The 57671-nt window shown below is 66.3% G+C and carries 50 protein-coding genes and 1 tRNA gene (2 of these 51 only partly in view); 31 read left to right on the forward strand and 20 right to left on the reverse strand.

Annotation, left to right across the window (positions count from 1 at the left end; all coding sequences use genetic code 11):
* The 4 genes from AC1ROX_RS08110 to AC1ROX_RS08125 all read left to right on the forward strand — a co-directional run.
* A protein-coding gene (locus tag AC1ROX_RS08110) for an HlyD family secretion protein (RefSeq protein ID WP_493124208.1) crosses the window boundary here: on the forward strand, window positions 1-98 show its 3' portion. Its footprint begins 1069 nt before the window's first position; the window shows 98 of its 1167 coding nt (coding positions 1070-1167); the start codon falls outside the window, past its left edge; the stop codon is at window positions 96-98.
* Window positions 89-1675, forward strand: a complete 1587-nt coding sequence (locus AC1ROX_RS08115) for a DHA2 family efflux MFS transporter permease subunit (RefSeq protein ID WP_493124523.1) — start codon at window positions 89-91, stop codon at window positions 1673-1675. Before AC1ROX_RS08110 ends, AC1ROX_RS08115 begins: the two co-directional genes overlap by 10 nt.
* A gap of 170 nt (window positions 1676-1845) precedes the next feature.
* A complete protein-coding gene (locus AC1ROX_RS08120) occupies window positions 1846-2352 on the forward strand; it encodes a Dps family protein (protein ID WP_493124209.1) in 507 nt (168 codons plus the stop codon).
* An 81-nt stretch (window positions 2353-2433) separates the two neighbouring features.
* Complete coding sequence (locus tag AC1ROX_RS08125; RefSeq protein ID WP_493124210.1) at window positions 2434-2601, forward strand: hypothetical protein; 168 nt, start codon at window positions 2434-2436, stop codon at window positions 2599-2601.
* Window positions 2602-2611: 10 nt separating this feature from the next.
* On the opposite strand, the gene AC1ROX_RS08130 is transcribed toward AC1ROX_RS08125, so the two are convergent.
* From AC1ROX_RS08130 to AC1ROX_RS08140, 3 genes are all read right to left on the reverse strand, one after another.
* Window positions 2612-3019, reverse strand: coding sequence for a response regulator transcription factor (locus AC1ROX_RS08130; protein WP_493124211.1), 408 nt, complete (start codon window positions 3017-3019; stop codon window positions 2612-2614).
* Between the two features lie 73 nt (window positions 3020-3092).
* Entirely contained in the window at window positions 3093-3746 is a 654-nt protein-coding gene (locus AC1ROX_RS08135; RefSeq protein WP_493124213.1) for a response regulator transcription factor, read from the reverse strand.
* Entirely contained in the window at window positions 3743-5221 is a 1479-nt protein-coding gene (locus AC1ROX_RS08140; RefSeq protein WP_493124215.1) for a sensor histidine kinase, read from the reverse strand. Before AC1ROX_RS08140 ends, AC1ROX_RS08135 begins: the two co-directional genes overlap by 4 nt.
* 136 nt (window positions 5222-5357) lie before the next feature.
* Between AC1ROX_RS08140 and AC1ROX_RS08145 the strand changes: the two genes are divergently transcribed.
* Window positions 5358-6119, forward strand: coding sequence for an SDR family NAD(P)-dependent oxidoreductase (locus AC1ROX_RS08145; RefSeq protein WP_493124217.1), 762 nt, complete (start codon window positions 5358-5360; stop codon window positions 6117-6119).
* Between the two features lie 181 nt (window positions 6120-6300).
* Here the strand turns inward: AC1ROX_RS08145 and AC1ROX_RS08150 are convergent, their stop codons facing one another.
* Together AC1ROX_RS08150 and AC1ROX_RS08155 are read right to left on the reverse strand one after the other, a co-directional pair.
* The gene (locus tag AC1ROX_RS08150; RefSeq protein WP_493124218.1) at window positions 6301-7275 is read right to left on the reverse strand and encodes a Bug family tripartite tricarboxylate transporter substrate binding protein; all 975 of its coding nucleotides are present in this window, start codon (window positions 7273-7275) and stop codon (window positions 6301-6303) included.
* A gap of 90 nt (window positions 7276-7365) precedes the next feature.
* A complete protein-coding gene (locus AC1ROX_RS08155) occupies window positions 7366-8508 on the reverse strand; it encodes an acyl-CoA dehydrogenase family protein (protein ID WP_493124220.1) in 1143 nt (380 codons plus the stop codon).
* A 138-nt stretch (window positions 8509-8646) separates the two neighbouring features.
* On the opposite strand from AC1ROX_RS08155, the gene AC1ROX_RS08160 reads away from it, so the two are divergent.
* The 17 genes from AC1ROX_RS08160 (at window position 8647) to hutC (ending at window position 27293) form a co-directional block, all read left to right on the forward strand.
* Complete coding sequence (locus AC1ROX_RS08160; protein ID WP_493124222.1) at window positions 8647-9183, forward strand: thermonuclease family protein; 537 nt, start codon at window positions 8647-8649, stop codon at window positions 9181-9183.
* Between the two features lie 42 nt (window positions 9184-9225).
* The gene (locus AC1ROX_RS08165) at window positions 9226-10188 is read left to right on the forward strand and encodes an SDR family oxidoreductase (protein ID WP_493124224.1); all 963 of its coding nucleotides are present in this window, start codon (window positions 9226-9228) and stop codon (window positions 10186-10188) included.
* 130 nt (window positions 10189-10318) lie between these two features.
* Window positions 10319-10777 (forward strand): RidA family protein, encoded by a 459-nt coding sequence (locus AC1ROX_RS08170; protein WP_493124226.1) that lies wholly within the window; start codon window positions 10319-10321, stop codon window positions 10775-10777.
* A 16-nt stretch (window positions 10778-10793) separates the two neighbouring features.
* Window positions 10794-11912 (forward strand): efflux RND transporter periplasmic adaptor subunit, encoded by a 1119-nt coding sequence (locus tag AC1ROX_RS08175; protein ID WP_493124228.1) that lies wholly within the window; start codon window positions 10794-10796, stop codon window positions 11910-11912.
* A 4-nt stretch (window positions 11913-11916) separates the two neighbouring features.
* Window positions 11917-15075: an efflux RND transporter permease subunit gene (locus tag AC1ROX_RS08180; protein WP_493124230.1), complete on the forward strand. Its 3159-nt coding sequence runs from the start codon at window positions 11917-11919 to the stop codon at window positions 15073-15075.
* Window positions 15076-15148: 73 nt separating this feature from the next.
* Window positions 15149-15238: transfer RNA gene (locus AC1ROX_RS08185), tRNA-Ser, on the forward strand.
* Window positions 15239-15395: 157 nt separating this feature from the next.
* Window positions 15396-15947, forward strand: coding sequence for a hypothetical protein (locus tag AC1ROX_RS08190; RefSeq protein WP_493124232.1), 552 nt, complete (start codon window positions 15396-15398; stop codon window positions 15945-15947).
* Window positions 15926-16537: a hypothetical protein gene (locus tag AC1ROX_RS08195; RefSeq protein WP_493124234.1), complete on the forward strand. Its 612-nt coding sequence runs from the start codon at window positions 15926-15928 to the stop codon at window positions 16535-16537. Before AC1ROX_RS08190 ends, AC1ROX_RS08195 begins: the two co-directional genes overlap by 22 nt.
* Window positions 16534-17601 (forward strand): DUF4114 domain-containing protein, encoded by a 1068-nt coding sequence (locus AC1ROX_RS08200; RefSeq protein WP_493124236.1) that lies wholly within the window; start codon window positions 16534-16536, stop codon window positions 17599-17601. The genes AC1ROX_RS08195 and AC1ROX_RS08200 overlap by 4 nt, the downstream gene beginning before the upstream one ends.
* 147 nt (window positions 17602-17748) lie before the next feature.
* Entirely contained in the window at window positions 17749-19995 is a 2247-nt protein-coding gene (locus AC1ROX_RS08205) for a DUF4114 domain-containing protein (RefSeq protein ID WP_493124238.1), read from the forward strand.
* A 63-nt stretch (window positions 19996-20058) separates the two neighbouring features.
* Complete coding sequence (locus AC1ROX_RS08210; protein WP_493124240.1) at window positions 20059-21051, forward strand: Bug family tripartite tricarboxylate transporter substrate binding protein; 993 nt, start codon at window positions 20059-20061, stop codon at window positions 21049-21051.
* Window positions 21052-21090: 39 nt separating this feature from the next.
* On the forward strand, window positions 21091-22074 hold the full coding sequence (locus AC1ROX_RS08215) for a Bug family tripartite tricarboxylate transporter substrate binding protein (RefSeq protein ID WP_493124242.1): 984 nt from the start codon (window positions 21091-21093) through the stop codon (window positions 22072-22074).
* Window positions 22075-22349: 275 nt separating this feature from the next.
* Complete coding sequence (locus tag AC1ROX_RS08220; protein ID WP_493124244.1) at window positions 22350-23303, forward strand: Bug family tripartite tricarboxylate transporter substrate binding protein; 954 nt, start codon at window positions 22350-22352, stop codon at window positions 23301-23303.
* A gap of 21 nt (window positions 23304-23324) precedes the next feature.
* Window positions 23325-23816: a tripartite tricarboxylate transporter TctB family protein gene (locus AC1ROX_RS08225; RefSeq protein WP_493124245.1), complete on the forward strand. Its 492-nt coding sequence runs from the start codon at window positions 23325-23327 to the stop codon at window positions 23814-23816.
* Window position 23817: 1 nt separating this feature from the next.
* Complete coding sequence (locus AC1ROX_RS08230) at window positions 23818-25323, forward strand: tripartite tricarboxylate transporter permease (RefSeq protein ID WP_493124247.1); 1506 nt, start codon at window positions 23818-23820, stop codon at window positions 25321-25323.
* A 55-nt stretch (window positions 25324-25378) separates the two neighbouring features.
* Window positions 25379-26422, forward strand: coding sequence for a TauD/TfdA family dioxygenase (locus AC1ROX_RS08235; RefSeq protein ID WP_493124249.1), 1044 nt, complete (start codon window positions 25379-25381; stop codon window positions 26420-26422).
* 142 nt (window positions 26423-26564) lie between these two features.
* Complete coding sequence (gene hutC, locus AC1ROX_RS08240) at window positions 26565-27293, forward strand: histidine utilization transcriptional repressor HutC (protein ID WP_493124251.1); 729 nt, start codon at window positions 26565-26567, stop codon at window positions 27291-27293.
* An 18-nt stretch (window positions 27294-27311) separates the two neighbouring features.
* Here the strand turns inward: hutC and AC1ROX_RS08245 are convergent, their stop codons facing one another.
* Window positions 27312-29969, reverse strand: a complete 2658-nt coding sequence (locus AC1ROX_RS08245) for a tetratricopeptide repeat protein (protein WP_493124253.1) — start codon at window positions 29967-29969, stop codon at window positions 27312-27314.
* Window positions 29970-30187: 218 nt separating this feature from the next.
* Between AC1ROX_RS08245 and AC1ROX_RS08250 the strand changes: the two genes are divergently transcribed.
* Complete coding sequence (locus AC1ROX_RS08250; RefSeq protein WP_493124255.1) at window positions 30188-31180, forward strand: Bug family tripartite tricarboxylate transporter substrate binding protein; 993 nt, start codon at window positions 30188-30190, stop codon at window positions 31178-31180.
* Between the two features lie 21 nt (window positions 31181-31201).
* A complete protein-coding gene (locus tag AC1ROX_RS08255) occupies window positions 31202-32839 on the forward strand; it encodes a thiamine pyrophosphate-dependent enzyme (protein ID WP_493124256.1) in 1638 nt (545 codons plus the stop codon).
* Between the two features lie 3 nt (window positions 32840-32842).
* On the opposite strand, the gene AC1ROX_RS08260 is transcribed toward AC1ROX_RS08255, so the two are convergent.
* The 3 genes from AC1ROX_RS08260 to AC1ROX_RS08270 form a co-directional block, all read right to left on the reverse strand.
* Window positions 32843-35731, reverse strand: coding sequence for an ATP-binding protein (locus AC1ROX_RS08260; protein ID WP_493124525.1), 2889 nt, complete (start codon window positions 35729-35731; stop codon window positions 32843-32845).
* Between the two features lie 72 nt (window positions 35732-35803).
* Window positions 35804-36523, reverse strand: coding sequence for an SDR family NAD(P)-dependent oxidoreductase (locus AC1ROX_RS08265; protein WP_493124258.1), 720 nt, complete (start codon window positions 36521-36523; stop codon window positions 35804-35806).
* A gap of 121 nt (window positions 36524-36644) precedes the next feature.
* Window positions 36645-37187 carry a CYTH domain-containing protein gene (locus AC1ROX_RS08270; protein ID WP_493124260.1) on the reverse strand — a complete coding sequence of 181 codons (543 nt, stop codon included), beginning with the start codon at window positions 37185-37187 and terminating at the stop codon, window positions 36645-36647.
* 15 nt (window positions 37188-37202) lie between these two features.
* Between AC1ROX_RS08270 and AC1ROX_RS08275 the strand changes: the two genes are divergently transcribed.
* Window positions 37203-38342 carry an alanine racemase gene (locus AC1ROX_RS08275; RefSeq protein WP_493124262.1) on the forward strand — a complete coding sequence of 380 codons (1140 nt, stop codon included), beginning with the start codon at window positions 37203-37205 and terminating at the stop codon, window positions 38340-38342.
* A gap of 1 nt (window position 38343) precedes the next feature.
* Here the strand turns inward: AC1ROX_RS08275 and AC1ROX_RS08280 are convergent, their stop codons facing one another.
* Complete coding sequence (locus AC1ROX_RS08280; protein ID WP_493124264.1) at window positions 38344-39111, reverse strand: SDR family NAD(P)-dependent oxidoreductase; 768 nt, start codon at window positions 39109-39111, stop codon at window positions 38344-38346.
* Window positions 39112-39173: 62 nt separating this feature from the next.
* Between AC1ROX_RS08280 and AC1ROX_RS08285 the strand changes: the two genes are divergently transcribed.
* From AC1ROX_RS08285 to AC1ROX_RS08300, 4 genes are all read left to right on the forward strand, one after another.
* Window positions 39174-39935 carry an SDR family NAD(P)-dependent oxidoreductase gene (locus AC1ROX_RS08285; RefSeq protein ID WP_493124266.1) on the forward strand — a complete coding sequence of 254 codons (762 nt, stop codon included), beginning with the start codon at window positions 39174-39176 and terminating at the stop codon, window positions 39933-39935.
* A gap of 35 nt (window positions 39936-39970) precedes the next feature.
* Complete coding sequence (locus AC1ROX_RS08290; protein ID WP_493124527.1) at window positions 39971-41131, forward strand: MFS transporter; 1161 nt, start codon at window positions 39971-39973, stop codon at window positions 41129-41131.
* On the forward strand, window positions 41128-41787 hold the full coding sequence (locus tag AC1ROX_RS08295) for a DsbA family oxidoreductase (protein WP_493124268.1): 660 nt from the start codon (window positions 41128-41130) through the stop codon (window positions 41785-41787). The genes AC1ROX_RS08290 and AC1ROX_RS08295 overlap by 4 nt, the downstream gene beginning before the upstream one ends.
* A gap of 107 nt (window positions 41788-41894) precedes the next feature.
* Window positions 41895-42551: a TetR/AcrR family transcriptional regulator gene (locus AC1ROX_RS08300; RefSeq protein WP_493124270.1), complete on the forward strand. Its 657-nt coding sequence runs from the start codon at window positions 41895-41897 to the stop codon at window positions 42549-42551.
* On the opposite strand, the gene mfd is transcribed toward AC1ROX_RS08300, so the two are convergent.
* Entirely contained in the window at window positions 42445-45942 is a 3498-nt protein-coding gene (gene mfd, locus AC1ROX_RS08305; RefSeq protein ID WP_493124272.1) for a transcription-repair coupling factor, read from the reverse strand. The genes AC1ROX_RS08300 and mfd overlap by 107 nt on opposite strands.
* Window positions 45942-46211, reverse strand: coding sequence for a succinate dehydrogenase assembly factor 2 (locus tag AC1ROX_RS08310; protein WP_493124273.1), 270 nt, complete (start codon window positions 46209-46211; stop codon window positions 45942-45944). Before AC1ROX_RS08310 ends, mfd begins: the two co-directional genes overlap by 1 nt.
* 85 nt (window positions 46212-46296) lie before the next feature.
* Here AC1ROX_RS08310 and recG point away from each other — a divergent pair, with 85 nt between their 5' ends.
* On the forward strand, window positions 46297-48378 hold the full coding sequence (recG, locus tag AC1ROX_RS08315; protein WP_493124275.1) for an ATP-dependent DNA helicase RecG: 2082 nt from the start codon (window positions 46297-46299) through the stop codon (window positions 48376-48378).
* On the opposite strand, the gene AC1ROX_RS08320 is transcribed toward recG, so the two are convergent.
* The 8 genes from AC1ROX_RS08320 to AC1ROX_RS08355 form a co-directional block, all read right to left on the reverse strand.
* Window positions 48379-50418: a DUF4139 domain-containing protein gene (locus AC1ROX_RS08320; RefSeq protein ID WP_493124276.1), complete on the reverse strand. Its 2040-nt coding sequence runs from the start codon at window positions 50416-50418 to the stop codon at window positions 48379-48381.
* A 90-nt stretch (window positions 50419-50508) separates the two neighbouring features.
* A complete protein-coding gene (locus tag AC1ROX_RS08325) occupies window positions 50509-50916 on the reverse strand; it encodes an iron-sulfur cluster assembly scaffold protein (RefSeq protein WP_493124278.1) in 408 nt (135 codons plus the stop codon).
* Window positions 50913-52133, reverse strand: coding sequence for an aminotransferase class V-fold PLP-dependent enzyme (locus tag AC1ROX_RS08330; RefSeq protein WP_493124280.1), 1221 nt, complete (start codon window positions 52131-52133; stop codon window positions 50913-50915). The genes AC1ROX_RS08325 and AC1ROX_RS08330 overlap by 4 nt, the downstream gene beginning before the upstream one ends.
* A 103-nt stretch (window positions 52134-52236) precedes the next feature.
* On the reverse strand, window positions 52237-53889 hold the full coding sequence (locus tag AC1ROX_RS08335) for an NTP transferase domain-containing protein (RefSeq protein ID WP_493124282.1): 1653 nt from the start codon (window positions 53887-53889) through the stop codon (window positions 52237-52239).
* On the reverse strand, window positions 53886-54614 hold the full coding sequence (locus AC1ROX_RS08340; protein ID WP_493124284.1) for an XdhC family protein: 729 nt from the start codon (window positions 54612-54614) through the stop codon (window positions 53886-53888). The genes AC1ROX_RS08335 and AC1ROX_RS08340 overlap by 4 nt, the downstream gene beginning before the upstream one ends.
* Window positions 54614-54934, reverse strand: a complete 321-nt coding sequence (locus tag AC1ROX_RS08345) for an XdhC family protein (protein WP_493110780.1) — start codon at window positions 54932-54934, stop codon at window positions 54614-54616. Before AC1ROX_RS08345 ends, AC1ROX_RS08340 begins: the two co-directional genes overlap by 1 nt.
* Before the next feature lie 3 nt (window positions 54935-54937).
* Window positions 54938-56197, reverse strand: coding sequence for a vWA domain-containing protein (locus AC1ROX_RS08350; protein WP_493124286.1), 1260 nt, complete (start codon window positions 56195-56197; stop codon window positions 54938-54940).
* 7 nt (window positions 56198-56204) lie between these two features.
* The gene (locus AC1ROX_RS08355; RefSeq protein WP_493124288.1) at window positions 56205-57128 is read right to left on the reverse strand and encodes an AAA family ATPase; all 924 of its coding nucleotides are present in this window, start codon (window positions 57126-57128) and stop codon (window positions 56205-56207) included.
* A 119-nt stretch (window positions 57129-57247) separates the two neighbouring features.
* Here AC1ROX_RS08355 and AC1ROX_RS08360 point away from each other — a divergent pair, with 119 nt between their 5' ends.
* A protein-coding gene (locus AC1ROX_RS08360; protein WP_493124290.1) for an SDR family NAD(P)-dependent oxidoreductase crosses the window boundary here: on the forward strand, window positions 57248-57671 show its 5' portion. The gene runs 320 nt beyond the window's last position; 424 of the gene's 744 nt are visible here — the first part of the coding sequence; its start codon is at window positions 57248-57250; its stop codon lies off the right edge, out of view.

The raw sequence follows: 57671 nt of genomic DNA on the forward strand, positions 1-57671 counted from the left end.
CGACCGACGTGGCGCTGGGACCCGGCATGTCGGTGGTGCCAACGGTCCGGACCGACCCGGCGCCGTCCCTCTATGAGCGCCTGCGGAGCTGGCTGTGAGCGCCGCCGTCGCCGCCCGGGCGCCGAATCCCTGGCTGATCGCCGTAGTGGTCGCGATCGCGACCTTCATGGAGGTCCTCGACACCACGATCGCCAACGTGGCCCTGCCCTACATTGCGGGCGGCCTGGGCGTCAGCGAGGACGAGGCCTCCTGGGTGGTGACGACCTATCTGGTCTCCAATGCCATCAGCCTGACGGCCAGCGCCTTCCTCGTCCGCCGGCTCGGCCGGCGGCGCTTCTTCATCGCTTGCCTCGCCCTCTTCACGGTGAGTTCGGTCCTGTGCGCCTTCGCCTGGAACCTGCAGGCGCTGCTGTTTTTCCGCGTCCTGCAGGGCATCGCCGGCGGCGGCATGGTGCCAGTCTCGCAGTCGATCCTAGTGGATTCTTTCCCGCCCGCGAAGCGCGGACAGGCCTTCGCCCTGTTCGGCGTCGCCGTCGTGGTGGCGCCGGTCGTCGGCCCGACCCTGGGCGGTTGGCTGTCCGACAACGTCTCCTGGCACTGGTGCTTCCTGATCAACGGGCCGGTGGGCCTGCTGACGATCGTGTCGATCGCGCTCCTGCTGCACGAGACGCGGACGCAGGTCGAGGAGCGGCAACGGCTACGCCAGACCGACGGTGGCTTCGACCTCGTGGGCTTCGCCCTCGTCGCCACCTTCCTGGGAGCGCTCGAGGTCATGTGCGACCGTGGCCTGGAGGACGACTGGTTCGGCTCGGGCTTCATCGTCGCCGTCGCCGCCGTCTGCGCCCTGGCCTTCGTCCTGATGATCCCGTGGGAGATAACGCGGCGCAATCCGACCATCGATTTCCGCATGGTCGCGACGCGGCAGTTCGGCGCCTCCTTCCTCGTGATGCTGGCGACCGGCGCCATCCTGCTCGCAACCACGCAGTTCCTGCCCGAACTCGTGCAGCAGGATCTCGGTTACACCGCGACCTGGGCCGGCCTCGTCCTGTCCCCCGGTGGCGTCGTGACCATGGCGATGATGTTCATCACCGGGCGCCTGCTGACGAAAATCCAGCCCAAGTACCTGATCGTCGCCGGCGCCTCGTTCATCGCGCTCTCGATGTACAATCTGACGGCCATCTACACCGACGTCGGGTTCTGGTACCTCGCCCATTCGCGCATGCTGCTGGGCGTCGGCCTGCCGTTGATCTTCCTGTCGATCACCGCGGCCTCCTACGAAGGCATATCGCCGGACAAGGTCGACCAGGCTTCGGCGCTGATCAACGTGGCGCGCAACACCGGTGGCTCGCTGGGAGTCGCCCTGTCGGCCAACGTGCTGGCTCATCGCGAGCAGTTCCACCAGAGCCGGCTTGTCGAGCAGTCCGTGCCCTCCAGCGCCGCCTATCAAGAGACGGTGCGCCAGATGGTCGAGTACTTCACCAGCCATGGAAGTTCGGCGCTGCAGGCCCAGAAGCAGGCGATCGCCTGGATCGGCCAGCAGGTTGTGACGCAGGCCTCGTTCCTGGCCTTCGTCGACGTCTTCTGGACGCTGATGGCGATCTCGCTCTCCGCGGCGGCCCTCGCCCTCACCCTGCGCAAGGTCAAGCTGGGCGGCCAGGCGCCGGCAGCCCACTGAACGGTCGGTGAAGCAACCATGCGCAAATACTCGAAAGTCGATCTCATCCTTACCTGCGTCATCGTCTGCATCGCGGTGACGCTGACTGTCGTCGTGGCCTTCGCCGCGCCGGGAGAGCCCTGCGAGATGCATCATACCCATCAGTTCCCATCCACGAAGGAGACAAGCCAATGACCACCATTCAGGATCGCAGGACATCTGCCTTGCAAACGCCCAGCGCCTTCTCGGACAATGCCGTCAAGGATCTGGCGACGTCCCTCACGGCACTCCTGGCCGACTGCTTCGCGCTCTACATCAAGACGAAGAACTTCCACTGGCACATGTCGGGACCGCACTTCCGCGATTACCACCTGCTGCTCGACGAGCAGGCCGACCAGATCTTCGCGATGACCGATCCCGTCGCCGAACGGGCCCGCAAGATCGGCGGCACGACGCTGCGCTCGGTTGGCCAGATCGCCCGGCAGCAACGCCTGCTCGACAACGACGCCGACTTCGTGCCGCCGGGTACGATGCTGGCCGAGCTGCGTGACGACAATCGTCAGCTCATTACCATCCTGCGCGAGGTCCATGCGCTCTGCGACGAGCATGGCGATGTCGCGACGGCGAGCCTGGTCGAGGTCTGGATCGACGAGACGGAGCGCCGGACCTGGTTCCTGTTCGAGAGCGCCCGCGCCTGAGCCGACCCGGGTCCACTCGGCCGCTCGAGTCGGGTGGACCGGAACGACTCGATTATCGTCCCTCCACAAAGGAATCCAACGATGAGCCGTAAATCGAAATCGCAACGGACTCCGAGCCGCGCCCCCGTCGTGCATTCGAACGAAGCCCCCCTGTCGAACGAACAGAAGGAGGCCGACCGCCGGCTCGACGAGCAGCTTGCGGAGACTTTCCCGGCAAGCGACCCACCGTCGATCCTGCGGCGCGGCTAGAAGGCGACGGTCAGTTGGGCGCCGTCAGCTGCAGGGCGCGCTGGACGCACTCGATCATGCGGGTGGCGTCGAAGGGCTTGGCGAGGAAGCCCGCGGCGCCCTGCTCCTCGGCTTGCTGCCGGACATGATCGCGCGGAAAGGCGGTCATCAGGATGACAGGCAGCGGGCTGCCCGACTGGGCAACGCGTTGCTGCAACTCCAGCCCGCCCATGCCGGGCATCTGGATGTCGGTCACGAGACAGGAGACCGATTGCCGCTCGGGCGAGCCCAGGAACGCTTCCGCCGAAGCGAAGGCCCGCACCTCGAGGCCGACCGATCGCAACAGGTTGCCGAGCGCCTCCCGCACCGCTTCGTCGTCGTCGACGATCGCGACGCGAGGAGGAAAGTCGAGGCTCGAAGGATTTGCAGACGGTGACATTTGCCGCGCAATCTGCCGGAGGCAGCGCGCCGTCGATAGCTATACGTACGTTTATGAATTTCCGGCGAAGCCGCTAGCCGCGACCCCCGTGCAGCGCGAGTTGCTCGGCCATGCGCACAAGGTCTGCAAGCGTATCGGCGTCCATCTTGCGCATGGCCTGGGCACGATAGAGCTTCACCGTGATCTCGCTGAGGCCAAGCTCGCCCGCCACCTGCTTGTTCATGAGACCACGGGTGACCAGGGTCATCACCTCGCGCTCGCGCGGCGAGAGGCTCTCGAAGCGCGTGCGCACGTCGCGCCCCGCTTCCTCCGTCGCGCGACGGCGCCGATCCGCCTCGACGGCCGCGGCGACGGCATCGAGCATGTCCTGATCGCGGAACGGCTTGGTCAGGAAGTCGACGGCGCCGGCCTTCATCGCCCGCACCGACATCGGCACGTCGCCATGTCCCGTCATGAAGACGATCGGCATGTTGACGCCCGCGCGCGCGAGCTGTCCCTGGAACTCGAGCCCGCTCACGCCTGGCAGCCGGATGTCGAGAACGAGGCAGCCCGGGCTATCGTCGGCGCCGGCCTTGAGGAATTCGGCGGCGGAGCTGAACAGGCGCGCCTGCAGGCCAACCGAACGGAAAAGATTGTCGAGCGCCAGACGCAGCTCTTCGTCGTCGTCGACCACGAAGACGACCGGGACGATCTCTGCCGGCGCCGGCGGGGCGGGCCGCCGGCTCATGGCGCCCCTCCCGGCACGATCACCGGCAGGGAGATCCGGAACGATGCGCCGCCGCCGGGCAGATTGACCGCGTCGATGCGGCCGCCATGTGCCTCCATGATGGATCTGGAAATTGAAAGGCCCATGCCCATGCCATCGTCCCTGGTTGTGAAGAAGGCGTCGAACAGCCGGGGGAGGTCGTCGTCGCCGATGCCCTTGCCGGTGTCGTCGACCGTCAAGGTAACCGCCTGCCGCCGGTCCTCGTCAATCGTATGTTCCACCTTGACGGAAAGCGACCGCCGCTCTGCCGGGACGGCCGTCATGGCCTGGATGGCATTCACCAGGAGGTTGAGAACGACCTGCTGAAGCTGGATGCGATCGCCGTCCACCGGTGGCAGGTCGGCGGGAAGGACCGTGGAAAGCCGGACGCGCTGGCTGCGCAGCTCCCGTTCCACGAGCAGCAAGGTCTCGTCGGCAAGCGCCGCCAGATCGACCGGCGCATGGATCGGCTCGGACCGTCGCGACAAGGCGCGCAGGCGGCGGACGACGTCGCTCGCCCGCTGGCCATTGCGGACCATGGCCTCGATCGACTTCTTCACCTCGCCGAGCTCCGGAGTTGGCCTGGCGAGCCAGCGCAGCCCCGCCTCTCCATTGGCGACGATCGCGGCGAGCGGCTGGTTGACCTCGTGCGCGATGGACGCGGTAAGCTCGCCCATTGTGGCGATGCGGGAGACATGCGCCAGCTCCGTGCGCGTATGGTGGAGATTGTCCTCGACACCGCGCTGGGCGGTGATGTCGTTGTTGGTTTCCAGAATGAAGCCCTGGCGGCCGCGAGTATCGGGCTCCAGAGCCCAGCGTGAACTCACGACCACCTTGCGCCCATCGCGGCAGGTATGGACGAGTTCACCCTCCCAGCGACCGTCGCGCTGCAGGTCCGATATGATCTCCGGATAGGGAGCGGGAAAGACCGTTTGCAGCAGCTCAGCCGTCCGTTTGCCGACCGCTTCCTGGCTGCGCCAGCCATAGAGATCCGCCGCGGCGCGGTTCCAGTAGATGATCACGTCCCTGGCATTGCGCACGAACACGGTATCGTGGGTGAGATCAAGCAGGCGGGCCTGTTCGCGCAGCGCCGCCACGGCGCGCTGGTTGCGTGCCGCGAGGAGCGCGGTGATGGTGATCGCGGCCAGGCTGACGAGGCAGCGCAGGGCCGGTCCCGTACCGGCTGACTCGCCGTGCGTGAGGGCAAAGCTCAGGACTGTCAGCAAGGCGCAGCCCGCGGCCACAGCCATGATGCCTGCGAAGCCCGTGAAATCGACGGCCAGCAGGACGACGGCGACGTAGAGGACGGCGACGGCGATATCGAGCGTCGTCAGCGTGTCGACGATGAAGATCGCGGCGGCGATGACGGCCGTGAGCACGGGCAGGACGATGCTCGTTCGGGCCGGTGCCGTGACAGGGAGCGACATGAAGGAAGGACTCCAGGCGGTGCAGCCCATGGTAGCGCCAGCGGTCCCGGCAAACCAAGGTATAGGGCGCGCCGTCCGCACGTATGGATCCAAAACACGCGCGATATCGGGCCTATTTGGGGCACGGCGCTCGCTCGAACGCCGGTCCAGCAATAGGAAGCGTGTGATGGAACAGGGTAAGGGAATTGCCATCGTCACCGGCGGCAGCCGCGGTCTGGGACGCAATACGGTGGTCAGCCTGGCGCGGCGCGGCGTCGACTCGATCTTCACCTACAAGTCCGCCCAAGGCGAAGCCGCGGCGGTGGTGGCGGAAGTCGAGGAGATCGGCCGCCGTGCCGTACCGCTGCAACTCGATGTCGGCGAGATCGATACGTTCGATACCTTCGTTGCCCAAGTCCGGCAGGCGCTTTCCGCGCTCGGTGCCGAGCGCTTCGATTATCTCGTCAACAATGCCGGCATCTCCCATCACAATTCGCTGGAGCTGACGACCGAGGAAGAACTCGACGCGCTCTACCGGGTGAACTTCAAGGGCGCCTTCTTCCTCACCCAGAAGCTGCTGCCATTGATGAACGACGGCGGGCGTATCGTGAACCTGTCGAGCGGCCTCGCCCGCATCATCGTTCCCGGCAACGCGCCCTACGGCGCCCTGAAGGCGGCGCTGGAGGTGCTCACGCGCTACCAGGCGAAGGAGCTGGGGCCTCGGCATATCGCGGTGAACGCGGTCGCGCCGGGCGCCATCCAGACCGACTTCAGCGGCGGCATGGTGCGCGACAACCCCGCGCTCAACAAACAGGTCGCCGACATGACTGCCCTGGGCCGCGCCGGCGTTCCCGACGATATCGGGCCGATGATCGCTTCCCTGCTCTCCGAGGAAGGCCGCTGGATCAACGCCCAGCGCATCGAGGTCTCGGGCGGTATGGCCATCTAACAGGCTGTTGAAATAGGTTTTGAGAAGTTCCGGCGAGCAATATTGATCTGTCAACGGTTACCGCGACACACGATTCAAGAGCTGCCGCCCTCCGATTCGTTTGTTTCGTTCGTTTCGTTTATTTCGTTTGCTCGCCAGGACTCCGACTTTTCAACGGCCTGCCAGGCCAACGCGATGACCCCTACTCGGCCTTGAGGTCGAGGTCCTTCACGATGGTCTTCCAGACCACGAACTGATCCTTCTGGTACTGCACCGCCTGCTGCCGCGTCGACGGCATCGGCACGAGGCCGTTCTGCAGCATCTTCGCCCGGACCGATTCGGTTTCGAGGATCTTGACCAGTTCCTTGTTCAGCCGGTCGAGGATGTCGTCCGGCGTCCCGGCCGGCGCGACGGCGCACCACCAGCCGCCCATGTCGGGCGGCGTGGCGAGGCCCTGTTCCGAGAAGGTCGCCAGGTCGGGCAGCAGCGCGTGGCGCTGGGCCGTCGTCATGCCGACCGCCCGCACCTTGCCGGCGCGGATCATGCTCTGCGACGAGGGCACGTCGCCGACCATGATCTGGACATGCCCGCTGATCAGGTCGGCCAGGGCGGGCGGCGTCGACTTGTAGGGCACATGCGTCACGTCGAGCTGGTAGGCATTCTTGATGTGGCCGCCATAGGCGATCCCGCCCGTGTTGCCGCTCGCGTAGTTGTACTTCCCGGGATTGGCCTTGATCAGCTTGATCAGTTCAGGCGCGGTCTTCGCGGGGATGTCGATGTTGACCAGCCAGACATAGGAGACCGACGCCACCAGCGAGATGTAGCTCAGGTCCTTGGCCGGATCGTAGCGCACGCCGCTGGTGAGGCCGGCCGGGCTGGCGACCAGGCCGGAATTGGTCAGGAGGCCGAACGTGTATCCGTCCGGCGGCGCGGTCACGACCATCTCGGTGCCCAGGGTCGTGTTGTTGCCCGGCTTGTTCTCGATGACGATCGGCTGGCCCAGCGCTTGGCCGAGCGGCTCGGAGAGGATACGGGCGAGGATGTCGCTGGCCGAGCCGGCGCCGAAGGGCACGATGAGCCTTATCGGCTTGTTCGGATAGGATTGCGCCATGACGGGCGCGGCAACCGTCAAACCGACGGCGGCAGCGAACGCGGTAAGCCACTGAACGAGTCTCATGAGTTTCCTCCATTTTCGCGATTTGTTTTTATTGATGTACTCCCAGGCGCCGCTCTTTCTCCTTTCAACCGATGAGGGATGCCGGACGACTCAGAACCTGAAGCCGAGGTCGCGGGCGATCAGGTTCTTCTGGATCTCGCTGGTGCCTTCGCCGATCACATAGACCAGCGCGTCGCGATGGATGCGGCCCACCGGATACTCGCGCATGATGCCGGCCCCGCCATGGATGCGGATCGCCTGCTCGCTCACGGCAACGGCGGTCTCGCTCGCGACCAGCTTCACCCGGGCGGCGGTGGCCGAATCCAGCGTGTTCTGGTCGACGCGCCAGGCGCCGTAATAGACGAGCCACCTCGCCGCCTCGATCTGCGCCGACATCTCTGCCAGCTTGTGGCCGATCGCCTGGTAGTCGCCGATCCGCTTGTTCGCGACCAGCCGGTCCCGCGCATAGGCCGTGGCCGCATCGAAGGCGGCGCGCGCCATGCCGAGCGCATTCGCCGCCACCCCGACCCGGTTCTCGCTCAGCGAGTCCAGGATCACCGGATAGGTGCCCAGCCGGTCGCCGAGGACGCAGTCGTCCGGGACGAACACCTCGTCCATGTGGATCAGGCCGGTCTCGGAGGCGCGGATGCCCTCCTTTCTCAGCTTCTCGATGCTCATACCCGCAGCGGGCAGCTCGACGATGAACAGGCTGATCGCGTCGCCGCTCAGTTCCGGCGCGGTGCGCGCCGCGACCAGCAAGAAATCCGCGATCGGCGCGTTGGTGATGTAGAGCTTGCTGCCTCGGAGCTTCCAGCCGCCGTCGGCGCGCTCGGCACGGGTCTTGAGGGCGCGGATGTTCGAGCCGCCGTCCGGCTCGCTCAAGGCAAAGCCCGCGATCTTCCTGCCCTGCACGGCGGGCCGGAAGAAGCGCCGGCGCTGCTGCTCGGTGCCGGCCTTCCAGATCGGCCAGATGCCGAGGTGGCTGTGCGCCGACCAGCTCGAGGCGAAGCCCTGGCTCATGTAGCTCAGCTCCTCTCGGACGATGCAGTCGCTGATCTTGTCGAGGCCGCTGCCGCCGTCGGCCTCGGGATAGCGCACCCCCAGCAGGCCAAGCTCGCCCCAGCGCGCGAAGACCTCGCGCGGCAGGATTTCGTCCTCCTCCGCCGCTACCACCAGCTTCTGATGTTCCGTCTGGCACAGGCGCCTCACGGTATCGCGCACGGCCTCGTGCTGTTCCGAGAAGGAGAAATCCATAATCGACAGCCACTCTTCATTGCCAACGGCTTTTGCTGAATGAACACTGACGATGAACAAAATCCGGGTCAATCGACCGCCGGGCGGCGGCGGTGCTATAAGCCGCCGCCCCTGAATCGCCGCCGCAAGGTCCACGCTTTGAAAACCTTCTTCCGGCCGATCGCTGCCCTCGCCGCGCTGGCGATGATGGCGACCGGTGCCGCCGCCCAATCCTCCGACGACGACACCGCGCTGCCGCCGGTGCCGAAGCCGCGCTTCACGGTGGTCGACGGCGACACGGTGAAGTTCGGGCCGCAGATCGTGCGGCTGTTCGGCATCGACGCGCCCGAACGCAGCCAGACCTGCGACGACGGCCACTGGCGCGCCGGTGCGCTGGCCCGCAAGGCGCTCGAGGAGTTCATCGCCGGCCGGCCGGTCACCTGCCGCCTGGTCGACACCGAGCGCAAGACCAACCCGCCGGTGGCGCAGTGCTTCGCGGGCGACGACGACCTGCAGGAGAAGATGGTATCCGCCGGTTGGGCCTGGGCCCTGCCCAACAGCAAGGACCGCTACGTCCCCGAGGAGCGCGAGGCCATTCAGCGCAAGCTGGGCGTTCATGGTCACAAATGCATGATGCCGGCTGAATGGCGCGCGATGGTCCGCCGGGAGGCTCTGAAGCGCGAACAGGGCGGCTGAGGCGGCAACGCAACGATTCGCGGCGGGTCCCATTTCACGGGCATGAAAAGCCCCAAGGCCACCGCCCGCAAGCACCGCACCCTGCAGCGCCAGACGGCGCGTGCCGACAAGACCCGGCCGCCCGTCGAACTCGAGGGCGCGATGCAGGCCGGCGCCCGCCGCTATCCCGAACCGCCGCTGCCGCGCCAGCATCAGTCGAAGCCTGGCCATGAGTCGCGGCTCGATCCGCCGCCGATGTGCGACGCGCCCTATTATCAGGGCTCGATGAAGCTGCGCAGCAAGGTCGCGCTGATCACCGGCGGCGATTCCGGCATCGGGCGCTCCGTCGCCATCCTGTTCGCGCGCGAAGGCGCCGACGTCGCCATCGTCCATCTCGACGAGGCCGGCGACGCGGAGACGACGCGGCAGGCCGTCGAGGCCGAAGGGGCGCGCTGTCTCGTGCTGGCGGGCGACGTCACCGACCAGCGCTTCTGCAAGCTCGCGGTGAAGCGTACGGTCGAGACCTTGGGCGGCCTCAACGTGCTGGTGAACAACGCCGCCTTCCAGCTTCACGCACAGCGGCTGGAGGACCTCAGCGAGGCGCATTTCGACCGCACGCTGAAGACCAACCTCTATGGCTACTTCCACATGGCGCAGGCCGCCGTGCCGCACATGAAGGCGGGCGACGCCATCGTGAACAATGGCTCGGTGACCGGGCTGCAGGGCAGCAAGTACCTGCTCGACTATTCGATGACCAAGGGCGGCATCCACGCCTTCACCAAGTCGCTGGCGGCCCACCTGGTCCCGCGCGGCATCCGCGTCAACGCGGTGGCGCCCGGCCCCGTCTGGACGCCGCTCAACCCTGCCGACAAGCAGGCCGGCGACGTCGCCGAGTTCGGCGCCAAGACGCCGATGAAGCGCCCGGCCCAGCCCGAGGAGATCGCCCCTGCCTTCGTGTTCCTCGCCTCCCCGCACTGCTCCAGTTACATCACGGGCGAGATTCTGCCGGTGATCGGCGGCTATTGATCGACGACATCTCTCGCCCGCAGATTTCTTGCGCTTGTCATGGACGGCAGGTGGTTCTCGTTTTGCGCTCGTAACGGCTGGTATGTAAGTATCTGCGCGTCCGTTCGGCCCACAAAGCGAGCTGCCAGGAATGCTGAAGATTGTGAAAGCCGCCATCTGCTCGGCGGGATTGTCGTTTGCGCTTTCCCACGCGGCGGTGGCCAAGGACTATATCAAGGACGAGCGGCCCCAGCAGCGCGGCTATTCCCTGGCTGTCGTCACGGAGGGCGGCAAGACCGTCTGGTTGGCGGGGCAAACCGCTTCGGTGGACGATAACGGCAAGTCGCTCGCCGGCGACTTCGAAGGACAGGCCCGGCAGGTCTTCAAGCTGCTCGGCCGGACCCTCGAGAAAGCGGGCGGAAAGCTCTCCGACATCGTCCAGATGACCGTGTTCATCACGGACGTGAGATACGGCACGCGCCTTACCGAAATCCGCAAGGAAGTCTTCGGCGACAATTTCCCGGGAAGCGCGCTGATCACGATCACGGCCCTCGCAGATCCGGATGCCAAGCTGGAGATCCAGGGCTATGCGGTCGTCGGCGGGAAATAAGGGATTGGCCAGGAACGTGAAGCCCGTCCTGGCGGCAATTCCGGCTTTGATGCTCGCGCTTGCCCTCCCGGCGGGTGCCCAGACCAAGCCGCCCGAGAACGCGCCGCCGGTGGTCCTGGTGCAGCCGGCCGAACTGCGCCCGCTGGCGCCCCAGTCGGAATATGTCGGCCGGATCGCGGTATTCGACAAAGTCGAGGTGCAGGCAAGGGTCAAGGGCACCCTCGGCAAGCGGGAATTCACCGACGGCGCCAAGGTGACGGAGGGTCAGGTCCTGTTCACCATCGAGCCCACGCCCTATCGCATCGCCGTCAACCAGAAGCGGGCGTTGCGCGACGGCGCCCGCGCGGCGCTGATCAATGCCGACGCCCAGCTCAGCCGGACGACCGAGCTGCTGCGCTCGCACAACGCCTCGCAGGTGGTTTACGATCAGCGGCTGAGCGAGCAGCTCCAGGCCAAGGCGACGCTCGACGACGCCGAAGCACAGCTCGAGGATGCCGAGCTTCAACTCTCCTACACGAAGATCACCGCGCCGATCTCCGGCCTGATCGGACGCGCCTCGGTCTCGCCTGGCAACATCGTCGGGCCCGAATCGGGCGTTCTCGCCACGATCGTGAACGAGCGGCAAATCCGGGTGTTGTTCTCGGTGTCCCAGGCGGAGCTGCTGAACGTGCGTCGCGACCTGCGGGCCGGCGAGCACCTCCCCGTCCGCCTCCGCCTCGCCGACGGCAAGCTCTATCCCGAGAAGGGCAAGGTCGACTTCATCGACGTCACGGTCGATCCCAATACCGACGGGCAGATGGCCCGCGCGGTGTTCGACAATGCCGACGAGCTGCTGACCGACGGCCAGACCGTTCGGGTGATCGTCGAGGGCAACGCGCCCGCCAAGGCGATCGTCGTGCCGCAGCCCGCGCTCGCGATCGACCAGACCGGCCCTTATGTCTACGTCGTCGACGGCAAGGGCACCGTCGAGCAGCGCCGCATCACCATCGACTTCGTGCGCGACGGCATGATCGCCGTGGCGAGCGGCCTCAAGGAAGGCGACCGGGTCATCGTCCAGGGCCAGCAGCGCGTGCGTCCCGGCTCGGCCGTGGAAGCGCAGCCCGCCCCGGCTGCCGCCGACCAGCGCAAGCGCTGAGCCCGTGAGCATCGCGTCGCTCTTCATCCGCCGCCCGCGGCTGGCTTTCGTCGTCTCCGCGATCATGGTCATCGCCGGCGGGCTGGCGCTGGGCAGCCTGCCGGTCGCCCAGTTCCCCAACATCGTGCCGCCGGAAGTCACCGTCACGACCAGCTATGCCGGCGCGTCGGCCGAGGTGGTCGAGGAAAGCGTGGCGCAGATCATCGAGCGCAACGTCAACGGCGTCGAGAACATGATCTCGATGAAGTCGACCTCGGGCAGCGACGGCAGCTACAGCCTCAGCGTCTATTTCAAGGTGGGATCGAACCCGCAGGACCACACGGTCAACGTCAACAACCGCATCAACCGGGCGATGCCGCTGCTGCCCGACGAGGTGCAGAAGAACGGCGTGCTGGTGAAGAAGCAGTCCTCGGCGCTGCTGCAGGTGGTCGCGGTCTATTCGCCCAAGGGAACGCGCGACGCGCTGTTCCTGTCGAACTTCGCGACCATCAACGTGCTCGACGCCATGCAGCGCGTGCCGGGCGTCGGCTCGGCCGGCCTGTTCGGCGGGCTCGACTATGCGATGCGCGTGTGGCTTGACCTCGACCGCATGTCGAGCCTCGGCATCACGGCACAGGACGTGGTGAAGGCGATCGAGGCCAAGAACATGCAGGCCGCCGTGGGGCGTGTCGGCGCGGCGCCCCTGCTCGACGGCGTCGACTTCCAGCTCAACATCACGGCCAAGGGCCGCCTCACCTCGGTCGAGGAGTTCGGCAATATCAGCGTGCGCGCGACCTCGAACGGGGCGCTGCTGCGCATCCGCGACATCGGCAGGGTCGAACTGGGCTCGGCCAATGCCGACGTCACCACGCGCTACAACGGCAAGCCGGCCGCGGGCATCCAGATCTACCAGCTCGGCGGTGCCAACGCGCTCGAGACCGCCGAGGGCGTGCGCCGCGTCCTGAAGGAGCTGGAGGACCGGCTGCCGGACGACGTGGCCTTCGACGTGATGTACGACACCACGGTGTTCGTCGAGGCGACGATCCACAGCGTGGTGAAGACGCTGATCGAGGCCTTCGTGCTGGTGGCCATCGTGGTCTTCCTCTTCCTGGGCAGCCTGCGCGCGACGCTCATTCCCATCGTCGCCGTGCCGGTGGCGCTGGTCGGCACGTTCGCCGTGATGCAGATGATGGGGCTGTCGCTCAACACCGTGTCGCTGCTGGCGCTGGTGCTGGCCATCGGCATCGTCGTCGACGACGCCATCGTCGTGGTCGAGGCGGTCGAAAGCACCCTGGAAAAGGAACCGGACCTGACGCCGGCCGAAGCGACCGAGAAGGCGATGGCCGAGGTCACCGGCCCCATCGTGGCGATCACGCTGGTGCTGCTGTCGGTGTTCGTGCCCACGGCCTTCATGCCGGGCATCGCCGGCAAGCTCTACCAGCAGTTCGCGGTGACGATCTCGGTCGCCATGGTGATCTCCGCGATCAATGCGTTGTCGCTCTCGCCGGCGCTGTGCGCCCTGCTCCTCACCCGCCGCGGCGAGCCGCGCGGGCTGATGGCCCGACTGCAGCGCGGCATCGACGCCACGCGCCGCGGCTACCTGCGGCTCGCAGGACCGCTAATCCGCCGGAGTGTGCTGGCGGTCGGGCTCGTCCTGCTGTTCGCTCTCGCCACCGGCGGGCTGGGCCGGCTCGTGCCCACGGGCTTCCTGCCCGAGGAGGACCAGTCGTCCTTCATGGCCGAGATCCAGCTGCCCGACGCTGCCTCCACCAGCCGCACCCTGGAAGCCGTGATGCAGGTCGAGGGCATGCTGGCGGGCCAGCCCTGGCTGCAGAACTTCTTCACCGTGAGCGGCAACAGCCTGCTCGACGGGCTCAACCTGCCCAACCGGGCGATGATGATCGTCTCACTGAAACCCTATGCCGAGCGACACGGGCACGACATGACGGCCTTCGCCGTGCTGGAGCGCCTCAACAAGGCGTTCCAGCGGGTCGCGGTCGCCAACGTGTATGCGTTCAACCTGCCGCCGATCGCCGGCCTCGGCAACTCGTCGGGCTTCGAATTCGAGATCCAGAGCCTCACCGGCGCGCGGCCCGAGGAGATCGTCGCCGTGGCGCGCGGTGTGTTGAATGCCGCTCAGAGTGCGCCCGAGCTGGCCGGCGTGTTCACGACCTTCAGCGCCTCGACGCCGCAGATCCGGCTCGAACTCGACCGCGACCGCGCCGAGACACTGGGCGTCGAGATCCCCGACATCTTCTCGGCCCTGCAGACGGCGATGGGCAGCCGCAACGTCAACAACTTCAACATGTTCGGCCGCACCTGGACCGTACGCGTGCAGGCCGATGCCATCGACCGCCGCACGATCGAGGACGTCAATCGCGTGCGGGTGCGCTCGGCGAGCGGCAAGCTCGTGCCGCTGCAGGCCGTGGCGACGCTCGAGCTCACGACGGCCCCCGCCACCATCGTTCGATACAATAACCTGCGCGCGGTCCCGCTGAACGGCGCGCCGGCGCCGGGTTACTCGTCGGGCGAGGCGATCACGGCCATGGAGCGCGTGGCGCGCGCGAACCTGCCGCCGGGCTACGCCTTCCAGTGGGCCGGCACGGCGCAGCAGGAGAAGGAAGCCGGCAGCCAGACCGGGTTCGTCCTGGCCCTCGCCGTGCTGTTCGCCTACCTCTTCCTGGTCGGGCTCTACGAAAGCCTGGCGTTGCCGATCGCCGCCCTGCTCTCGGTCATCGTCGGGCTGTTCGGCGCCCTGGCGGCGCTCTGGCTGACCGGCCTCGCCAACAACGTCTATGCCCAGATCGGCATCGTGGTGCTGATCGCGCTGGCGGCCAAGAACGCCATCCTGGTGATCGAGGTCGCCATGCAGGAACGCGCACGCGGCAGCGATGCTGTGACCGCGGCGACAACGGCGGCCGGACAGCGTTTCCGCGCCGTGATGATGACTTCCTTCGCCTTCATTCTCGGCCTCGTGCCGATGGTCATCGCCTCCGGAGCCGGCGCGGCGACGCAGCGCGCGGTCGGCACCGCGGTGTTCGGCGGCATGCTCGCGGCGTCCTGCCTCGGCATCTTCGTCATCCCGGGCCTCTACGTCGCGTTCGAGAAGATGCGCAACGCCCTTGCCGGCCTCGTTCGGCGGCTTCGCCCGGCTTCGAAGGGACAAGGGCGTCTCGAAAACTAGCATTCAGCGCCGGCCGACCAATTGTGCCATTTGTTGCAATCGTGGCGGCACCTAAGTATTGACTCGCCGAGCTGGATGGGTGGCCGAGCGGTTTAAGGCACCGGTCTTGAAAACCGGCGTGGGTTCACGCCCACCGTGGGTTCGAATCCCACCCCCTCCGCCAAGTTCACGCATGTAGTGCGGCAAGCGATAAAATCGTAACGCGCTTTGTGATCGAGCCAGCGGCCGATTGCAGCAGGTGTGCGATACAACGCCCTGCCCCTGCGAATCGCTCCTAGAATTTTGTCGCTTAGCCAACATTCGCGGAAAGTTTTTCGATCATGCCTACCGACGACGAGCTGCCAGTCACCACGCCAGATATTACAACCCCAAAGGGCGGGCTCTTCGGCGGGACGTTCGACACGAGCAGCGTGGCGGACCCGAACATCCGGGCCACGTTGATGGACTATCGCTGGGTCACGGAGCTGGGCGGCGACACGCCGGCGACCGTCATCAAGTACGCGTTCCCGACGGCGCAGACGGATTTCACCGACGGTTATCCGAACATGGAGCTGGTCGACAATTTCCAGGAGACTGACGCCAACCAACAAGCGGCGGCGATCGTCGCGATGGATCTCGTGTCGTCGTACACCAAGCTCGAATTCGAGCTGGCCGACTCGCCGTCGGCTGTCGACGCGACGCTGCGCTTCTCGGGTCTCAGCAGCGGCCCCACGCAGGGGGGCTTTCCTCCCAACAACGGCCCTTATGTCCCTCAGGATGCCCGCCAATCCGGCGACATCTGGCTGAGCACAAACGGCCGTCCCAGGCGGATTTCTACGGGACCGACCCTTTCCTCACCGTCATGCATGAGATGGGGCACGCGCTCGGCCTGAAACACGGTCACGATCCACGCCTTAACGGCGCGTTGTCGTCGGACAAGAACGACAACGAATACTCGATCATGACATATGCGAGCTACTTCTTTGCCGATACGGGCTCGCCGACCAAGGCTCACGACGGCTCGTCGCCGCAGAGCTACATGATGTACGACATCGCAGCCCTCCAGGCGCTTTACGGCGCCAACTTCGACAAGGCCGGTACGACCGCCCTCTACAAGTGGAACGAAACAACCGGGCAGCTGACGATAAACGGCGATGATGCGCCCAACACCGGCGTTACGGATACGGGCAAGATCTTCACGACCGTGTGGACGCAGGGCGCCCTCACGACCTACGACCTCAGCAATTTCAGTGAGGATCAGCGCAACGATCTGAATCCAGGCGGGTACCTCACCTTTTCGCGGTCGCAGCTCTCCGACCTGAATTCCGACGTTTCCCTTCCTTCGACTCCAAATTTCATCGCGCGGGGTAACGTCTACAACGCGCTGCAGTACGGCGATGACAGGCGCTCGCTGATCAGCCACCTGATTGCCGGCGCGGCGGCGACGATTGGGTCTTCGGCAACGTGCTCGATAACGAGTTGACCGGCAATGCCGGGGGCGACCTTCTCCAGGGCGGAGATGGTAACGACCGGCTCGACGGTGGGGCCGGCGACGACATCCTCGGCGGCGACGCCGGCGACGATCTTCTGCTGGGCGGCGCCGGTGTCGACCGACTTCAGGGCGGTCTCGGCGTCAACATTCTGCAAGGCGGTGCCGATGCCGACAGAATCAGGTTCGGTGACGGCAACGATACGCTGCGTGACACCTGTGCAGACATGATGCCGGACACCATAAGCGGGTTCCATAAAGGACACTCGATCGACCTCCTGGAATCGCTGGTCGGCCGCTCGAACCTCGACGTCGAATATAGCGTGGGAAACAGCCGCGCCACGCTCTCCGCCGGGGGCAATTCCGTGACGCTGAACGGCTTGTTCGAAGGCGGCGATTTCATCGCCGCGGCGCGGGGAACCGGGGCCGACGCGCACACGACGATCACTTATGCGAACTTCCTGCCGATCCTGCAGGAGGGCGTGCGGGTCAACCCGGGTTTCATCAACGGTGTCGTCAACGACGCCTATCTGGAAGGCGGCGTGACCTTCACGGTCGACTTCAAGTCGGCGGTCTCGGCCTTCGCCAACACGTTCGGCTACTACGAAGTCGCCGCGGACGGTACGCTGGGCGACGTCAATATCCTGTACGCCAACACGCTGAACGTGGCCCCGGGCGGGCGCAGCATCGACCTCATGCCCGCGGCGGGGACCCGGCTGGGTTTCTTCCTGATCCAGGACGGGTTTAACCGCCTCGGCGCCCTGCCCGACGATCTTTCCTTCCACGGCCCTGGCTCGACCGATCCGGCCACGCTCGATGCCGGCCTGCCGCCGACCCTGTTCAGCGACTCGCGCGGCGCGTTCGACGGTGCCGTGATCTTCCACAGTTTCTCGACGCTCAACCCGGGCGACATGTTTCAAGTCCTGTCGGGAACGTCGCAAGGAGGGTTGGAAATGTCGCTTGGCTTCGAGGACCTGCCCTCGACGACGGGCGACGGTGACTTCCAGGATCTGGTCATCACCATCCGGACCAACGCGGACGATCTGCTGAACGCGTAAGCGCCCGGCCGTAACAAGACCGTAACCCGGGTTGCGATCGGCACCAGCGGCCGATCGCAGCAGGCGTTCGATAGCACACCCTGCCCTATGTGAATCGCTCCTAGGATGTAGTCGCTTCGACAACATTCGCGGGAAAGTTCCTCGATTATGCCTACCGACGACGACGAGCGGCCAGCCACCACGCCCCCGACAGATTTCACGAGCCCCAAGGGCGGCCTCTATGGCGGGAGTTTCAACTCCAGCTGGATCACCGACCCGAATGTCCGGGCCACGATGATGGATTCCCGCTGGGTCACCAGGCTGGGCGGCGACACGCCGGCAACCGTGATCAAGTATGCGTTCCCCACGGTCGTCACGGACTATACCGACGTCCCAGGCGGTTATCCTGACACGAACAAGACCGATAGATTCCTGGTGACAACCGCGGAGCAGCAAGCGGGCGCCCTGACGGCGATGAGACTGGTCGAATCATATACGAAGCTCAAGTTCGAGCTCGCGGATTCACCGTCCGGAGAGGACGCAACCCTTCGCTTCGGCGGCTATGACTTCAGCGGTTCGTGGGCCGGCTTTCCCACCACCAGCGGCCCCTACTCTCCGGTCGACGCCCGCATCGCGGGCGACAACTGGCTGGGTAGAAACGGCAAGCCGGAGTCGACGGACTTCTACGGTACCGACCACCTCACCACCATCATGCACGAGATGGGCCATTCGCTGGGCCTGAAGCACGGCCACGATGCGGACTACAACGGCACGCTGTCGGCCGACAGGAACGACAACGAATTCTCGATCATGACGTATGCGAGCTATTTCGGAGCCGATACCAATGCCGCGACCGAGGCGCGCAACGGCTCCGCGCCGCAGAGCTACATGATGTACGACATCGCGGCGCTGCAGGCCTACTACGGCGCCAACTTCGACAAGCGCGGCACGACCGCAACCTACAAGTGGGACGAGATTACCGGGCAACAATCCATCAACGGTGTGGTTGACCCGAACACGACGGGTATCACGGCGACCAACAAGATCTTCTCGACCGTGTGGACGCGGGGCGCCCTCACGACCTACGACCTGAGCAATTTCAACGAAGACCAGGTCGACGACCTGCGCCCCGGCAGGTGGCTCCTCTTTGCGCGAAGCAAGCTGGCCGAGCTGAACTCAGAGATCGCCTCGCCAAACCCGTCCGCCTTCCTGGCGCAGGGCAACATCTACAACGCGCTGCTCTACATGGGCGACACGAGTTCGCTGATCAGCAACCTTACCACCGGCAGCGGCAACGATACGATCACCGGCAACGACATCGCCAACGAACTGAACGGCGGCGCGGGCAACGATTATATCGCCGGCGGAGCCGGCAATGACATGTTGATCGGTGTCGACGGCAGCGACTTTCTCGATGGCGGGCTCGGCAACGACACGCTCCTCGGCGGGGCCGGCAACGACCAGATCCGGGGCGGCGCCGGAACCAATATCCTGAGCGGCGGTGCCGGGGCCGATGTCATCGAAATCACCACCGGCAAGGACACCTTGCGGGATACCTGGGCCGACATGCAGACCGACCGGGTCAACGGCTTCAAAGCGGGGAGCTCGATCGATATGCTGGGATCCCTCGTCGGCCGATCGAGCCTCACGGTCACCTACAACAGCGACAAGGACCTCGCGACGCTCACCTTCGGAGGCAACACTTTCGAGTTGCGAGGCGCGTTCGACGACGGAGGCGATTTCATGGCGGCGGCGCGCGGCATCGGCGCGGACGCACACACGACGATCAGCTTCGGCAATTTCCTGCCCTCCCTGCAGGAGGGCGTGCGCGTGGCGGCATCGTCGATCAACGGCGTCGTGAGCGAGGGATTCCTGCAGGGCGACGGATCCGTGACGTTCACCCTCGACTTCCGGTCCGCCATCTCGACCTATGCCAACTCGTTCGGAAGCTACGAAGTGGCTGCCGATGGCACGTTGGGCAACGTCCATATCCTGTTTGCCAACACACTGAACGTGGCGGCCGATGCCACCCGGTTCGATCTGACGCCGGTGGCGGGCGCACGCCTCGGATTCTTCCTGATCCAGGACGGTGCCCATCGTCTCGGCACGTTGCCCGATGATCTTTCCTTCCATGCGCCGGGCTCAACCGATCCCGCCTCGCTCAATGCCGGCGTGCCGCCGATCCTGTTCAGCAACTCGCTTGGTTCGTTCGACGGCGCCACCATCTTCCACACCTTCTCGACCTTGAACCCGGGAGCTTCCGTCCAGGTGCTTTCGGGCACAGAGGCAGGGGGATTGACCATGTTCATGGGGTTCGAGGACCTGCCGTCGTCGAGCGGCGACAACGACTACCAGGACCTCGTCATCTCGATCGTCCTCAAGACGACCGACGCCGACAACCTGCTCAACGTGTAGGGAGGCTTTTCTCCCACACCATGGTAACCTTCCCGCAAAAGCAATGTCGGGAAGGAAACCAGGATGCGCTACATGACCCGCCGCCAGGCGCTCGGCCTCATGGCTGCGTCTGCCGCTTCGACCGCACTGCCCGCCGGCGCCCAGACGGCGGCGGGATTTCCGTCGAAGACCATTCGCCTGGTCGCGCCGCACGCGCCGGGCGGCAACTCCGACACCTTCGCCCGCATGCTGGCGCAGAAGCTGGGCGAGCGGATCGGCCAGCAGGTCGTGGTCGAGAACCGCACTGGTGCCGGCGGCACGGTCGGCAGCGCGCTGGTGTCGAAGAGCGCACCGGACGGCTATACGCTGCTGGTCGCCGACAACGGCACGCATGCGATCGCGCCCACGCTCTACGGATCGAAGCTCTCCTACGACGTCTTCAAGGACTTCACGCCGATCACCCTGGCGGCCACCTTCCCCACCGTGATCATGATCCACCCGTCGGTGCCGGCGCAGACACCGCAGGAGTTCGTCGCGCTGGTGAAGAGTCAGCCGGGCAAGCTCACCTATTCGTCGGCCGGCACGGGCAACGGCTCGCACCTCACGGTCGAGCTGTTCCGCGCCGCCGCGGGCGGGCTCGACATGGTGCACGTGCCCTATAAGGGCGGCGCGCCGGCGGTGCAGGCGCTGCTGTCGGGCGAAGTGCAGCTCACCTCGGTGAGCGTCAACACCGCGCTGCCGCATATCGAGGCGGGCAAGGTGCGTGCGCTGGGCATCGCTTCGTCGAAGCGCTCGCCCGCCCTGCCCAACGTGCCGACCTTCATCGAGGGCGGCGTCGCCTTCGAGGGCGACAGCTGGCTGGCCGTCATGGGCCCGCCCGGCATGCCCGCCGACATCGCGGCCAAGCTCAACCAGGAGATCGCGGCCACCCTGCGCGAGCCCGAGACGCAGGCGCGCCTGGCCAAGATCGGGCTGGAAGTCGTGGCTTCGTCGCAGGCCGGGCTCACCGAGGCGCTGCAGCGCGACGTGCCGAAATGGGGCAAGGCGGTGAAGGATTCGGGCGCCGTCGCCGATTAGCAAGACCAATCAAAAACGAAATCAGGAAGGAAACGCAGGATGACTGGAACGACCCGCCGTCGCGCGCTGGCGCTTGGCCTCTCCGCACCGCTGATCTCGAGCTTCGCGCACGCGCAGGGTGCGTGGCCGTCCAAGCCGGTGCGCATCATCGTGCCCTTCCCGCCGGGCCAGGCCGCCGACATCTTCGCCCGGCTGCTGGCGGACAAGCTGACCGAGACGTGGAAGCAGCAGGTGATCGTCGACAACAAGGGCGGGGGCGGCGGCATCCCCGGCACCGAGACCGGCAAGGCGGCGGCGCCCGACGGCTATACGCTGATGGTCGTCACCAGTGGCACCTTCGGCGTCAATCCAAGCCTCTATACCGACCTGCCCTACAAGCCGCTGGTCGACTTCAAGCCGATCGCCCGGTTCATCGCCGGACCGCTGGTGATCGTGGCGCATCCCTCCTTCCCGGCGAACACGCTGGCCGAGCTGATCGCTCTGGCCAAGAAGGAGCCGGGCAAGCTTTCCTACGCCTCGGCCGGCCCCGGCACGGCGCAGCATCTCAGCATGGAGCAGTTCAAGCTGCGTGCCGGTATCGACATCGAGCACATTCCCTACAAGGGCAGCGGCCCCGCCATGTCCGACCTGCTGGGCGGCCACGTGAAGCTGATGATGGACAGCACCGCCTCGGCGCTGACGCCGATCCGCGACGGCCGCATCAAGGCCTTCGCCGTGACGACGGCGCGCCGGGCACCCGCGCCGCTCGATACCATCCCCTGCATCGCCGAGACCGTACCGGGCTACGATTCGGCCGGCTGGGTCGGCCTCGCCGGTCCCGCGAAGATCCCGGACGAGATCGTCGTCAAGGTGAATGCCGACGTGAACGCGCTGCTGCGCGATCCTGCCATTGCCCGCCAGTTCGAGGAACGCGCCAGCGTGCCTACTCCCATGACGCCTGCCGACTTTGCGGCGTTCATCGACAAGGACATGGCGACCTGGGCCGAGGTGGTGAAAGCCACCGGCGTCAAGCCGGGGAACTGACTGCGACGGCGCAATGCAAGCCGTCGCGTAAAAAATTCTTTGTCTAATTTCTGATCTCACTCCGCTCGCGGGATCCGTCCGCGAGATCGAGAAATCGCGTTCGCGGACGAGTCCGAGTCGATGCCTGCTCAAAAAGAGAGCGCATGCGCATCGAAAATAGGCTGTTGGATTGCACGAGCGCGCCGACCCCAAATTGACACCCAAAAATCGCATGCATAGGGTTGTATAGACAACTGACCTTCCTGCGGATGCAGGCGAGTAAGGAAGGGATTGCTATGAAGCGGCTCATCAGTTTGTGCTTGGCGGCCCTGGCGTTTTCCAGCGAAGTGCACGCTGAAACATGGCCGGCGCGGCCCATAAAATTCCTGGTTCCCTGGGGCGCCGGTGGAATCACGGACTCCCTTTCGCGCCTGTACGGCGAGCGTGTTTCGAAGGAACTCGGGCAACCGATCGTATTCGACTACAAGCCCGGAGCGGCCGGCCGGCTGGGCCTCGCCGAGATCGGTCGGGCGACGCCCGACGGTTATACGATCGGGATGGGCAATTCGGGCCCTCTTACGATTCATCCCAATCTCTATGCCAAGCTTCCCTACAATCCCGATACGACCTTTGCCTTCATCGCGATGATGGCGGTGTCGCCTCTCGCTTTGTCGGTGCCGGCAAACTCGCCCATCAAGTCGGTCAAGGAACTGATCGAAGCTTCACAGAAGAAGCCGCTGAATTTCGGAACGTTCGGCATTGCCGGCCCGCAGCACCTGGCGATGGAGATGATGAAGAAGCTGGGCGTGAAGGGCGTCCCCGTTCACTACCGGCAGGGCGGTGAGGTCATGGCCGCGATGGTCAATGGCTCCCTCGATGCCAACTTCGACACCGTCTTCCAGATGAAGATCTACGAGGATGGCGGGCAATACCGGACCCTGGCCGTGACATCTCCGGAGCGCATGCCGCAGCTCCCGAACGTCCCCACGTTTGCCGAGTTGGGCTATCCGCAGATGCGGCTTGAATCGTTCTACGCGGTCGTCGCTCCCGCGGGCATTCCCGCACCGGTCCGCGAGAAGCTCGTCAAGGCCTACGCCAACGCGGCGAAGTCCCCGGAAATCCGCGAGTTCCTGCGAACGATGTCGCTCACCAACGTCGAAATGGAGCCGGGTCCGCTCCAGGCCTACGTGAAGGACTGGCGGGATCGCTGGAAGATCGTGATCGACGAACAGGGGATCAAGGTCGAGTAGCTGTTCCATCCGGTCGAAGGAATGACTCAGGTGAAAACAGGGTTCCGATTCCGAGACAATAACTGGCGGGATATCTGCGCCGGCGGCTTCTTCGTCCTTGTCGGCTTTGCCGTGTCCACCATTGCCCGGGACTATTCGATCGGCGAACCGTCCAGCCCGGGCCCAGGCTTCTTTCCCTTCTGGCTTGGCGTCGTCCTGTCCCTGCTCGGGTTGATGATCGTTGCGGTCGCCGTCGCGAACGGCCCGCTCGATGGAAAGGCCGAGAGAGTCGAAGCGCGCGGGATTGTTGGCATCCTGGGCCCGGTCATTGTCTTCGGGGCGTTGCTGGATTTCCTGGGCCTGGTGTTGTCGACCGTCCTGCTGGTGATCCTCAGCAGCATGGCGAGCCGCGAATTCGACTTGCGCGCCTCGCTGCTGAACGCGGGCATTCTCGCGGCGATCGTCCTTGTGAGCTTCGCCTATATCCTGCAGGTCCAGATCCCGGTCTGGCCGATGCTCTTGAGGCCGAACTAGGATGGAACTCTACGACCATCTGGTTCTCGGTTTTTCGACCGCCCTCACCTGGCAGAACCTGCTCTATGCCTTTCTCGGCTGCCTGCTGGGAACGATCATCGGCGTCCTGCCCGGGCTGGGTCCCATCGCAACGATTTCGATGCTGCTCCCCGCCACCTTTGCGCTGCCGCCGACGACGGCATTGATCATGCTGGCCGGTATCTACTACGGCGCACAGTATGGCGGCTCGACGACGGCAATCCTGGTCAAGCTTCCGGGGGAATCCTCCTCGGTCATCACGGTCATCGATGGCCATGAAATGGCGCGGAAAGGCCGGGCCGGGGTTGCGCTCACGGCGGCCGCCGTCGGTTCCTTCTTCGCCGGCACCGTGGGAACGGTCATCATCGCAGCCTTCGCCAAGCCACTCTCGGACGTGGCGCTGCGCTTCGGCGCGCCCGAATATTTCGCCTTGATGGTCGTCGGCCTCGTCGGTTCGGTCGTTCTTGCATCTGGATCGGTGCTCAAGGCGATCGCGATGGTCGTCCTGGGGCTCGTGCTGGGACTGGTGGGTGCCGATACGCAAAGCGGGATCGAGCGCTTTACGTTTGGCGCCGATCAGCTGGTCGACGGCCTCAACTTCGTTGCGATCACGATGGGCGTGTTCGGCCTGTCCGAAATCATCGTGAATGTGCAGAAGTCAGGAACGTCGGGCGGGAAGATCTCCAGCTTCTCGACGCTCTTTCCCTCGCGATCCGACTGGCATCGCATGATACCGGCGATCCTGAGGGGAACCGGCGTTGGATCGTTGCTGGGAATCTTCCCCGGCGGCGGGCCGGTGATTGCCGCCCTCTCCTCCTATGTCCTGGAACGCAAGGTTTCGAAGAGTCCGCAGGAATTCGGCAACGGTGCGATCGAGGGTGTCGCCGGTCCGGAATCCGCCAACAACGCCGCCGCGCAGATCAGCTTCATCCCCATGCTTACGCTTGGGATCCCGTCCAACATCGTCATGGCGATGATGGCCGGTGCGATGATGATGCACAACATTCCGCCCGGCCCCCAGGTGATGACGAAGAACCCGGACCTCTTCTGGGGCCTGATCGCATCCATGTGGGTCGGAAACGCGATGTTGCTGGTGCTCAACCTGCCGCTCATCTCGGTCTGGGTGAAATTCCTGACGATCCCCTACAAGCTTCTGTATCCGGCGATCGTCGTGTTCTGCTGCATAGGGGTGTTTACGGTCAACAACCAGACGTTCGACATCTTCCAGGCCGCTTTGTGGGGCCTGATCGGCACGTTGTTCCTGGTTCTCAAGCTCGAAGCCGCTCCGATGCTGCTCGGGCTCGTTCTCGGTCCCCTGATGGAAGAGAACTTCCGGCGCGCCCTCGTCCTGTCTCGGGGCGATTTCTCGATCTTCGTGTCCAGCCCCCTGTCCGTGATCCTGTTGAGCATCGCGGCGGGATTCCTGTTCGTTCTGGCATTTCCCAAGCTTCGCAAGAATCGAAGGGTGGCGTTTCAGGAGGAAGGTTGAGGACGCGTTGAGTAGTGCCTGGAAGAGTTCGTAACTACATGAGGAGGAGTGAGCGATGATCGAGCAAATGCAGAAGTTGACCGGAAGGTCCGTTTGGTCAGGCGAGGACCTGCTGGCGGACAAGAGCTGGATCTTTGAACTGACGCCTGCGCACGTGCGAGAACTGGACGCGGCCATCCTGGGAACCCGCAGCATCGCGCCGCTGAACATTGCAAAGGACGATTTTAGACTTTCGTCTCTTGGGGACCTGCTTGCCGACGTGTCGGAGGAACTGGAAAGCGGCCGAGGCGTGGCCCGGGTCCGCGGCTTGCCGGTGGACCGCTATGACGAGGCGGACATCCAGCGCATGTTCTGGGGGCTGTCGCGCCACCTGGGAACGCCCGTCTATCAAAACCAGCGCGGCGAGCGCCTGAACTTCATTCGGGACGAGTCACGCGGCCCGAACAACCGCTATCAGAGTGAAACCGGGGTCAAGTCCGCAGGGGCGAAGGCGTTCTCGACGGACGGCCTCAATTTCCATACCGACAGCACGGATGTGATCGGACTGCTGTGTGTGCGGAATGCGGCCTCCGGCGGCCTCAGCAAGGTCGCCTCGACGGCCAAGGCCCATAACGTGATGCTCGAGCAGCGTCCCGACCTTCTGAAGGTCCTGTATTCGAACTGGCATCATCTGCGTCCCGAGATCGTGGTGAACCAGACCATCAACCTTCCGTTGTTCGGATTGAAAGACGGAAAGATCACCGGCAGCTTCTCGCCGGCAAACCTGATCAAGGCGCAGGAAAGGCCGGAAGTCGGTGAGCTGACGGCCGAGCAGAAGGAAGCGTTGGCATTTCTTCTGAAAGTTAAGGAGGAAAACTGCCTCACGATCGGATTCGAACCCGGCGATGCGCAGTTCCTCAACAATCACACCGTGAGCCATGGCCGCACGCCGTTTGTCGAAGGCGAAACGGCAACCACGACACGCTTCATGATGCGCGTCTGGCTCGCGATGCCGAACAGCCGCCCGCTGCCGGAAGGCTTCGACATTCTCTGGGGCGATATCGCGCCGGGTGCCGTTCGCGGTGGTGCACCTCAGGGCGTCGATGGCCCCCGGGCCTGATCGGAAACAACCTCTGGTAGGATTCTCCAATGGAGAATCCCACCTTTGGATCGGCAGAGAGCCGTCGTGGAATTCGAATGGCGCGATTTGATCTGGCGTTATATGTAAATCGCGATCCACGTCGGCAGGCATTTGAGAGACGATGAAAAACGATTTGGCGGTGCCGCGATACGAGCATGTGAAGAAGGTGATTCTTCAACACATCTCCCAAGGTGACGTGGGCGTTTCCAGGCTTTTGCCTTCGGAGAACGAGCTCGTCAGGACGCTCGGCATTTCCCGCATGACGGTGAACCGCGCCCTGCGGGAGCTGGCGGATGAAGGGCTGGTGACTCGGGTGCCGGGCGTCGGGACTTTCAGTGCGGATCGAAAGTCCGAATTGTCGGCGATCAATGTTCGGGACATCGCGGAAGAGATACGCGAGCGCGGCGGAACCTACGATTGCCGGATCGAGAAACTGGCGACGGAGACGGCGAGCCCGGAGCTGGCAAGCGATCTGGGTCTGGTGCCTGGGGAGCTGGTCTATCGATCGTTGATCGTTCACCGCGACGATGGCGTTCCCATCCAGGTCGAGGACAGGTTCGTCAACCCGAAGGCGGCGCCCAAGTATCTCGAGGCGGATTTTCGCCTTCTTACCCCTCACGCCTACCTGTCGCAAGTGGCGCCGTTGAGCGATGCGGAGCACCTGATCGAGGCGGTCATCCCGGGTGCCGCCGATCGCCGGAGGCTGCGTATAGGCGCGGGCCAGGCCTGCCTGCTCGTCCGACGCCGGACCTGGAGCGGCTCCATCTGTTGCTCGTGCGCAACCCTGCTTCATCCGGGCTCACGCTACCGCATCAGAAGCCGGCTTCGCCCCGGCAAGACCGCGAATTAGTCCGACCGGCTCCTACCCTCAGTTCACGCCGTACTTGGTGAACTCGCCCGAAATGTTCGGCTGGATGCCGCTGGCGGTCGACATGTCGGCGATGCCGGCCGGGCCCTGCCCGGTCCGCGAGCGCGCGAGGCCGCGGCCGTAGAGCGCGCGGGCGCGGTCGGGATCGACCTTGAGCGAGGCGTTGTACTCGGCGATCGCCCGGTCGTACTGCTTCCGCTTCAGGTAGATCAGCCCGATATTGTCGTGGGCATAGGGGTCGTTGGGCACCAGCTTGAGGACCTCGTTGCAGTCGGCAAGGGCTGCGTCGAGGCTCGATCCCATCACGGCGCGCGTCAGGCACCGGTTGTTCAGCGCCGGCGCCATCTTCGGGTCGAGCTTCAGCGCCTCGTCGTAGTCGGAAACGGCCTTGGCGTATTCGCCCCTGTTGAAATAGGCGATGCCGCGGTTGAGGAACAGGTTCGGATCGCGCGGCCGGAGCCGGATCGAGTTGTTCAGGTCCTCGATCGCATAGTCGTATTCACCGAGGCTGCTGTAGAGGTTGGCGCGACTGGCGTAGATGCGCGGGTTCTTCTGGTCGGTGCGCAGCGCCTGCGTGTAGTCCTCGATCGCGCGGCCGGAATCGCCGCGGAAGGCCATGACCTGCGCGCGATAATACAGTGCCGTCGGATTGCCGGGCGACAGGCGCAGCGCATCGTCGATGTCGGCCAACGCCCGCGGATAGTCCTTCTTCAGCCCGTAGGCGAAACCGCGCTGGATCAGCGCGTTGATGTCGTCGGGACTGATCTTCAGCGCGGCATCGAAATCGCCAATCGCGTCGTCGACCCTGTCCTTGAAGATCTGCGCCATGCCGCGGTTGATGTAGGCCAGCGGCTCCTTGGGATCGATCCCGATCGACGACGTATAGTCGGCGATGGCGTGGTCGTAGTCGTCGATGCGGTGATAGGCGGCGCCGCGCTCGAAATAGGCGAAGGCCATGCCCGGCGCGAGCTTGATGGCGTGGTCGAGGTCGGCCACGGCCTCCTTCGTCTTGTCCATCTTGAGGTAGGCGGCGCCGCGTCCGAGATAGGCGCGCGGCTCCTTCTCGTTGATCTGCAGAGCCGATTCGAAGTCCTTGACCGCGGCCTCGTACTCCTGCTTGTCGATCATGGCCATGCCGCGCTGATAGTAGGCATTGGCCACCTGGTCGGCGGTCTGCGACAAAGCGGGATCCTTCTTGCCGTCCTTGTCCTTCTGCGCGAGTTTCAGGATGTCGGACGTCTGCAAGCCGAGCCGCACCGCCTCGGTGAAGTCGGTGATGGCGCGGTCGGGGTCGTTCCTCTGCCGCCACGTCACGCCGCGATTGATCAGCGCGTTGACTTCCTTCGGATTGAGCTTGAGGGCCTGGTCGAAGTCGGTGACCGCCTCCTCGAACTTGCCCTTCTTCGTGTAGTAGACGATGCCGCGGTTGACGAGCGGGCTCGGATCCTTGGGCGTCAGCTCGTGGGCCGTCGTGTAGTCCGCCAGAGCATTGTCGGAATCGCCGATGCGATGGAAGGCGATGCCGCGCTGCATGTGGGCGAAGGCCTGGCCGGGCTTCAGCTTGATGCTCTCCGTGAAGTCGGCAATCGCCTGCTTCAGGTCGTTCTTGTACATATACGACGCGCCACGGCCGACATAGGGCGACGCGTCGCGCGGGTTGAGGCGGATCGATTCCGAGAAATCGGCGATCGCCTTGTCGTAGTCGCTCTTGTCGTACCAGGCGAGGCCGCGCTGGAAATAGACGAAGGCGGCCTGAAGGGCGATGCGGTTGGCTTCCTGCTGGGGCGTCCGGGCAAGCTGGCTGGTGACCGAATCGGGCACCTGGGCGAGCGACACCGGCTCGATCTTCTCGGGCAGGATCTTGATCGCCGTCGTGAAGTCCGAGATCGCCTGGTTCACGTCGCCTTTCTTGCGATAGACGATGCCGCGGTTGGTCCAGGCGCTGATTTCCTTGTTGTTGATCTTGAGCGCCGCGTTGAAGTCGGCAATCGCCCCTTCGTTATTGTCCTTGCGCGTGTAGAGCACGACGCCGCGATTGATCAGCGGCAGCGTCTCGCGCGGCGCGAGGCGGATGGCGTCGCTGTAATCGATGATCGCTCGATCGGCCTCGCCGATCGTCTGGTGGACGACGCCGCGCTGGATGTAGAGATGCGGGTTGAGCGGCTGCGCGTTGATGGCGTCGTTGTACATGCGCACCGCTGTCCGGAAGTCGGCCTTGGAGCGCTTGTCGCTGTCCGGCCCGCTCTCCGACATGCCGCGGTGGAGATAGGCCAGCGCCAGGGCGCCGCCCGAGAGAAGTCCCTTGTTGATGACCTCGGTGCAGGCTTCGATCTTCGTCGGCGCATCGGCGCCGGTGACGCCGTAGCAGATATCCGCTTCGGACGGCTCGCCCGGCTTCTTCGGCGCCGCGGCCTGCTGCTGGTTCCTGCCCTGTGCCCGCGCGGGCTGTGCCTGGCCAAGCGGCTTCGCGGGCACCGGCTGGGCCGGCATGGTCTGTGCGGGAGCCGGGGGTAGTGGCTGGGCCGGAGGCTGGGTGGCGCCTTTCGGCTGGGCCGACGCCGGCATCACCGCAACGGAACACAGCGCGCCCACAACGGCGCCCAAGGAAGCGCCGCGCGCGACTCCCCGCAGCGCGGCCCACCGCTCAAAACCCCACATGACCATTCCTCTTGCCAATGCAGACGGCTCCCACAGCCATTTGCACTCAGAAGGCGAAAGTACCCAAGACTGGGACTTTTCAGATATTTGCAAGGCAGAGGCAAGGCCGGTCCTGCCCACAACCCGACACAATCCAGGGTTTTGAGGCTTGCCCATCGACGGGACGCCGTCTTTTTGGCACCCTCCCTGCGCCAATAAGTAATGGGAGGAAACATAAGATGACACGCGTAGTGCGTCCGATCGGGCGCCGTACCCTCATGGGCGGACTCGCCGCGGCCACCCTCGCCGCCCCGGCGATCGTCTCCGCCCAGGGGACCTATCCCAACAAGTCCATCCGCTACATCAACCCGTTCCCGGCCGGCGGCGGCACCGACACGCTCTCCCGCATCTTCTGCGCCAAGATGAGCGAGCTGACCGGCCAGCAATGGATCGTCGAGAACAAGGGCGGCTCGGGCGGCAATGTCGGCATGGACACGCTCGCCCAGTCCCCGGCGGACGGCTACACGCTGGGCCTCGGCGGCATCGCCAGCCATGCCATCTCGCCCACGCTCTACGCCAAGCTGCCGTTCAACGCCAAGACCGACTTCACCTTCGTTTCCACGATCTGGGAGCTTCCCAACCTGCTGGTGGTCAATCTCGACCTGCCGGCGAAGTCGGTCCCGGAGCTGATCGAACTGCTACGCAAGAACCCCGGCAAGTATTCCTATGGCTCGGCCGGCTCGGGCACGACGCTCCACCTCTCGGGCGAGCTGTTCAAGATCATGGCCAAGGTCGACATGGTACACGTCCCCTATCGCGGCGGCGCACCGGCGATGCAGGACCTGCTGGCCGGGCAGATCAACATGATGTTCGACAACATCCCCAGCGCGCTCGGGCAGGCGCGTGCCGGCAAGGTGCGCGCCCTCGCCGTGACATCCGCGAAGCGCTCGCCTGTGCTGCCGGACGTGCCGACCATCGCCGAGACGCTACCCGGCTTCGACATCAGCTCCTGGACCACCCTCACCGGTCCCGCGAAGCTGCCGCCCGACATCGTCACACGGCTGTCGGACCTGTCGAAGAAGGCGCTGGAGAGCGACGACCTCAAGGCCAAGTTCCTCGAACACGCCTCGGTCGCGGTCTGGCGCACGCCGGCCGACACCGTCGCTTTCCGCGATGCCGAGGAGGCCCGCCTCGCCCCGATCATCAAGGCATCGGGCGCGCGCGTCGACTGAGGCGCGTGTAGACTGGAGCGCATGAAAACGCTCTCGACCGCCCAAACCGTCGTGTCCATGCTGGAAGTGAACGGCATCGACACCATCTTCTGCCTGCCCGGCGTCCAGAACGATCCGTTCTTCGACGCGCTCTACGACCGCACCAACGCCATCCGGCCGATCCACGCGCGGCACGAGCAGGCCTGCGCCTACATGGCGCTGGGCTACGCGATGGCGGCCGGCAAGCCCTCGGCCTACGTGGTCGTGCCCGGTCCCGGCTTCCTCAATACGACGGCGGCGCTCTCCACCGCGTACGCGGTCAATGCGCCGGTGCTGGCGCTCACGGGGCAGATCCAGCAGTCGATGATCGGCCGCAATGTCGGGCTGCTGCACGAACTGCCCGACCAGCTCGCGATCATGCGCGGCCTCACCAAGTGGGCCGACCGCATCCCCTCACCCAATGCTGCGCCGGGCCTGGTGAACGAGGCTTTCCGGCGCCTCCTGTCCGGGCGCCAGCGCCCCGTCGCCCTCGAATGCGCCATGGATACCTGGGCCAGGCGCGCGCCGGTCGAGTTGATAAGCACCGCGGCCGTTGCCGATCCCTGCCCGGTCGACGAGGACGCGGTCGAGCGTGCCGCGAAGCTGTTGGGCAACGCCGCGCGGCCGATGATCGTCGTGGGCGGCGGCGCCCAGGGCGCGGGCGACTATGTCCGGCAGATCGCCGAGATGCTCGACGCGCCGGTGATGACCGGCCGCATGGGCCAAGGCGTGATCGACGGGCGCCATCGCCTCTCCATCACGGCGCCGGCCGGCTACCGTTTCTGGGGCGAGGCCGACCTCGTGCTCGCGGTGGGCACACGCCTGCAGCCGCAGCAGCAGAACTGGGGCCTCGACGACACGCTGAAGATCATCCGCATCGACGCCGACAGCGAGGAACTCGATCGCCAGCGCAAGCCCGAGATCGGCATCGTGGGCGACGCGGCGGCGACGCTGAAGGTGCTGGCGGATCGGCTGGCCAAACACAACACGAAGCGCAATGGCCGGGCCGAACAGGTCGCCGAGATAAAGGCAGCCGCCAGCAAGAAGATCCATGACCTGCTGGCGCCGCAGATCGCCTACCTCGAGGCGATCCGCAAGGCGCTGCCCGACGACGGCATCCTGGTCGATGAGCTGACCCAGATCGGCTATGCCGCGCGTTTCGCCTGGCCGAGCTACAAGCCGCGCACCTTCCTGTCGCCCGGCTATCAGGGGACCCTGGGCTGGGGCTATGCCACCTCGCTCGGCGCCAAGATCGCCAGGCCCGACACGGCGGTCGTGTCGATCAGCGGCGATGGCGGTTTCATGTTCACAGCCATGGAGATGGCAACGGCCGCTCAGCACGGGATCGGCGCCATCGCCGTGGTGTTCAGCGACGGCGCCTTCGGCAACGTGAAACGCATCCAGCAGCAGTTGTTCAACAACAGGACCATCGCCACCGAGCTGCGCAACCCGGACTTCGTGAAGATGGCCGAGAGCTTCGGCATCGACGCCGTGCGGGTCGGCTCTCCCGACGAGTTGGGCGCCGCGATCTCCCGCGGCATCGCCAAGGGTGCACCTCTCCTGATCGACTGTCCCGTCGGCCAGTTCCCCGACCCGTGGCCCCTGGTCACGCTGCCGAGAATCAGGCCGCGGGCCGTGTGAGCTTCAGCCCCGCCGCATCTCTTCGAGCAGCCCGCTCGCTTTCCTGAGGTCCAGCGTCTCGAAGCCTTCGGTGAAACGATCGTAGACCGAGGCGAGCAGTTCTTCGGCGTCTGCCACCCTTCCCTGGTGCCGCCGGAGCTGGGCCAGATCGATGGCCGTTCGCAGTTCCCACGACAGGGCGCCCTGGCGCCTCGCCCAGTCGAGGCTTTGGTGGTAGTTGCCCTCGGCCGCCTCGATCGCAGACGGGGTTCCGTCTGCCTCCAGGAAGTGGCCGCGGACGCGCAGCAACTCCGCCATGCACCAGCGTTCGTCGCTCAGTTCGCACCAATCGAGCGCCTGATTGATCGTCGTCCGCGCGGCACCCGCCTGCCCGGCGGCGTGCAGTCCGAGGGCGAGAGCGGCCAGATGATAGGGATGCCGCAGCCGGAACCGCACCTCCGTCAGCTTGTCGATGCCGCGCCGCAGGAGCGGCAGGCCTGCCCGGTCGCCCTTCGCGATCAGCAGCATGCCGCCGAGGCAATCGCCCTCCGCCCTGCCCACCGCCCTCGCATGCGCCGACAGTTGGTCCTGCAGTCGGGCAACGAGACGCCCGGCGGCTTCCAGGTCGCCGACATAGAGCGCCAGCGGACAGGCGGCGTGGATCAGCACGTTGCTTACGGTAAACGCATGGTCCGTCGCCTCGGCATCCTCCATCGCGCTTTCGGCCATGCGCTGTGCCTGGTCCGGGAAGCCCTGGAGCCAGAGGACGTGCGTGAGGTTGTACTTCGCCGCCACCCTCTGGTCGTACTGGAAGCGGGCGATGTGCGAGCGCTGCAGGGAAAGGTGCTGCGCCAGCGTGTGTTCGAGTTCGCGGCGCGCCCCCGCCTGGTCGCCGAGATAATGCAGCGTGGTGCCGATCAGCCTGTCGCACCCCAGCAGGTCGGCGACGTCGCCGCTTTCGCCCGCGACCGTGCGATACTGCCGCAAGAGGTCGAGGGCCACGCGATAGTCGCCGACATAGAAGCGGGCAATGGCCAGGCCCCAGAGCGGGCGCAGCTGGTATTCGCGATCCCCGAGGCGCTCGGCGATCTGCAGCGCCCTCGTCCAGACGGCATCCACTTCCGGCAGCGGCCCTCTCTCATGGAGCAGCGCGGCCGCCAGTCCCGCATAGAGCTTCATCTCGTCGCGATCGGTTCGCCATGGACCGACACGGGCAAGGGCGCGGTCGATGCCCGCCCGGCATTCGTCGATCAAAGACAGTTGCACCCATAGCGGAATGGCCGCGACCGTAAGCGCGACGCCGATCCCCGCGTCGCCATCCGAGGAGAAAGCCCAGGCGAGCGCGCTGCGCATGTCGTCGATCGAGTGTCCGTAGTCGGCCAGCCATTCGGCCGTCGGACGCGTCTCGACCTCGCCCGCCGCTCGCGAAAGGATGTCGCGATGATACTCCGCGTGGCGTCGCAGCAGCGCGCCCAGCTCGTTGCTCTCGGTGAGCTTCTGCAGGGCGTAGGACCGCGTGGTGTCGAGCAGGCGATAGCGCACGGCCGTCCCGCTCGCATCGGCTGCAACGAGGGACTTGGCGACCAGGTTCTCGATGCCGTCGATCACCTCGCGGCTGCCCACGCGACCGCCCGCGGCGACGACAGTGGCGGCCTCTAGGCTGAAGGGGCCGGCGAACAGGGAAAGACGGTTCAGAACCGACCGTTCGTCCGCCGACAGCAGCTCGTAGCTCCAGTCGAGCGCCGCCGCCAGTGAGCGATGACGCGCCACGGCGGTGCGCCTGTCGTGTCCCAGGAGCCGGAAGCGATCGTCGAGAAGAGTCGACAGTTCCCTGGGCCCGAACGCGTCGATGCGTGTGGCCGTCAGCTCGATGGCGAGCGCAATGCCGTCGAGCTTGCGGCAGATCGCGGCCACCGCGGGCGCATCCGCGTCGCTGAGCTCGAAGTCCTCGACGCTTGCCCGGGCACGCTCGACGAAGAGCTGGACGGCCGGAAACTGCAGCGCCTCGGCTGCGGTCAGGCCGGCCGAGACCGGCGCGTTGGCCAGCGGCGCCAGCCGATGGACCCTTTCGCCCCGTGCCCGCAACGGCTCGCGGCTGGTCGCCAGGACGCGAACGCCGGCCGCGCCAGAAATCAATTGCTCCGTCAAAGCCGCGATCGGCTCGATCAGATGCTCGCAATTGTCGAGAAGGACCAGCATCCGCCGGTCGCGCAGATAGTCGGCGACCGCTTCCGCGGGCTCCTTCGTCGACATCGTCAGGCCGAGGCCCGAGGCGAGCGCCCGCGAAACCAGCGAAGCCTCCCGCACCGGCGCGAGATCGACGAACCAGACGCCGTGCTCGTAGGACGACAGGAGTGCTTCTGCGACGGCAAGGGCGACCGTCGTCTTTCCGATGCCCCCGCCGCCCACGATCGTGACCAGGCGATGCCTCGACAACTGCTTCAGCAGCGCCTCGATTGCCGCGGCCCGTCCGATCGGCCGGCTCGACGAAGCCGGCAGGTTGTGCGGCCCCGCGACGATTGCCTGAGTGGGTGGGCCAGGTGGCGCGGAGACCTGTACCGGCGCCACGAACCGGTATCCCTGGCCGGTGACCGTCGCGACGAACCGGCGATTGGGTTGGCCCTCGCCGAGGGCCCGCCGCAGTGCCGACAGGTTGACCTTGAGATTGTTCTCCTCGACGACGGTGCTGGGCCAGACGCGCGCCATCAGCTCGGCCTTGCAGACGACCTCGCCCGGATGCTCGATCAACGCTTCCAGGATAGCCAGCGCGCGGCTACCCAGGCGAACGGGCGTCGTTCCCTCCAGCAGGAGGTGCCGTGCCGGGAAAAAGCGGAAAGGCCCGAACGCATACTCGCGCTCGGCCGGATCGGTCGACTGAACGGGCAGATCCTCTTGGCAACGCCTTTCCCCAATTTAACGCGGAAAGCCGCCCCCACACCAGCCGACCTTCACCGCCGTCGACCGGCGCGGCCGCAAGGTGCAGGCCTATTGCGCGAGGTAGCCACCGTCGATCACCAGCTCGGCGCCTGTGACGTAGCTCGCTTCGTCCGAGGCGAGGAAGAGGCAACCGTAGGCGATCTCGATCGGCTGGCCGCCACGCTTCATGGGTGTCGCTGCGATCACCGCCTCGTTGAGGTCGGCGGCTTGCGCGTCGGTGAGCGGCGTATGGATGAAGCCCGGATGCACCGAGTTGACGCGGATTCCGTCGGCAACGTAGGTCAGGGCCGCATTCTTCGACATGTTGCGCACCGCGCCTTTCGCGGCGTGATAGGAATGCGCGCCGGCGACGGCTGCGCTACCCCAGATCGACGAGATGTTGACGATGGATCCGGACTTCTGCTTGCGCATGATCCGGACCGCTTCACGCATGCCGAGGAAGACGCCGGTCTGGTCGACGGCGATCATCCGCTGCCAAGCTTTCATGTCGAGCTCGTGCAGGGGCTCGTAGGCGATAATGCCCGCATTGTTGATCAGCACGTCGAGACGACCGCTCTTGCGGACGACCGCGTCGACCGTTTCCGCCCAGGCGGACTCGCTGGTGACATCGAGCGTCATCGTCTCCACGCCATCGGCATACGGTTTCTTCGGCGGCGTGAGGTCGCTGGCGAAGACGGTCGCTCCTTCCTTGGCGAAGAGGGTTGAAACCGCATGCCCGATGCCGCCCGCGGCGCCGGTGACCAGAACGACTTTGCCTCGAAGTCTCATTTCCTGCCTCCTCAGTGCGTCAGAGCAGGACAGGGATGCCGTCGCGACCGGATTTACGCGAGTAAATCACGGTAAAAAGGTATGAAGTAGCGGTTAACCCCTCTCCCGAGAGGCTCAGCCCCTAGACGATCCCGCCGTTCGCCCGGATGTCGGCGAGCATCTGCGTGGCATGCGCCTGATCGGAGATGCGCTTGGAGGCGAAGCGCGGGTCGAAGGCCGGCGCGGCGGCGAGCAGATGGGGCGCGAGGACCGGCGGCAGCGGCGGCGGATCGGTCTCGTCTTCCGGCATCTCGACCTCGGCCATCGCGAAGTAGGTCGAGCCGTCGTCGCGCTTGAAGAAATCGACATCCCAGTGGTAGCGGCCCTCGGTCCATGAGTAGCGGACCTTGACCAGCGACTCTACGCGCTGGGTCCACAGCCGGGCGAAGTCGACGGCGCTGATTCCGGTCTCGATCTCGACGACCTGCCCCTCGATAGTACGCTTGTAGGTGAAGACGTGGTCGGTCTTGCCGTCGCCCTCGAGCGAACGGATACGCAGGCCCGATGCGTCGAGATAGGCCTGCCGCAGCAGGTGCCGCGCCACGCCCGGTGTGGCGCCGAGCTCCGCCTCCAGGCCCGTGGCCTGCTCGTTCAGGACAAACTTGCGCTCGTTTTCGATGGGCATGCTAAAATCGTCGCCATGGCTACACAGACAATCGACGACCTGCCGACGCCCGCTCTCATTCTCGACCGGGCAATCCTGCGCCGCAACCTCAAGCGCATGAGCGACCGCCTGCGTAATGCAGGTGTCATGCTGCGCCCCCACCTCAAGACCGCGAAGTCGGTCGAGATCGGCCGCATGGCCGTCGAGGGCCATGACGGGCGTATCACCGTCTCGACCCTGGCCGAGGCGCGCTACTTTGCCGATGGCGGGTTCAAGGACATCCTCTACGGCGTCGGCATCATTCCCGCGAAACTCGCCGCCGTGACCGAGCTGCGCCGGCGCGGCGTCAACCTGCGCGTCGTCACCGACAATCTCGCCGTCGCCCAGGCCATCGCGGCCGCAGCCAAGGACGGCGACACTTTCTCCGTGTTCATCGAGATCGACAGCGGTGGCGGTCGCGCCGGCCTGCCCTATCCAGCCCTGCCCGGCCTTCTGGACATCGCCCGCGTCCTGCACGAGGCGCCGGGCGTCGATCTCGCCGGCGTCATGACCCATGCCGGCCATTCCTATCACCAGAGCACGCCCGACGGGATCGCGGGTGTCGCCGAGCAGGAGCGCCTCGCCATCGTGACCGCGGCCGAGACGCTGCGCGCCGCCGGCATTCCCTGCCCCATCGTCTCGGGCGGCTCGACGCCGACGGCGATGCATTCGCGCGACTTCACGGGCATCACCGAGATGCGGCCGGGCGTCTATGTCTTCAACGATCTCGACCAGGAATATATCGGCGCGTGCGGCGCGGGAGATATCGCGCTCTCGGTGCTGGCCTCGGTGATCGGCCACTATCCGCATCGCAACCAGCTGCTGGTCGATGCCGGCGCGCTGGCGCTCTCCAAGGACATCAGCGCCCAGGAATTCCAGCCCAAGGTCGGCTACGGCACCATCGCCAATCCGCCGGCCGCTGGCATGGCCGTGATCGAATGCTCGCAGGAGCACGGTTTCGTGGCGGCCGACGATCCGCTGCCCTACGGCAACCTGCCGGTCGGCGCACGCGTCCGCATCCTGCCCAACCACGCCTGCATCACCGCCGCCGCCTACGACCGCTACTACGTCGTCGACAGCGACCTCGACGGCGGCAAGTCGGTGGTGGACGTCTACGATCGCATCAACGGGTGGTGAGTTAGAGCGAACTCACCGTGTGGCCGCCGTCGACGGTGATCACGCTGCCGGTCATGAACGCGCCCGCTTCCGAGGCCAGCAGCAGCAGCGCGCCGTCGAGATGTTCGGGCTGTCCGATGCGGCGCTGCGGGATGCGGTCGATCAGGCGCTGGCCGCCGGGCGTCTTCCAGAAGTCGCTGTTCATCTCGGTTTCGATGTAGCCTGGGCAGATCGCGTTGACCCTGATCTGGTAGCGCGCCCACTCCATCGCGAGTGCGCGCGTGAGATGGATCAGCCCGGCCTTCGAGGCGTTGTAGGGCGCCACCTGGCCGATCGTGCGCAGGCCCAGGATCGAGGCGATGTTGACGATCGAACCCGGCCGCTTGGCCGCGACCCAGCGCTTGCCCGCGGTCTGCGTCATCAGCCAGGCGCCGCGCAAGTTGGTGTCGACCACCGAATCCCAGTCGGCCTCCGGCATGTCGAGCGCCGGCTTCACGATCGAGATGCCGGCATTGTTCACCAGGATGTCGACCGGCCCCAGCGCCGCCTCGACCTTGTCGAAGGCCGCGGCGATCGACTCGGCCGACTGCACGTCGAGATCGACGGCCACCGCCTTGGCGCCGCCCTCCTGCAGTTCCGCCTGAAGAGAGGCCAAGCGGTCGGCACGCCGCGCCGCGATCGCCACCGAAGCCCCCGCCTCTGCCAGCGTGCGCGCGAAATGAACGCCGAGGCCGGACGAGGCGCCGGTCACCAGGGCCACCTTGCCGCTAAGGTCGAATCGCTTGGACATGCCGGACGCTCCACTGTTTCATGCCGGCCTTATAGGCGAGCGACCCGTTCGGAGGAAACAGCATGGACCTCGGTCTCAAAGGCAAGCGTGTGATGGTGACCGGTGGCACCAAGAGCATCGGCCGCGCCATCGTCGATACCTTCTTGGCCGAAGGCGCGGTCGTGGGCTTCTGCGCCCGCGATGCGGCACTGGTGAAGGAGCGCGAGACGGAATGGCGCTCCACGCAGGGCCGCGCCACCGGGACGGCGCTCGACGTCACGGACAACACCGCTCTCAAGGCCTGGATCGACGGGTTCGCGGCCGACGGGGGCATCGACCATTTCGTCGCCAACGTGAGTGCGCTCGGCACCGACAACACGGTTGAAGGCTGGCGCAAGGCCATCGAGATCGACCTCGTCGCCACGGTCAACGCCGTGCTGAACGTCCGGCCGCATCTCGAGGCGCGCGGCCAGGGCGCGACGCTCACCATCATCGGCACCACGTCGCTGGTCGAGGTCGCGGGCCCGACCCAGCCCTACCGTTCGGTGAAGGCGGCGCTCGTGCCCATGATCAAGTCGATGGCGATCGAGCTGGCACCGAAGGGCGTGCGCGCCAACATGGTCTCGCCCGGCACCATCCTCGAGGACGGCAACACCTGGGGCCGCCAGCGCGACGCCGGCACCGAGCGCTACAAGCGTTCGCTGGCGCGCAACCCGACAGGTCGCATGGGCACGCCGCAGGAAGTGGCCAGTGCCGTCGTGTTCCTGGCCGGCACGCCCGCCTCGTTCATCACCGGCATCAACATGGTGGTCGACGGCGCCATCACCGCGCGGGTGCAGTACTGACCCCTGCCCGCACGCCGTGGCCTCTGGTCGCCCTGCTGGCGGCGGCGGGCATGGTCGCGGCCTTCCAGGTCGGTAAGGCGCCGCCAGCCCTGCCGTCGATCCGCGAGGATCTCGGCGCGACCCTCGAGCAGGCGGGCTGGCTGCTGTCGGTCATCAACCTGCTGACGGCCCTGAGCGGCATGGCGATCGCGCTGACGGCCGACCGCGTCGGCCATCGGCGGCTGGCGATCTTCGGCACGCTGCTGGCCGCGGCGGCGAGCTTTGCCGGCGCCTTCGCGCCCAACGTCGAATCGTTGCTGGTCGGCCGCGTCTTCGAGGGGCTGGGCTTCATCACCGTCGTCGTCGCGGTGCCGAGCCTGTTGTTGCGCCTCACCCGGCCCGGCGACCAGCGCCTCGCCATGGCGATCTGGAGCACCTATATGCCGGCCGGCGCCGGTACGATGATGGTGATTGCGGCCATCGTGCTGCCCGGCACCTCGTGGCGGACCGTCTGGCTGGTCGCCGCCGCCGCTGCCGCCCTGATGGCCGTGGCGCTCCTGCTGCGCGCCGTGCCGAGGCGGGAACTCGATCCGCTGCCGGTCCCGCAACGTTCGGTCCTGTCGGAGATGAAGGAGGTGGGAAGCAGCGGTGGCCCGCTTGCCATCGGCGTGTGCTTCGGCGCCTATGCCTGCTCCTGGTTCGCCATCATCGGCTTCCTGCCGACCCTGCTGATCGAGCGGCTGGGCTACTCGACCTCGACCGCCGCCATCTTCACCGCCGTCGTCGCCATGCTGAACGTGGTGGGCAATCTTGGCGCGGGCTGGCTGCTGCATCGCCGCGTGCAACGGGTCACGGTGATCGTCGGCGCCACCCTGTCGATGAGCCTGTGCGCCGCCGGCATCTTCGTGAGCGGCGTGCCCGACCCGATGCGGCTGGTGCTGGCCGGCCTCTATTCGGCCGGCATCGGCGTCGTGCCGGGCGCCCTGTTCACGGCCATCCCGATTCACGCCCCGCGAAGGGAACTGGCCGGCGCCTCGACCGGCCTGCTGATGCAAGGAGCCAATATCGGCGGGCTTTTAGGGCCGCCGATCACCGGAGCTCTGGTGGCGGCCGGCGGCTGGCCCAGTGCGGCCTGGCTGACTTCGGCGGCGCTCTGCGTGGCGGCCGGTGCGGGCCTCTTCCTGCATTGGCGGGAAAGGCATAAGCTCCACCTATGATCTACGTCGACATCGTCTCCGATACGATCTGCCCCTGGTGCTACATCGGCAAGCGCCGGTTCGAGCGCGCTCTGGAGCAGAGCGGCCGCACCGACGTCGCGGTCGCGTGGCGCCCCTTCCAGCTCAATCCCGACATGCCGGCCGAGGGCATGACGCGCGACGATTATGTCCGCGCCAAGTTCGGCGGCGGCGACCGGCCGCGCCAGATCTACCAGGCGATCGCCGAGAGCGGCCGCGAGGCCGGCATCGAATTCCAGTTCTCGCGCATCAAGCGCACGCCAAACACCGTGCTGTCGCACCGGCTGGTCCACTGGAGCGCCAAGAACGAACTGCAGGACGAGGTCGTGGGCGAGCTGTTCAAGGCCTATTTCGAGGAAGGGCTCGATATCGGCGATCTCGACACGCTGATCGAGGTCGCGATCCGCGCCGGCATCGGCGAGGACCTGGCCCGCCATTACCTCTCGAGCGACGAGGGCCGCCAGGAGGTCGTCGCTTCCGACGTCTATGCCCGCCGCCTCGGCATCAACGGCGTGCCCTGCTTCATCGTGAACCGCAAATACGCCGTCTCCGGCGCCCAACCGCCGCCCGCCTTCGTCGAGGTCTTCAACCTCGCCGAACGCGACGCCGCCACGAGCGCGGCCCAGTCCACAGCCTGATCTGCTTCGTTTGAGCGCGCGAGATGGATCGCGCCACTGGAGTGGCGCGCCCCCAGCCATGAGCCATTCATATGTCGATCATCATATGATATGATGATTGACATATCATGCCCATCAGCGCCATCCGCAAGGCCGCCATCCGGGCCGAGATCGTCGAGCATGCTGCCCGGCTGTTTCGGCTGCGCGGCCATGCCGGAACCAACATCGACGACATCATGTTGGCGGCCGGGCTGACGCGCGGCGCCTTCTATGCGCATTTCACCTCGAAAGACGACCTGTTCGCCGAGATCGTGCGGATGGGCCACGGGTTCCTGCCAAGATTGCGCGCTGCCGAAAAGCCTGCTGCCGTGCTGGACACCTATCTCGATCGCGAGGCGCTGACCGCGACCGCCCAGGGCTGCACCCTCGCCTCGCTCGCCGGCGACGTGGCGCGGTCGCCGCTGGCGGCGCGGCTGGCCTACGCCAACGTGCTCCATGGCGTGATTGCCGAGCTGGCGCGCGGAAAGAAGCGTGTGCTCGATGCCGACGCGACCGCCGTGGCGATCCTCGCCGTGGGTGCGGTCACGCTGGCACGCGCGTCCGGTGACACACGGCTCAGCGACTGGCTGCTGCGCTGCGCCCGGCGCGTGGCGAAGACGCTGATGAAGAAGCCGCCGCCTAAGCGGCGAGCTTCGCCAAAGAAGAAACGATCGACGTCACGCCAGAAAGCCGCTGGCGCTCGTTCGTCCAGACCCTCTGCACGATCACACGGTGATCGGGCCTGAGTTTCACCAGCGGCGCGTTCTTCTGGATCCAGCCGATCAGGCGATCGGGCCGCTCGAACTTGTTGTCGTGGAAGCTGAAGACGACGGCCTTCTCGCCGGCGTCGATCTTCTCGACCTGAGCGGCGCGACACAGCAGCTTCAGCGTCACCGTGTTCAGCAGGAACTCGGCCTCGACCGGCATGCGCCCAAACCGGTCGACCAATTCGGCGGCGAAGGAATCGATTTCGGCCTGGCTCGTGAGCCCGCCCAACCGGCGGTAGAGGCCCATGCGCAGCGCGAGATCGGGTACGTATTCCTCGGGGATCAGCACGGGGATGCCGAGGTTGATCTGCGGCGACCATTCCGACTTGGCGGCTTCCTGCGAACGCCCGCGCGCCGCGGCGACGGCCTCCTCGAGGAGCTGCTGGTAGAGCTCGATGCCGACCTCGCGGATATGGCCCGACTGTTCGTCGCCCAGCAGGTTGCCGGCACCACGGATGTCGAGATCGTGGCTGGCGAGCTGGAAGCCCGCACCCAGCGTGTCGAGCGTCTGCATCACCTCGAGCCGCTTGGCCGCCGCCTCGTTCAATGCCTTCCCCGGCGGCACGGTGAGATAGGCATAGGCCCGCGTCTTGCCGCGCCCGACCCGGCCGCGCAGCTGGTAGAGCTGGGCCAGGCCGAACATGTCGGCGCGATGGATGATCATCGTGTTGGCGTTGCGGATGTCGAGGCCGCTTTCCACGATGTTGGTCGAGAGCAGTACGTCGAACTTGCCCTCGACGAAATCCTGCATCGTGTTCTCGATGGTGGTCGGCGCCATTCTGCCGTGCGCCATGCCGAGCCGGATCTCCGGCACCAGCTCGCGGATCTCGGCCGCGACCGAGGCGAGGTCCTCGACCCGGGGGCAGACATAAAAGGTCTGGCCGCCGCGGAACTGCTCGCGCAGCAGCGCCTCGCGGATGGTGACGGCGTCGAACGGCGTGATGAAGGTGCGCACCGCCAGGCGGTCGACCGGCGGCGTGGCGATCAGGCTCATGTCGCGCACGCCGGTCAGCGCCAGCTGAAGCGTGCGCGGGATCGGCGTCGCCGTCAGCGTCAGCACGTGGACGTCGGCACGCAGCTCCTTAAGCCGCTCCTTATGGCCGACACCGAAATGCTGCTCCTCGTCGACGATCAGCAGGCCGAGATCCTTGAACTCGACGCTCTTGGCCAGCAGCGCATGCGTGCCGCAGACGATGTTGACCGTGCCGTCCTTCAGCCCCTCCTTGGTGGCCTTGGCCTCCTTGGCCGGCACGAGGCGCGACAGGCGGCCGATATTGAGCGGCATGCCCTGGAAACGCTCGACGAAGGTGCGATGATGCTGGCGGGCCAGCAGCGTCGTCGGGCCGATCACGGCCACCTGCTTTCCCGACATGGCCGCGACGAAAGCCGCGCGCAGGGCGACCTCGGTCTTGCCGAAGCCGACATCGCCGCAGACCAGCCGGTCCATCGGCTTGCCCGACGACAGGTCGTCGATCACGTCGGAGATCGCCTGCAGCTGGTCGTCGGTCTCGGCATAGGGGAAGCGCGCGCAGAATTCCTCGTAGAGGCCCTCCGGCGGGTTCAGCGTCTCGCCGCGCCGGATCGCGCGCTCGGCGGCGATCTGGATCAGGCGGTCGGCCATGTCGGCGATCCGCTGCTTCAGCCTAGCCTTGCGCGATTGCCAGGCGACGCCGCCCAGCCGATCGAGGACGGCGCCCTCCTCTCCCGCACCGTAGCGGCTCAGCACGTCGATGTTCTCGACCGGCACGAAGAGCTTGTCGCCGCCATCGTAGGTCAGTCGTAAACAGTCATGCCGCGCGTTCTGGATTTCCAGCGTGACCAGCCCCTCGTAACGCCCGACGCCATGCTCGCGATGCACGACCAGGTCGCCGTCGCTCAGCGCCGAGGCCTCGGCGATGAAGCGCTCCGACGGGCGGCGCTTCTTGGCCGGGCGCGACAGGCGGTCGCCTAGAATGTCCTCCTCGCCGATCACTTCCAGCCCGTCGAGCACGAAGCCGTGCTCCAGCGGCCAGATTGCGATGGCCAGCACGCCGGCTGGCATGGCCTGCACCATCGCATAGTCGGCCGCGAGCACCGGCGTGGTCGCGCCATGCTCCTGCAGGAGATGCTGCAGGCGCGTGGTCGAGCCGTCGGTGTAGCCCGCGACGACGATGCGGCGGCCGGCAGCATTCGCGGCCTTCACATGCTCGGCCACCTTGTCGAACAGGTTCACGCCCTGCGCCGTGCGCGCCTGGGCGAAGCCCTCGTGGCGACGGCCGCCCAGGTCGATCGTGTTCACCGCGCCGGGGGCCGAATCGAAGGTCGAGAACTGGGCGACTGTGCGGCCGTCCAGCAGCCGCTCCCATTCCGACGGCTTCAGGTAGAGCCGCTCCGGCGGGAGGGGCTTGTAGTCGGCGCCGCCGGTCATGCCGCCCTTGGCGCCGGTCTTCTGGCGGGCGTCGTAATAGTCGGCGATCAGCTCGTAGCGCGCGTTGAACGCTTCGGTGGCCTCATGGTCCGCCGTGACGAGCGCGCCCGGGCAATAGTCGAGCAGCGTCTCCATGTGGTCGTGGAACAGCGGCAGCCAGTGCTCGACACCAACCATACGCTGGCCGGCCGAGACCGATTCGTAGAGCAGGTCCTCACCCGAGACATTGCCGAACAGCTCGCGATAGCCGCTGCGGAAACGCTCGATGCTTTTAGGCGTCAGCAGGACCTCGCTGACCGGCAGCAGCACGACTTCGTCGCGATTGCCGGTCGAGAGCTGGCTCATCGGATCGAAGGAGCGGATCGATTCCAGCGTGTCGCCGAACAGGTCGAGGCGCAGCGGCTCCTTGGTGCCCGGCGGGAAGAGGTCGAACAGGCCGCCGCGCACGGCGAACTCGCCCGGCTCCATCACTGTCTCGGCGCGGCCATAGCCGTTCTCGCCCAGGAATTTGGTGAGCCAGTCCACGTCGACGGTCTGGCCCTTGCGCAGGATCGTCGCCGCCTCGGCATACAGGCTGCGAGGTGGGACGCGCTGCAGGGCGGCGCCGACGGAGGCGAGGATGATCCGCGCCGGCGCGCCCGGCGCCTTGGACGTCGCCAGCCGGCTCAGCGTCTCCAGGCGCTCGGCCACGATGTCGGGATGCGGCGACATGCGGTCGTAGGGCAGACAGTCCCAGGCCGGGAAGACCAGCACCTCGCGCTCGGGGCTGAAGAAGCGCAGACCGTCCTGCAGCCGCTCCAGCCGCTGCCCGTCGCGCGCCACGTGCAGAATGTCGGTGCCGCCGGTCGCACGCGCCAGTTCGCTCAGGATCAGCGCATCGGCACCTTCCGGCAGGCCGGCGATGGTCCATTTGACGGCCTTGCGGGGAATTGCGGCCAGGGAGCTGGCGAACGGGAGAGCCACTAGAACCTCACGCGAAACGCCAGCAGCTTGCGAACCACGGGCGAGTCCTGGTCGGCCGGGACGTCCACCTTGCCGGAAACCCAGTCGTAGATGTCGTTGTCGCCGACCGCGAGCAGCCGTTCATACTGGTCGAGCTCGGTGGCACCGAATTCAGGAAGATGGGCGCGCGCGAACTGCCCAAGGAGGATGTCGTTCTCCTTGTTGCCGCGATAGGTGCTGCGGTAGAGCAAACGCTTCCGGCGCGTCTCCAGATCCGTGTCGGCACTCATGTTTTCCCCAGGCCCGGAACAAAAAGGGGCGTAGCATATAGGCGGCGGCGATGGCGAAGTCACGCAGCCCCTGATCAAGCCAACCATGCGCCCGCAAAGCCTCACCCCCCTCTTCGCCCAGGTCACGTCGCTGCCCGGAATCGGTCCGCGGCTGGCGACGCTCGTGGAGAAACTGGTGGGTCCGCTGGTCGTCGACCTGCTGTGGCACCTGCCCGTCGGCGTGATCGACCGGCGGAACGCGCCCGACATCGCCCAGGCGCGCGGCGGCGAGGTCGCGACGCTCACCGTGACGGTCGATGAGCACATCGTCCCGCACAGCCCGCGCCAGCCCTACAAGGTCTGGTGCAGCGACGAGAGCGGCCGGGTCTGCTTCACCTACTTCAACGGCCGCGAGGACTATCTCAAGAAGCTGCTGCCGCCCGGCGAGACGCGCGTGGTGAGCGGAAAGGTCGAGATCTACCAGGGCGAGGTGCAGATGACGCACCCCGACCATGTCGTGCCGCTCGATGAGCGGGCCTCGATCCTGCGGGTCGAGCCCGTCTACGGCCTGACCGCCGGCCTCACACAGAAGCCGGTACAGAAGGCCATCACTGCCGCCGTCGAGCGCGCGCCGGGCCTCACCGAGTGGCAGGACGCCGCCTTCCACAGGAAGCAGGGCTGGAGCGACTGGAAAACGGCGATCGCGCGTGTGCATGCGCCCGAGGAGCTGGGCGATCTCTCGCCTGCTTGCCCTGCCCGCGCCCGCCTCGCCTTCGACGAGTTGCTGGCCAGCCAGCTCGCCATCGCGCTGGTGCGCCATCACAATCGCACGCTCGCCGGTCATGCCACCAGGGGCGACGGACGCCTACGCAAAGCCGCCCTCGCCTCGCTGGGCTTCGAGCTAACCGTAAGCCAGACCCAGGCCATCGCCGAGATTGCCGACGATCTCGGCAAAGAGCAGCGCATGGTGCGGTTGCTGCAGGGCGATGTCGGCAGCGGCAAGACGCTGGTCGCGCTGCTCGCCATGCTGATCTGCGTCGAGGCCGGCGCCCAGGCCGCGATGATGGCACCCACCGAGCTTCTGGCGCGCCAGCACTTCGCCACCATCGCGCCGATCGCCGAGGCGGCCGGGGTGCGCATCGCGCTGCTGACCGGGCGCGACGGCCAGCGCGCGAAGAAGCAGACCTTGCAGGGGTTGGCAGACGGCACGATCCAGCTCGTGGTCGGCACGCATGCACTGGTGCAGGAGGATGTCGAGTTCGCCGACCTCGCAATGGCCGTGGTCGACGAGCAGCACCGGTTCGGCGTGCATCAGCGCATGGCGCTGTCGTCGAAGGGCCATGCCGTCGATCTCCTCGTCATGACGGCGACGCCGATCCCGCGCACCTTGATGCTTGCAGCTTACGGCGACCTCGATGTCTCCAAGCTCACCGAGAAGCCCAAGGGCCGGCAGCCGATCGACACGCGGGCACTGCCGCTTGAACGCATCGGCGAGGTGGCGCAAGGCATCGGCCGCCAGATCGCCAATGGCGCGCGCGTCTACTGGGTCTGTCCGCTGATCGAGGAATCGGAGGAGATCGATCTCGCCAACGTGACTGAACGCTTCCAGCTGTTGAGCGACCGCTTCCCCGGCAAGGTCGGCTTGCTGCACGGCCGGCTGAAGAGCGCCGAGCGCGAGGCCACGATGGCGGCTTTCGCCGACGGGCGCCTGTCCATCCTGGTTGCGACGACCGTGATCGAGGTCGGCGTCGACGTGCCGGCGGCCACGGTAATGGTGATCGAGCATGCCGAGCGCTTCGGCCTCGCCCAGCTCCACCAGCTGCGTGGCCGGGTCGGACGTGGCAGTGCCAAGTCGACCTGCCTGCTTCTCTACGCCCTGCCGCTCGGCGAGACTGCCAAGGCGCGGATCGCGATCATGCGCGAGACCGAGGACGGGTTCCGCATCGCCGAGGAGGACCTGAATCTGCGCGGCGCCGGCGAGCTTTTAGGCACGCGCCAGAGCGGCCTGCCCGACATGCGGCTGGCCGACCTCGCCGTCCACAACGAGCTGCTCGAGGCTGCGCGCGACGACGCGCGACTGGTAATTGCCCGCGACCCCGACCTGCAGACCGAACGCGGCCAGGCCCTGCGCGCGCTCCTCTACCTCTTCCGCCGCGACGACGCAGTGCGGACGCTGCGGGCGGGGTGATCAGCCGAGCTGGCTGACGTAGGTGCGCAGCGCATCGCGAGCCGCCTCGACCTCCTTGTCCGCATCGGCACGCCGCTTGGCGAGGGCTTCGAGGTCGGTTTCCTGCTTGTCGAGCGTTGCGAGGTAACGACGCTGCAAGTCGCTGTTGGCGGGCACGCGTGAGAGGTTCTCACGCAGGCGCGCCTGCTCCTGCACGATCGCCTGCCGTTCGGTGTCGACTTGCGTCACCTTGCGCTGGGCTTCGGCCACCGTCTGCTGGAGCTGCAACACCTTGGTCAGCGCCTCACGCGTCTTGGCGTCGAACTCGCGGGCCTGGGCGTAGACGCGGATCTGCTCGGCCGCGCTCTCGACCAGCCGGATCTCCTGCTGCTGCGTCTGCTCCTGCACGACCTCGAAGGTCTGCGTCTGGTCGCCGCCCGGGAGCTGGAAAGGGATGCGATAGTTGCCTTCGCTCAGCTCCACGTCCTTCGTCTCGGGCTTGGTCAGGGTCCAGCCCGGCAGGCGGCGTTGCACGACGATGAGCTGGCGCGGCTCCTTGGCCGGGCCGCGCACGCGATAGGTCGTGGTCTGGCGGATGACGCGCGACAGGCGCAATGCGCCGTTGGAAATGGTACCTGTCGCCACCCGTTCGGTCTGCGCGATGTCGCGCTCTATGACGATCTTCTCGTCGAGCGCATAGGCCAGCAGGCGCGTCTCGCCGACCGGGAAGCCCGACAGGCGGGCGTCGCCGACGTAGGAGACGTAGCCGCCCTTGTCGCGCTCGTAGAGCGTGATGATGCCCGGCGGCAGGCCCGATTCACCGTCGTTGGTCAGGCGGATTGCCGCCAGTGGATTACGCGCGGCGGTGTCGGCCTGATAGAGCGCGAGCCGCGCAGCCGGCACCTGACGGTCGACGATCGGAATGGAAAGCGTGCGGCCGTTCTCGACGGTGACCGCGCGCGGGAACTTGAAGATCACCTGCGTTGCGGCGTCACTCGCTTCGATTTGCTCGGCAGCCGCGGCCACTGCGGGCGGCGGAGGCGCCGCCATGGTCCCCACGGTGGTCGACCGCTCCTGCTGCGCACGATAGGGAGCGGGCGCAGGAGGCGGCGGTGGCATCGGCATGGAAGACTTGGCGCGCTGCTGGTCGGCCATGACGCCGCCGCGATCGATGCCTGGCATGAGGCGGCCGGCAATCTCGACCGGCACTTCAGGACGTGTCACGTAATAGGCATTGTAGAGAGCCTGCCGGAACGCGACCGGCCGGCCAGACACGAGCGTAAGCTCGACATCCTTCCAGTCCTGGCCGCTCAGGTTCTCGACGACGGCCCAGCCCTGGAGCGCGGAGCGCGCCGCAGTCGGATCGGCGCCGAGCGTCAATCGGTAGGAGGCCTTCCAGACCGGCGCTTCGACGATGTAGGCGACGCGCACGGTACGCTTGCCCTGTCCGCGCATCGCGAGGTCGATGGTGCGCGCGTCCTTGGCACGGTTGCCCTGGATAGCGACCAGCGCCTGGCCGACCTTGTCGCGCAGGGCGGCATCGGCAAATTGCAGGTTTTCGGCATCCTCCAGGATGAACTGCTGCAGGCCGCGGTCGGTGTAGAGTGTCACACGCGTGCGCTTCACCATGCCCTTGTTGTCGGGCAGCGCGATGCTGTCCTCCTCGACCGACACGATGCGGCCGGAGATCGAGCGGCTGCCCCCCACGGTGACCTGGGCGCCCTTCAGGGTCTGGAGCAGCTCGGCCGGCGAGCCCAGTGAATTCTGATCGAACGGCAGATCCTTGAACGCCTGCGCCAGCGGCTCGCGGCCCGGCAGGCTGAGCCCGCCCACCCCGCCCTTGTCGTCATAGACCACGAGGCTTTTGAGCACGTCGTCGACCTGGCCGAGCGACACGGTGAGCTTTAGCGTAGTGTCGCCATCGACGCTGGCCTCGTATTCGAAGTAGCCGAGACCGCCGGACGACAGCATGACTCGCTTCAACGCGAGGTCCTGGGCGAAGGCGAAGGATGGCAACGCTACAAGACCCAGCAGGGCCACGACGTTCATCAAAAGGCGCATGGTCTCTCCCGGACGTTGCCCGCGCAGCGTGCACAGCGACTGTGACGCAAGCGCGGCAGCGGCGCGGCCAACTACGGGCGCGGCTTCTGGCTAGGAAAGCGCGTCCTTGAGGGCTTCGAGCGGGAGAAGTACGCACTCTTGCCGCGACTTGTGCGCGGCCACGGGCGCGAAGGCATCGAACGGTTCATGCGTCTCGCCGGGTTCGCGGCCCAGCGCGCGTTCGGCGTCGTGACGCAGGTCGGCGATGCCTGCCGCGTTGCGGCCGATGGCGACCGAGGAGAGAGCGGAGGCCGAGGCCTGGCAGAGGAGGCAGCCGCGCACCTGATGGCCGATCTCGGCGATGCGCCCTTCCCCGTCCAGCCGCACATCGAGGATCACGCGGTCGCCGCACAGCGGGTTGTCGCGCCGCGCCGTCCTGGTCGGGTTCTCGAGCTTGCCGGCGCCGGTCTTGGCCTTGGCGAGCGCGACGATGCGCTCCTGATAAAGCTGGTCGCTCATCGCAGGGTCTTCGCGGCGTGCGCCACGCCCGCCAGCAGTGCGTCGATGTCGCTGTTGTCGTTGTACGGCGCCATCGAGACACGCGTCGTGCCGTCGAGGTCGAAGCGATCCATCAGCGGCTGCGCGCAGTGATGGCCGGCGCGCACAGCGACGCCGAACGAATCGAGGGTCTGCGCCACGTCGTGCGGATGCACACCGTCGAGCATGAACGACACGACGGGATAGCGGTTCTGCAGGCTGGCCGGCCCGAAGAGCTGCGTACCCTCGATCTTCTGCAAGCCATCCATCAAGCGCTGCACCAGCGCCATCTCGTGATCGTGCGCGCCTGCCCAGTCGAGTGCCTGCATCCAGGCACAGGCCGCACCAAGCCCGATTGCTGGACCGATGGCTGGTGTCCCCGCCTCGAAGCGTCGCGGCGACGGCGCCCAGGTCGTTTCAGCGAGGGTCACGCGGCCAATCATCGAGCCACCACCCATGAAGGGCGGCATCGCATCCAGAAGCTCTGGCTTGCCCCACAGAACGCCGATGCCGTTCGGCCCGTAGGCCTTATGGCCGGCGAAGGCATAGAAATCGATACCGAGCGACGGCAGGTCGAGCGGCCCGTGCGGCGCGCGCTGGGCACCGTCGAGCATCACTTTCGCGCCGACCGCTTTTGCCGCTTCGACGACGGCGCGCACATCGAGCAGCGCGCCGGTGACGTTCGAGACATGGGCCAGTGACACCAGCTTGGTGTTGGGCGTCAGCAGACGCGGTAGTGCCGTGAGATCGATTCGGCCGTCGGGCGAGACCGGCAGCATGTCGAGCTCAATGCCCGAACGTGACCGCAGCAACTGCCACGGCACGATGTTCGAGTGATGTTCTATCTCCGAGATCAAGATGCGGTCGCCGGGTTTCAGCAACGAGCCGTAGGAATAAGCGACCAGATTGATCGCTGCCGTGCAGCCGCCGGTGAAGACGACTTCCATGGTCGGCACACCGAGGAACGACGCGACCTGGGCCCGGGCATTCTCGTAGGCCTCGGTCGCGCGCTCGGCCAGGCGATGGACGCCGCGCAACACGTTGGCGCGGCTGGTCGTCTCGTAGTGACGCACCGCGTCGATCACCGTGAGCGGCGTCTGCGCCGAGGCCCCGTTGTCGAGATAGTGGACGGGCAAACCGTCGATTATCTCGGACAGGATCGGGAACTGGCCGCGAACGGCGGCGACGTCGAAGCTCATTGTTCAGTCTCTTCGCTGGGAGCGCGCCACTCCAGTGGCGCTTCTTCCGCGCGGTTGTCATGATGCATGAGCGCGACTGGAGTCGCGCGCTCCCAGCAAGACATCATGCCGGTACCCTCGCCCGCCACGCTGCCAGCGCCTCGGGTGTGTCGATGTCGGTGATCGCAGCCTCGCCCGTCATCTCGACCTCGCAGACGAGATCGGCGTGCTCGCCGATCAGGTGCTTGGCGCCGCTGTCGCCGGACAGTTTCGCCATCTCGGCGAAGAAGCGGCGCGCCCACAGGACGGGATTGCCGCGCTTGCCGCCAACGGTCGGCACGCAGATCGAGCGGCCCTCGACCGGGCTGAAGGCGGCCATCAACCGGTTGAGCAGCGGGGCGCCGACGCCTGGCATGTCGCCGAGCTGGACGACCGCCGCATCGACAGTCGTCGGCAGCGCGCCGATGCCGGTGCGCACCGAAGTGCTGAGGCCTTCGGCGAAATCGGGATTGGTGACGAAGCGTACCCGCGACTTTGGCGGTATCGCCTTCTCGACCACCGGACGAATCTCGCCGGCCATATGACCCAGCACGACTACGACCTCGACCGCCTGTGAGGCGAGTGCCGCCTTCACGGCATGCACCACCAGCGGCGCGCCGTCGGCCTCGGCCAGCAGCTTGTTCGGCCCGCCCATGCGGGTGGAGCGGCCGGCGGCCAGCACCAACACTGCAACGCGCGGCGCCTGCTGCGGCCCGGCTTCGTCGGATTCGGTCTCGTCGCGCGGCTGCGGCCGCGTGGGGATTTCCGCCAGCAACCCGCCCGCGCCCATGCGCACGATCTCGGCGCGCCCGACCGGCAGACGCGCGGCGAGACGCTCCAGCACCATGTCGAAGCCGTTGTACTTGGGCGACTTGGCGCAGCCCGGCAGGCCGAGCACCGGCATGCCATCGAGCTCGCCGGTCAGCAGCAGGTTGCCGGGATCGACCGGCATGCCGAAATGGATGACCTTGCCGCCTGCCGCTTCGATGCCGGCCGGCACGACATCGTTGCGGTCGACGATCGCCGAGGCGCCGGCGATCAGGAACAGGTCGCAGCCCTCGGACTTCAGTTCCGCCAACGCATCGGCAATCGCCTTGGCATCGTGCGCAACGCGGCGCTCGCCGTTCAGCGTGCTGCCGAGCGAGGTCAGGCGCTTGGTGGTCGTGCCGACCGCCTTGTCGAGAACCTTGTCGCGCGTTCCCGGGAGCTTGGTCTGAACGAGTCCCGCGCGCATCGCGTGGAAGGGCGCGACCGAGATCATCGGCCGGTTGGCTTCCTTGGCCACGCCGACGGCACGCGCCACCGCCGTCTTCGGTGCGCCGTAGGGAATGATCTTCACCGTCGCCACCATCTGGCGCGGCTCGACGCGGGCAAACGGAGGAAGCGTGGCGACCGTCACCGATTCATCGAGCTCGTTCAGCGCATCGATGCGTCCCTGGTCGAGCACGGCGAGCCCGGCTTCGCGGGCGAAATGATTGCAGCGGCCGGTGAAGGCTGCGGTAACGTCGATCCCCTCGCCCGCCAGTGCCTTCGCGACCGTCGCCGCGGCCTCGTCCTCGTGCATGTCGTCGGCGTCGAGACGCGCGGCGACCACCGTCGAGACGCCGGCCTCCTTCAGGCGTGCGATATCATCGTCCGAGAGGATGCGGCCCTTGGAGAAATTGATGCCGTCGGCGCGCCGGCTGTGCGCCAGGATGGCGCCGCTGGCCTCGTCGATCGGTGTCTCGCCGAATCTCACGCTGCGGCCACCTTCGGGGCCGACAAAGCTTCGAGGCGGCGCGCCCGCACCTCGATGATCTGGCCCAGGATCGACACGGCGATCTCGGCCGGCGACTTGGCGCCGATGTTGAGACCGACCGGCCCATGCACGCGGGTGAACATCTCGTCGGTGATGCCGACCTCGGCCAGGCGCTCCTTGCGCTTGGCGTGGGTTTTCCGGCTGCCCAGTGCGCCAATGTAGAAGACGTCGGACTTGAGCGCCGATTCGAGCGCCGGATCGTCGAGCTTGGGATCGTGCGTCAGGGTCACGACGGCGGTCGAGACGTCGAGGCCCATCGCCTGGAAGGCCTCGTCGGCCCAGTCCTGGATCACCTTCACGCCGGGAAAGCGTTGCGTCGTCGCCCAGGCGCCGCGCGGATCGACGACCGTGACGTCGAATTCGAGCATGGCCGCCATCGGCGCCAGCGACTGCGCGATATGCACCGCGCCCACGATGATCAATCGCGGCGGCGGCACGTAGACGTTCAGGAAGATCTTGGCGCCGCCGACGTCGATCGTCTCGCTCTTGCCGATATCCATGGCACGCTGCGCAGCCGAGAGGATCGCGGCATCGCCCGCGAGCTCGCCCTTCGCGTCATCCCGATAGACCAACGCTTCGGCGGCATCGCTCAAGCGGGTGGCGAGCGTCACCGCCCGCCGCTTGGCGCGCGCTTCCTGGAGGGCGGTAAGAGTCTCGGCCCTCATCAGTTCACCTTCTCGACGAAGACCTGGACCTTGCCGCCGCAGGCCAGGCCGACATCCCAGGCCTGCTCGTCGGTCACGCCGAAATCGAGCAGACGCGGCTTTCCGTCCTTGATGGCGTCGAGCGCCTCCCGGACGACGGCGCCTTCGATACAACCGCCGGAGACCGAGCCCACCATGTTGCCGGCATCGTCGACGCCGAGCTGGCTGCCGACCGGGCGCGGCGAGGATCCCCAGGTGACGATCACCGTGGCGACCGCAACGCCCTTGCCGTCGGCCTTCCACTTGCCGACCTGATCGAGAACTTCAAGTGCATCGCTCATGGTCTACTCCTTGCGAAGTTCGGTCTGCCATCCCGCCAGGCGTTTGTCGGGCCCGACAGTGCGGGAACCCAGCGCCGCGATCAGGCCGGACAGGCTCTCCAGATTGTGGACGGGCCTGAATTCGTCGACGTGCGGCAACATGGCCTTGTTGCCCTGAGATTTGGGCTCATAGCCGCCGTACCGCAAGAGCGGGTTGAGCCAGATCATGCGTGAGCAGGATTTATGCAAGCGTTCCATTTCCTCATCCAAACCGCTCGCCCCCTCGCGATCGAGCCCGTCGGTGATGAGGAGAACGACCGCACCCTGCCCCAGGACGCGGCGCGACCACTTGTTGTTGAACTCGTGCAGCGCCTGGCCGATGCGCGTGCCGCCCGACCAGTCCTCGACCTGCGACGATGCCTTCTGCAAGGCGATATCGACGTCACGGTTGCGCAAGGCGCGCGTCACGTTCGACAGGCGCGTGCCGAAGGTGAAGCAGTAGACCCGGTCGCGGTCGTTGGTGATGGCGTGCATGAAATGCAGGAACATGCGCGTGTAGCGGGCCATCGAGCCGGAGATGTCGCACAGGATGACCAGTGGCGGCGGCCGTTGGCGCGGCTCGCGCTTGCGCAGTTCCGTCAGCCCCTCGGGGCGCAGCGCGCGGCGCAGCGAGGCGCGGAAGTCGACCCTCGGGCCGCGGCGCGCCGGCTGGTAGCGGCGCGTCTTGCGCTCCGGTACCGGCAGGCGCAACCGGGAGATGGCCCGCAGCGCCTCGTCGATCTCGGCCTGGGACATCTGCTCGAAGTCGCGCGTCTGCAGGACCTCGCGGTCCGACACGGTGAAGGTTGCCTCGACCTCGACTTCCGGCGGCTCCTCGGATTGTTCCGGCGCCTCGCCCTGCCCCGGCTGCAGCGCTTCCTGCAGGCGGCGGCTGAGCTGCTTGCCCTTGTCCTGCTGGGCCGGCACGTCGATCTGCGGCAGCAGCATGTCCATCATCTTCTCGAGCAGGCGCGGATTGCGCCAGTAGACGTGGAAGGCCTGGTCGAAGATCTCCCGCTGGTCGCGGCGGTTCACGAACACCGAATGGAGCGTCCAGTAGAAGTCGTCGCGATTGCGCAGCCCCGCCGCCTCCACCGCCTCGATGGCGCGCAGGATCTGCCCCGGCCCGACGCGCAGGCCCGCCGTGCGCAGCGTCCGCGCGAAATGCACGATGTTGCTGGCGAGCTTGCCGTCGCGCGGCTCGCGTCCCGGAAGCCCGGCCGGCGGATCGGGCAGCGTGTCCATGGACGGTTCAGCCCAGCGGCTGGGCGGCGATATCGGACTTCACCTTGCGCAGGATCTCGGCCGCTTCCGAGCCCTGCAGGCGCTGGATGTCGTCCTGGTACTTGAGCAGCACGCCCAGCGTGTCGTTGATCGTGCGCGGATCGAGGTCGAGCGCGTCGAGTTCCGACAGCGCGGTCGACCAGTCGATCGTCTCGGCAACGCCGGGCGCTTTGAACAGGTCGAGCTTGCGCAGCTCCTGGACGAAACCCACGACCTGGCGCGACAGGCGCTCGCTGGCCCCAGGCGCCTTGACCCTGAGGATCTCCAGCTCGCGCTTCAGGTCGGGATAGTCGACCCAGTGATAGAAGCAGCGCCGCTTCAGCGCGTCGTGGATCTCGCGCGTGCGGTTCGAGGTGATGATGACGATCGGCCGTTCCGCCGCCTTCACCGTGCCGAGCTCCGGGATCGTCACCTGGAAGTCCGAGAGCACTTCCAGCAGATAGGCCTCGAACGGCTCGTCGGTGCGGTCCAGCTCGTCGATCAGCAGGATCGGCGCGCCGTCGACATGCGGCTGCAGCGCTTCGAGCAGCGGACGGCGGATCAGGAACTTCTCATCGAAGATGTCGGCCGCGATTTCGTTGCGGTCATGCACGCCCTGCGCTTCGGCGAGGCGGATCTCGATCATCTGGCGGGCATAGTTCCACTCGTAAACCGCCGAGGCGACGTCGAGGCCCTCGTAGCATTGCAGGCGGATCAGTGGCCGCTTCAGGGTCTGCGCCAGCACCTTGGCGATCTCGGTCTTGCCGACACCCGCCTCGCCTTCGCAGAACAACGGCCGCCCGAGCTTGAGGGCGAGATAGAGGACGGTGGCGAGGCTGCGGTCGGCGATATAGTCGCCGCCTTTCAGCAACTCGACGGTGGCGTCGATGGACGCCGGCATGGGCGAAGACATGAAACTCCCGAAAACGCTTGGAGACGCTGAAGCGCCAGTATGGCGGCCAGTGTAGCGGATGGTCCGGTGCGCCGATATGGTAGGAATTGCGAGATAATTCAAGGATTTGGGAGGAAAGCATGGAGGACGGGTTGTTCAAGGGCAGGACTGCCATCGTGACGGGCGGTGCGCGCGGAATCGGTCTGGCCTGTGCTGCGAAGATCACCGAAGGCGGCGGGCGCGTGGCCCTCTGGGACCGCGATCTCGATCGCACCCAGCAATCCGCCGCCGCCCTGAAGGGTGCGGTCGCCATCGCAGTCGATGTGACGAGCGAGGCCGACGTCGCCAAGGCGCTCGCAGAGACCGAGAAGCTGCTGGCGCCGCCGGACATCCTGGTCGCCAGCGCCGGCATCACCGGCCCCAACACGACCGTGGCCAAATATCCCGTCGACGCCTGGCGGCAGGTGATCGACATCAACCTGACCGGCGTCTTCCTGACCAACCGTGTGGTGGTCGACGGGATGGTGGCGCGCGGCTGGGGCCGCATCGTCAACATCGCCTCGG

Source organism: Reyranella sp. GW821-FHT14A01 (assembly GCF_058803965.1).

Coding starts and splice junctions, on each gene's coding strand:
- AC1ROX_RS08120 (WP_493124209.1), top strand. CDS start 1,846: ATGACCACCATTCAGGATCGCAGGACATCTGCCTTGCAAACGCCCAGC.
- AC1ROX_RS08125 (WP_493124210.1), top strand. CDS start 2,434: ATGAGCCGTAAATCGAAATCGCAACGGACTCCGAGCCGCGCCCCCGTC.
- AC1ROX_RS08130 (WP_493124211.1), bottom strand. CDS start 3,019: ATGTCACCGTCTGCAAATCCTTCGAGCCTCGACTTTCCTCCTCGCGTC.
- AC1ROX_RS08135 (WP_493124213.1), bottom strand. CDS start 3,746: ATGAGCCGGCGGCCCGCCCCGCCGGCGCCGGCAGAGATCGTCCCGGTC.
- AC1ROX_RS08140 (WP_493124215.1), bottom strand. CDS start 5,221: ATGGGCTGCACCGCCTGGAGTCCTTCCTTCATGTCGCTCCCTGTCACG.
- AC1ROX_RS08145 (WP_493124217.1), top strand. CDS start 5,358: ATGGAACAGGGTAAGGGAATTGCCATCGTCACCGGCGGCAGCCGCGGT.
- AC1ROX_RS08150 (WP_493124218.1), bottom strand. CDS start 7,275: ATGAGACTCGTTCAGTGGCTTACCGCGTTCGCTGCCGCCGTCGGTTTG.
- AC1ROX_RS08155 (WP_493124220.1), bottom strand. CDS start 8,508: ATGGATTTCTCCTTCTCGGAACAGCACGAGGCCGTGCGCGATACCGTG.
- AC1ROX_RS08165 (WP_493124224.1), top strand. CDS start 9,226: ATGAAAAGCCCCAAGGCCACCGCCCGCAAGCACCGCACCCTGCAGCGC.
- AC1ROX_RS08170 (WP_493124226.1), top strand. CDS start 10,319: ATGCTGAAGATTGTGAAAGCCGCCATCTGCTCGGCGGGATTGTCGTTT.
- AC1ROX_RS08190 (WP_493124232.1), top strand. CDS start 15,396: ATGCCTACCGACGACGAGCTGCCAGTCACCACGCCAGATATTACAACC.
- AC1ROX_RS08195 (WP_493124234.1), top strand. CDS start 15,926: ATGGGGCACGCGCTCGGCCTGAAACACGGTCACGATCCACGCCTTAAC.
- AC1ROX_RS08205 (WP_493124238.1), top strand. CDS start 17,749: ATGCCTACCGACGACGACGAGCGGCCAGCCACCACGCCCCCGACAGAT.
- AC1ROX_RS08210 (WP_493124240.1), top strand. CDS start 20,059: ATGCGCTACATGACCCGCCGCCAGGCGCTCGGCCTCATGGCTGCGTCT.
- AC1ROX_RS08215 (WP_493124242.1), top strand. CDS start 21,091: ATGACTGGAACGACCCGCCGTCGCGCGCTGGCGCTTGGCCTCTCCGCA.
- AC1ROX_RS08220 (WP_493124244.1), top strand. CDS start 22,350: ATGAAGCGGCTCATCAGTTTGTGCTTGGCGGCCCTGGCGTTTTCCAGC.
- AC1ROX_RS08225 (WP_493124245.1), top strand. CDS start 23,325: ATGACTCAGGTGAAAACAGGGTTCCGATTCCGAGACAATAACTGGCGG.
- AC1ROX_RS08230 (WP_493124247.1), top strand. CDS start 23,818: ATGGAACTCTACGACCATCTGGTTCTCGGTTTTTCGACCGCCCTCACC.
- AC1ROX_RS08235 (WP_493124249.1), top strand. CDS start 25,379: ATGATCGAGCAAATGCAGAAGTTGACCGGAAGGTCCGTTTGGTCAGGC.
- hutC (WP_493124251.1), top strand. CDS start 26,565: ATGAAAAACGATTTGGCGGTGCCGCGATACGAGCATGTGAAGAAGGTG.
- AC1ROX_RS08245 (WP_493124253.1), bottom strand. CDS start 29,969: ATGTGGGGTTTTGAGCGGTGGGCCGCGCTGCGGGGAGTCGCGCGCGGC.
- AC1ROX_RS08250 (WP_493124255.1), top strand. CDS start 30,188: ATGACACGCGTAGTGCGTCCGATCGGGCGCCGTACCCTCATGGGCGGA.
- AC1ROX_RS08255 (WP_493124256.1), top strand. CDS start 31,202: ATGAAAACGCTCTCGACCGCCCAAACCGTCGTGTCCATGCTGGAAGTG.
- AC1ROX_RS08265 (WP_493124258.1), bottom strand. CDS start 36,523: ATGAGACTTCGAGGCAAAGTCGTTCTGGTCACCGGCGCCGCGGGCGGC.
- AC1ROX_RS08270 (WP_493124260.1), bottom strand. CDS start 37,187: ATGCCCATCGAAAACGAGCGCAAGTTTGTCCTGAACGAGCAGGCCACG.
- AC1ROX_RS08275 (WP_493124262.1), top strand. CDS start 37,203: ATGGCTACACAGACAATCGACGACCTGCCGACGCCCGCTCTCATTCTC.
- AC1ROX_RS08280 (WP_493124264.1), bottom strand. CDS start 39,111: ATGTCCAAGCGATTCGACCTTAGCGGCAAGGTGGCCCTGGTGACCGGC.
- AC1ROX_RS08285 (WP_493124266.1), top strand. CDS start 39,174: ATGGACCTCGGTCTCAAAGGCAAGCGTGTGATGGTGACCGGTGGCACC.
- AC1ROX_RS08295 (WP_493124268.1), top strand. CDS start 41,128: ATGATCTACGTCGACATCGTCTCCGATACGATCTGCCCCTGGTGCTAC.
- AC1ROX_RS08300 (WP_493124270.1), top strand. CDS start 41,895: ATGCCCATCAGCGCCATCCGCAAGGCCGCCATCCGGGCCGAGATCGTC.
- AC1ROX_RS08310 (WP_493124273.1), bottom strand. CDS start 46,211: ATGAGTGCCGACACGGATCTGGAGACGCGCCGGAAGCGTTTGCTCTAC.
- recG (WP_493124275.1), top strand. CDS start 46,297: ATGCGCCCGCAAAGCCTCACCCCCCTCTTCGCCCAGGTCACGTCGCTG.
- AC1ROX_RS08320 (WP_493124276.1), bottom strand. CDS start 50,418: ATGCGCCTTTTGATGAACGTCGTGGCCCTGCTGGGTCTTGTAGCGTTG.
- AC1ROX_RS08325 (WP_493124278.1), bottom strand. CDS start 50,916: ATGAGCGACCAGCTTTATCAGGAGCGCATCGTCGCGCTCGCCAAGGCC.
- AC1ROX_RS08330 (WP_493124280.1), bottom strand. CDS start 52,133: ATGAGCTTCGACGTCGCCGCCGTTCGCGGCCAGTTCCCGATCCTGTCC.
- AC1ROX_RS08340 (WP_493124284.1), bottom strand. CDS start 54,614: ATGAGGGCCGAGACTCTTACCGCCCTCCAGGAAGCGCGCGCCAAGCGG.
- AC1ROX_RS08345 (WP_493110780.1), bottom strand. CDS start 54,934: ATGAGCGATGCACTTGAAGTTCTCGATCAGGTCGGCAAGTGGAAGGCC.
- AC1ROX_RS08350 (WP_493124286.1), bottom strand. CDS start 56,197: ATGGACACGCTGCCCGATCCGCCGGCCGGGCTTCCGGGACGCGAGCCG.
- AC1ROX_RS08355 (WP_493124288.1), bottom strand. CDS start 57,128: ATGTCTTCGCCCATGCCGGCGTCCATCGACGCCACCGTCGAGTTGCTG.